The organism is Streptomyces sp. Pv4-95, from assembly GCF_045782725.1.
GTDB lineage: Bacteria > Actinomycetota > Actinomycetes > Streptomycetales > Streptomycetaceae > Streptomyces.
On record NZ_CP127172.1, the window covers coordinates 8,351,013 to 8,407,866 of the forward strand.

The window sequence follows — 56,854 nt, forward strand, 5'->3', positions numbered from 1 at the left end:
CCTGTCCGCCGATCTTGACGCCGGGGTAGCCGCGCTTGGCGATCTCGGTGCACATGCGGCGGTACTTGCCGACGCCGCCGACGTAGCCGAGGAAGGTGGTCGGCTTGCCGGCCACGTTGGAGCCGCGGTACCAGGAGTCGGTCGTGGCGTAGAGCGTCTGGCTGACCGTGGCCTCGGTGATGCTCACCCAGTCGTCCTGGGCCTCGGTGGTGGGTTCGATGACCTCGCGGCCTTCGGCCTTGGCATGGGAGATCAGGGCGGTTATCCAGTCGACCGCCTGCTCGATCGTGACGACGACGTTGCTCACGAGCGCGGGGCTCTGGGGGCCGGCGATCATGAAGAAGTTGGGGAATCCGGCGGTCATGGTGCCCAGGTAGGTGCGCACGCCGTCACTCCACGCATCCTGCAGTCTGCCTGCCTCCGGCGTCGTGACGTTGAGCGCGAACAGTGGCCCGGTGAAGGCGTCGAAACCGATGGCGAGGACGATGACGTCAACGTCGTAGGCGCCGCTCTCGGTGACGATGCTGTCGGATGTCATGGTCGTGATCGGCTCATCACGCAGCGAGACGATCGAGACGTTCGGACGGTTGAACGTCTCGTAGTAGTCGGTGCCGAAGCAGCTGCGCTTTGCGCCCAGCGGGTGGAATTGGGGCTCCAGCAGGGACGCGGTCCGCTGATCGTGGACGATCTGACGGATCTTCTGACGCATGAAGTCCGATGCGGTCTTGTTGGCCTTGAGGTCGGTGAGGAGGTCGGCGAACTCCGCGCCGACGCCGAGGAACCCGCTGCGCTCGTAGGCCCGCTCGTAGCGCTCTTGACGCTCCTCGTCGGAGACGTCGAAGGCGCGGTCGGTCACGGGGCGGTCCGGAATTCCGCCGGGGGAGTGGCGGCACTCCTCGCGGATGTCGGGGTACTTGCTCTTGATGTCGGCGACCGTCTCCGCGGGCAGTGGGGCGTTGCGGGCGGGGAAGACGTAGTTGGGGGTCCGCTGGAACACGGTCAGGTGCTCTGCCACCTCGGCGATCAGCGGGATGCACTGCACGCCCGACGATCCGGTGCCGATGACTGCGACCCGCTTGCCGGCGAGCTTGTCGAGCGGGATGTTCCAGCGGCTCGTCGACACCGTGGACCCGGTGAAGTTCTCCAGGCCGGGCACGTCGATGTCCTTCGGCGTCGAGAGTCCGCCCGAGCCGGCCAGGAAGTAGCGACCACGTCGGGTCTCCCCGGAGTCGAGGGTCACCTCCCAGAGATGTTCGTCGGGAAGCCAGTTCGCCGCCACCACCTTGGTGTTGAACCGGAAGTGCCGACGAAGGTCGAAGCGGTCGGCGACGTGGTTGATATAGCTCAGAATCTCCGCCTGCGGGGCGAAGCGCTCGCTCCAGGTCCACTCCTGCTGGAGTTCCTCGCTGAACGAGTACGAGTAGTAGACGCTCTCCACGTCGCACCGGGCGCCGGGGTAGGTGTTCGAGAACCAGGTGCCACCGACTTCGGGGGCGGCCTCGTACCCGACGAACGTCCAGCCCTGCTCGGCCGCCTTGTAGGCGGCGTAGAGGCCGGAGAACCCGGCGCCGACGCACAGGACGTCGACGATCGGGGCCGTGGAGGAGGTGTCAGTCATGGGCTCTGCCTTCTCGTGGTCCAAGAGGGATGACAAACCACACGAGATAGTCATGTGTCTATGTCGAATGACTAAGAATGTAGCTACGGGCTCTGACCTCCGTCAATGCCCGGCGGTCATCAAGAAGGCGAGGCCGATGCGGCGTGAGTGGCGGCGATGCCTCGCAGATGCCGGGCCACGTCGTCGATCGCCACGTCGGTCTTGGCGAAGACGCCGACCTCGGTGAAGAAGCCGTGGAATACGCCCGAGTGGCGAATGGCGGTAGTGGGTACGCCGTCGTGCCGCAGGCGTTCGGCGTACGCCTCGGCGTCGTCACGCAGAGGGTCGACTTCGGCGGTGAGGATCAGGGCCGGCGGCAGTCCGCGCAGGGATGCCGCCTTCATGGGGGCCGCGTACTGATCGACGCCGCCCTGGTTGTCGGGGTCGATGTACTGCTCCCAAAACCAGCGCGCATCGGCTGCGGTCAGCAGGGGCGCGTCGGCGAACTGAGTCCAGGACGGCGTGGAGAACCGGTCGTCGACCGTGGGATAGACGAGGACCTGCGACACGGGGAGCGGGAGTCCGCTATCCCGGAGGTGGAGGCAGAGCGCGGCGGCGAGGCTGCCACCTGCGGAGTCGCCGCCGACGGCGATCACGTCCGGGTCGAGCCCCGAATCGAGGGCTGACGTGCGGAGCCAGGCCAGCGCGTCGATCGAGTCCTCCAGGGCTGCCGGGTAGGGGTGCTCCGGGGAGAGCCGGTACTCCAGAGAGAGCACTCCCCACCCGGACCGAGCGGCGATGGCGCGGCAGACCTCGTCCACCCCGTCGAGGGTTCCGAGGACGAATCCACCGCCGTGGAGATACAGCAGTGTCGGCCGCAGGTCCTCGGTCGGCGCGCCGGGTGGGTGGTAGAGGCGCCCGCGCAGGCGCCCGGAGCGGGTCGGGACGGCCACCGCTTCGACTCGGTCGAGAGGTGTCAGCGGACGGTCGGACGGTGCGCTCGCCAGGAGCTCCCGCGCCGCCTGGGCTCCGAGCTCGCGAACGGGCGTCGTCAAAGTTTCGGTGATCGCCCGGGCGACGAGCAGCGCGTCGGCGTCGAGGCGCTCCCAGCTGGGCGGGACTGGCTTGGTCATGCGTGGGGCCTCTTTTCGGCGAGGTGGCAAGGGGGGTGTTGACACGTTGTGATGCGTGCCTCACCATCCTAGTCATGTGTTTCAGTCACATGACTAAGTAACCTCGAATTTGTTCGAGCCCGTGCGGCGCCCACACGTCTCGCGTGGCTCGTGAAGTCGAAAGGACCGAAGGATGTCCGAAACCACGACGGCCCCCACGTCGGCATCTGCGGGTGCCGCAGAGGTCGACGTAAGGATCGAGGACGATGCGAGTCCCCTCGTGCGACTGCTCGGTCGCACGCTGCGTGATTCCGCCCGGACCGGGCATGCGGCCGACACTCTGAGCAGGTCGACCGGCACCGTTGCGATTCGCTCTCACGACACGCCCCAGGCCGCGACGATCAGCTTCGGTGACAACGGCATCGACGTGGCAGGCGGTGTGCTGGTCGAGCCGGACGCCACCATCACGGTCGACCTCAACGCGCGTTTCGCGCCGACGGCGGATCCCTCTGGTGATGCCGACTTGGCCGGGGGCGTCCTGCAGGCGCTCACGCCGCCGCTGCCCGGGTGGCGTGATGCCGCTCAGCGGTTCTGGGACGCGACACGTTCGCTGCCGGGCATTCCCGACGTGTTGATCGCGGTCACCGAAGGGCCCGAGGGCCTGGAGCAGGTCGTGCTCGGCGACGGCTCCACGCAGTACCTGGTCGCCGGAGCTCCCGAGACGCTCGCGGGCGTGTTCTCCGGTGCCGACGACCTCGTCGCTGTCCTGTCCTCGGGTGCCCTGGGCATCCAGGGCACCATGTCCCAGCTGTCGGTGATGACCGGCGCCTCCTGGAAGGTTCGTTTCGATGTCTGAACTCAGCAGCACCGCCACGAGCGCGCCGCTCCGCGACTCCGGCCCGCGAGCGGTCCGGCTCGAGGCGACGAATCCCGATGGATGTTTCCTCGGCAAGAACGTCTCGCCCAAGAAGTTCGATGCCGGCAAGGACGCAGGTTTCGCCTTCGCGGATCTCCTGTTCGGCCTTGACCTCGGCAACGTTCCGGTCTTCGGTTCCGCCTACCCCGCCTGGCGTGGCCACCTCGACGACGTCTACCTCCGTCCCGACATGTCGACCGTGGTCGAGTGGAAGCCGGGCCTGGACTCGGTGCTCGGCGACTACTGGCTCAAGGACGGCACGCCGGTCCCGATCTGTCCGCGCAACCTCGTGCGGAAGATGGTCGAGCGTCTGGCAAGGCACGGATTCACCGCGACCGTCGCGGTCGAGATCGAGGCGACCGTCTTCGAGGAGTCGATCCACGAGGCGCGCGCCCGCGGGTATCGCGGGCTGACCCCCCTGGGCGGCAGCGCGGGTACGGCGTACCACCTCGCCAAGTCGGCGGACTGGACCGACTACATGAACGCCGTGGCCGACCGTCTCGACGAGGTCGGCATCGAGTGGGAGGCCTGGAGCGACGAGGACGCCGCCGGTCAGATCGAGCTCAACATCGCACCGGGCGACCCGATCAAGGTCGGCGACGCCTGGGCACGGACCCGCCAGATCATGCGCGAGGTCGCGTTCGAGCGCGGGCACAGCGTGACCTTCATGGCCAAGCCCACCGCCGGTTACGGCCAGGCATCCCACATCAACCTCTCCCTGCAGCGCGACGGCGCCAACGCGTTCTACGCCGAGGACGGACCGTCGGACACGATGCTGCACGCCATCGGTGGGCTGCTGGCGACGATGGAGGGCAACACGTCGATCGTGCTGCCGCAGATCACGTCGTACCGGCGGCTGGTCGACCTCAGTGGACCGCCGGTAACGATCAGTTGGGGAATCAGCAACAAGACCGCCGCGGTGCGCGCCGTCTGCGGACACCCCAAGTACTCCCGTCTCGAGTACCGCCTCCCGGGCGCGGACGCGAACCTCTACCTCGCGCTCGCAGGCGTGCTGGCCGGCGTCATCGCCGGTATCGAGCGGAAGATCGAACCCGCCGAGCAGGTCACCGACATGGCGTGGTGCCTGCCGCCGGGCCTGGGCATCGACCGGATCCCGGACACCATCACGAAGGCCGCAGCCGCCCTGGACGCCGACCCGATCCTGCGCGAACTCCTCGGCGACGAGTTCGTCGACTACTGGATCGCGTCGCGCAAGTGGGAGTGGATGCAGTTCCACACCGCAGGCGGCGACCCGTTCGCCGAGCTCTCGCAGTGGGAGTCGGCTCGCTACTTCGAACTGCCGTGAGCGCGCGTGCGGAGGCCGCGACGATGCGGCCGCTCATCGGCATCACCGGGCGGCGGTACCGGCTGGAACTCCTCAAGGGATCCGACGAGCGGTACGGCGACCGTTGCGCCGACAGCTACATGTCCGACTTCGCGAGCCGGATCGCACAGGCCGGTGGACTTCCGGTGCACCTGTCGTACGACACCGACGCGACGGACATCTGTCAGTGGCTTTCCGGTGTGGTGATCACCGGCGGGCAAGACCTTCATCCGGCGTGCTGGGGTGGCGACACGGCAGTGGTCCGTGACATCGATCCACGGATGGATCCGATGTCACACGACGTGGCTCGGGACGAGTACGAGATCGAGCTGGTCCGAGCCGCGCTGGAGCGGGGGATTCCCGTCCTGGGTGTGTGCCGCGGCATGCAGGTGCTCAATGTCGCCCTCGGCGGCACGCTCATCGCCGACCTGCCGCCCGGCTCCGTGAGCCACCTGTCATCGGAGGCCGCGCCGACCGACGGCACTGCTGATCACCTCGTGGCCTTCGAGAAGGGCTCGATCGCGGCCGACCTGTTCGGCGAACACGCGCTGACCAACTCCTGGCACCACCAGGCCGTCGACCGCTGCGGCGCCGGGCTGGTCGTGACCGGACGGACGAGCGACGGCGTGATCGAGTCGGTTGAGCTCCCAGGTGCGCCGGTGCTTGGAGTCCAGTGGCACCCGGAGTGGATGAAGAGCGCAGACCCGGCGATGGCGTGGATCGTCCAGGCCGGGGCGGAGCGGCTTGCGGCCCACCGCGGTGAAGAGATGCAGAGGAGCTTGCGATGACTGAGAACGTGGCAGCAGAGCAAGCCGGTCGCGCCCGCTCGCGTGGCCTGCCGGTCGTGAAGCCCGAACAGATCGGCTTGGAGCCCACCATCCCGACCCTGACCGAGCTGCTGTCGCAGCGCGCACAGGATTCACCGGAACGGGAGTTCCTGCGATTCGGTGAACGGTCATGGAGCTTTGCCGACATCGACGACTGGAGTTCCAGGCTGGCGCATCGGCTGATCGCACTCGACGGCATACAGCCGGGCGACCGAGTCGCGATCATGCTCCCGAACGTCGTGCACTGGCCGGTCGTCTGGCTCGCTGCGCTCAAGGCCGGAGCGGTCGCAGTTCCGATCAACTCCTCCTATCAGCGGGGCGATCTCGCCTTCGTCCTCCGGGACTCGGGTGCACGCGTCGCATTCACCGACTCCGAGCGGTCCGGGTTGGTCGCCGACGTCCTGGCAACCGAGGCCGGGCTCGCCGGCCTTCGTGTCATCGACGTCGCGGACGACGGGTCCGAGCCCTTCCCGAAGGCGCCGCCGGCGGTGCCGGTCGGTGCCGGGACCTTGGCGAACTTGCAGTACACCTCCGGCACGACCGGTTTCCCCAAGGCGTGCATGCTCACCCACGACTACTGGGTCCGGTTGGGCTGGATCTGTGCGGCGGCGACCGGACTCGGTACCGAGGACGTGCTCCTGACGGCCCAGCCGTTCTCCTACATGGATCCGCAGTGGAACACGGCGCTCGCTCTCACTGTCGGGGCCCCGTTGGTCGTGTTGCCACGCTTCTCCGCTTCGACCTTCATGGCGGACGTCCGCCGGCACCGCGCGACCTTTTTCTACGTCCTCGGGTCGATGCCCACGCTGTTGTTCAAGCAGCCGCCCGTGCCCGAGGACCGCGACAACGACGTGCGCCAAGTGCTCTGTTCGGGCATTCCCGTCGGTCTTCACGCGCAGCTGGAGGAGCGATGGGGTGCGCCGTGGCGGGAGATCTACGGGATGACCGAGTCGGGTGTCGACCTGTTCAGCCCGTTCGCCCACACCGACGCCGTCGGGAGCGGGAGCCTTGGGCGGTCGGTGCCGTCCAAGCAGGTCCGCGTCGTCGACCCCGACGGCATCGAGGTGCCGGCCGGCGATCCCGGTGAGCTGGTCGTTCTGGGCAAGCCCATGATGAGTGGTTACTGGAACCGCCCGGAGGACACGGCCAGGGTCTTGCGCGACGGCTGGCTCCACACCGGTGACGTCGTCGTCCGCGGACCCGACCACGGCATCCAACTGGTCGGAAGGATCAAGGACATGGTGCGCCGCGGCGGCGAGAACATCGCGAGCGTCGAGGTCGAGGCGGCCCTTGAGCGCGACGACGTGGTAATCGCGGCCGCGGTCGTCGCCGAACCTGACGAGACCCACGGCGAGGAGGTCAAGGCCTTCGTCCAGCTGGCCGCGGACGTGCCGCGGAATCGTGCGACGGCTGAGGAGATCGTCGAGCGGGCCGGCAAGGAACTCGCTCGCTTCAAGGTGCCGCGCTACGTGGAGTTCGTTGCCGACTTCCCCCGGACGCCGTCCGAACGCATCTCCAAGGCGGCCCTCAAGGCCCGCGCCGTGGACGATCCCGGCGTGACCTACGACCTCGGTGCACGACGGAAAAAGACGGTGGTAGGTGCCGCATCCGGCGGAGGATTCCTCGACGTCGACGTCATGCGGGGCGTTGCGGTGCTGACGCTCCGGCGTCCCGAGAAGCTCAACGCCATGGACGTTGCCACCCGGCTGCGACTGGCAACGGTCATCCGCGAGTTCGGGACCGGCGAGAGCGTGCGCGGGATCGTGCTCACCGGCGAGGGGCGGGCCTTCTCCGCGGGTGAGGACCTCCAGAGCGCGCCGTCCACGGACGCTGAGCTCCGTGAGGCGTTCGAGAGCTTCCACGACATCACCCGGGCCGTCCTGGAGACGCAGATACCCGTGGTCGCGGCGGTCAACGGACTCGCTGTCGGGGGAGCCTCGGAGCTCACCCTGTGTTGCGACGCTCGCATCGGAACCCGGGCGACGGAGTACTACCAGCCGGAGAACGGCCGGGGCATCACGATCTCGAATGCGTCCAGCGTGCTGCTGAGGCGCCTCATCGGGAGCCATGCGATGCGCATGGTGCTCGGATCACCTCGGATCCGAGCCGAGGAGGCGCTGCGGATCGGGCTCTTGGACGAGATCGTCGAGCCCGACGATCTGATCGGCCGGGCCATCGACACCGTCATCGGGTGGACGCCCGAGGGAAACACGACGGCACTCCACCTGGCTCTCCTGCGCCCTCAGGCAGAGGAGGTCGAAGGGGCCTTCGCCCGTGAGGACCTCGCTGCGAGGAAGGCGTGGGAGAGCGGCGCCCTCAGCGCCGGGATCAAGGGCTTCTGGTCCGCCAGGCGCACCGGCGCGTAAGCCTCGCCCTGGGCTCGCCATCACCTTCAACAGACCAATGCCAGAGGAATCGACAGAGGGGACGTCGACATGATCGACACCCAGGCCGCGGTACTCACCGCAGTCAATGAGCCGCTCGAACTGACCGACATCCGGGTGGACGACCCGGAGCCGCACGAGGTGCGGGTCGCGGTCTCGAACGTGGGATTGTGCCACAGCGACCTGCATTACATGACCGGGACGGTTCCGACCGACCTTCCGGTCGTGGTCGGGCATGAGGTGGCGGGCGTGGTCGAGGCGGTTGGGTCGCAGGTGTCCGACCTGCGTCCCGGGGACCGCGTGGTCGGCGCGCTCACACCCTCCTGTGGCCGCTGCACCAACTGTGAGGCAGGGCGGTCGACCCAGTGCCGGCGTGTCGAGGAGGTACGCCGCCGTCCGCGGCCCGCTTTCCACACCACGGGCGGCCGGCCGATCGAGCGCCTCGGCGACATCGGGGGGTTCTCGCGGCACGTCCTCATGCGCGAGAACGCCCTGGTGAGGCTCCCTGACGACGTACCGCTGCACGTCGGATGCCTGCTGGCCTGCTGCATCATCACCGGCGTCGGCGCCGTCTTCCGCGGCGCTCGGGTAAGGCCGGGCAGCACGGTGGCGGTCATCGGCTGTGGTGGCGTCGGGTCGGCCATCATCCAGGGGGCCAGGCTCGCCGGAGCGTCGGCGATCGTCGCGATCGACCTGGACGACGCACGGCTCAAGGCCGCGCGCGGCTACGGCGCGACCCACGTCATCAACGGCGCAAACGGCGACGTCGTTGCGGAACTCCACCGCCAGTTGGGCGACGGAGCGGACTACTCCTTCGAGGCGGTCGGCTCCGCCCGTACCGCGGCGACGGCCGTGGCCCTCCTGCGCCCGACGGGTACCGCGTGCCTGGTCGGGATCGCGCCCGGAGGTACCGAGCTCAGCGTCCCGGTATCGGACTTCTTCTTCGAGGAGAAGCGACTCATCGGCTCCTACATGGGCTCGGGTCAGGCTCGGCAGGACGTCCTCCAGCTCGCGCGTCTGTACCAGCAGGGACGCCTGCTGCTCGACGAGATGGTCACGCGCGTCATCCCGTTCGGCGAGATCAACGAGGGCTTCGAGGCGATGAAGTCCGGTGACGTGACCCGCATCGTCGTCGATCTCCAGTCCTGAGCAACGAGTGAATGCAGAGGTGAGCTCCATGGCGAGCCACGAGATCACGATCCCCCAGCCGGTGAATTACATCGCCGACGATTGGAGCGAGTGCCCGACGGTCGATGACGCCTGGAACGTCGACCCCAACACGCGCGAGCCCGTCCACCGCCTCGTCACGACAGCATCCGACGATCTCGATCGGGCGCTGCAGCACGCGGAGCGCGTGTACGACATCGGCCGGTGGGACGAGGACGCCCGGCGTGAGCGCGCCGATATGCTCGAGCGCGTCGCCGAGATCATCGAGACCCGTGCCGAGGACATCGCGCGGACGGACTCGCTGACCAGCGGCACACCCATCAGCGTCACGCGCAAGGTCGCGGCCTTCCTGCCGGCGAGGATCCGGGCGTCGGCGTCGGACCTGGTGAACATCCCGCGCGTCACCGCGCTGGCGGCCGGCGGCCGCGACGTCCGCCTCCACAAGGTGCCGTGGGGGCCGGCCGCGATCCTCACGCCGTGGAACGGTCCGAGCTTCATTCCTGCGGCCAAGATCGCCAGCGCGATAGCGGCGGGCTGCCCCGTCATCCTCAAGCCCTCGGAGCACGCGCCCAGCAGCGCGCAGATCATCGTCGAGTGCTTCCTCGAGGCGGGCCTGCCCACCGGTGCGCTGCAGCTGGTGCACGGCGGCGGCGACGTCGGCGCCAGGCTGACTGCCGACTCGCGCATCAAGATCGTCTCGTTCACCGGCGGACCCGGTGCCGGCCGCGCCATCGCACGGGCCGGCGCGGAGGACTTCAAGGTGTTGCAGCTAGAACTTGGCGGCAACAATCCGGTGCTCGTGCTGGATGATGCCGACCTCGACGTCGCCGCCGACGGCATCCTCGACGGCATGACCAAACTCAACGGTCAGTGGTGTGAGGGGCCGGGCAAGATCCTCGCTCACCGCAGCCTGGTCGACCCTCTTCTCGAGGCGCTGGCCGAGCGGATCTCCAAGCTCGTCGTCGGTCACTCTCTCGACGAAGACGTCGAGATCGGCCCGATCTCCAATGCGCCACATTTCCAGACCCTCCAGAGCAGGATCGAAGGGCTGCGCGACCTCGGGGCGAGTATCCGCCAGCCCGCCCTGTTGCCCGACCTCGACGGCTTCTTCATGTCGCCGACGATCGCCGCCGGCGCCGACCCCGCTCAGGCCACCGCCGAGCTGTTCGGCCCGGTCGTCTCTCTGCACGCCGTGGACTCCGACGAACAGGCGTTGCGCTTCGCCAACGCCCATCCGTCGGGCCTCGATGCCTACGTGTTCGGCGCCGACACCGACCGCGCGATCGACGTCGGCTCCCGCGTCATGTCCGGCGAGGTGCGGGTCAACGGCGCAAAGCTCGCCGACCTCGGTGACGCCTCGGCTCAGAGCTTCTGGGGCCCGGCCGGCATCGGCGGCCACGGACCAGCGGAGTCGGTGCGCGTCTTCTGCGGCGACCGGGTCGTCGGCGTCGACTCGCCCGACCTGCCGTTGTGACAACACCACACATGATCTGTGGGAGGCCCGACCCCGGGCCTCCCACCGTGCACACCCAGCACGATCGGATGCACCACGAACACCTGCCGCCCAAGAGGTCGTCGGCGTCCGTGACTTGCGTTCACCAGGTCGCGCCGGCCTTCGGTGCGCAGGAAGAGTCAGCAGCATCGCGGGGTTCCGCGGATGTGCTCATCCCCGGGATCCCCAGCGCCCAAGTTCTCGCAGGCGACGGAGCAGCGCGCACGGGTTGAATGCAAGCGATCTCCGTCGCCTGGCCGAATCTGTGGTGAGCGCTGGTGAGCGATCCCGCAGCTCCCGTTCGGTGGCTGGCCACGCCGGCTCGCCAACAGCTCGAGCGCTGCGGCGTTCATGGGTCAATCACAGTGCGGCGGGCGTTGATCCGAGCCGGACCGTGAGCCAATTCTCGAGTACCGAGGTGGCGATTTCCATCTGCTCGGTTGCGGCGGACCGATCCCCGTAGGTCATCCAGTTCAGGGCGAAACCGTCGGCCAGGGTAGCGATGACATAGGCGATCTGGTCGATGGTTTCTGGTTCGACCGCGTGATCGGAGGTGGCGCCGCGAAGCACAGCGCGCGCCGTCTCAAAGGCTTGGTCGTACACCGCGATACCGCGGTCTCCGTGCTGACGCCGTGCCCAGCTGATGAGTTCCAATGTGGCCGCGGTGAAGTTTGCTGACTCGAGGTAGCACTCCATCACGCCGCGTAGCAGCTGGCGAGCTGTGTCCAGCAGGTTGGAGTGTGGATCGCTGCTCTTGGCCACCTCGCGGAACCTGCCGGCTACGAAATCGTAGACATCGGCGAAGAGGTCCTCCTTGGAGTCGTAGCAGTAGTGCAGCATCGCCAGGTTCGCCTGAGCCTGCTCGGCGATCCGTCGGGTTGTTGCGCCTTCGATGCCGTGGATCGCGATGACTTCCACGGCGGCGTTGATGAAGTCGCTACGCCGTTGGGCGACGGGGATCCGCGGCACGAATTCCTCCTGGTGCAAGGCGTCCGCACAGTTGGACGCTTGATTAAGTCAACGCGCCCAGCCTAGCAGTCGCCCGGTGGTCGGGGCGTGAATTTTCTTAGTCGCACGTCTTGAACAGCTGACTAACTTTGTCCTAGCGTATGAGCCCGATCACAAGGTCGGTCGGCGCGCCCCTCCAGTCGGGCCCAGCCCTTTCGCAAGAACGGACCTGCCATGACGAAGAACGCACTCGCGCGTCTCACTCCCGGTGCCACCGCGGACGCCGCGGCCGAGGTGATCATGCGAGGCGGCGGTGTGATCGCCGAAGGACTCCTCGGCGTGGCCACCGTCGAAGGCGTCAAGAAGGATCCGGCCCCGGTGCTGGACGGGGTCCACACGGGCCACGACGAGGCGCTCGCCGGCGGCAGCACCAAGCGGGCAAGCGCCTTCCTGTCAGCGCGAAGCGCGGATGCAGATCACGGTGACGGTCAGCGGCTTCACCGCCAAGAACGGCGGCACCCTCGGCGTTTCGGCCCCACAACTATCGGACGAGGAGCGCGCCCCGCGAGTCGAGGAGGCACCCCCAGCCGAGATGACGGCCGGCTCGGCGCTCATCGGGGTCGGCTCCACCCACCACGGTGGTGGCCAGAGCGCCACCTCGGACGAGTACCGCTTCGGCCTGTCGATGAGCTACGACCTCGCTTTCCTGCGCCCCGAGGAGAGCCCCTTCCTCGCCTGCACGCTCAACCGGATCCGGTCGTTCCCGGAGGAGATCCAGCGAGCGCTCGACCGGTCCTCGGAGCACTACGCCGGCTGGGACGAGGTCGGTGGGCACATGTCCGACCCCATGGAACCGCTCAGCCGAGACGACTGAACCGCCACCGGCGCCGGGCTGCCGCGCCGTGTCTGATCAGGAACCGGAGAGAACCATGACAGAGATCCACCAGCCTGCCGGACTCGCCGGCGAGGCGCCTTCTCGCCCTGCGCCGAACAAGGGGGTGCTCATCGGCGTAGGCGCGCTGCTGGTCGTCCTGACCAACGCAGTCATCTTCATTCTGCCGCCGCTACTTCCGGTCATTCAGGCGCAGTACGGCCTCGCCACAGTGGCCGAGACGACGTGGCTCTACACGGCGCTGACCCTCGGCGGGGGAGCGGGTTTCATCCTGTTGCCGCGCCTCGCCGATCTCTACGGCGACCGGAACGCCTCCGTGGCGGCGTCCGCATTCCTCGCGGTCGGCGCGCTCATTCCGGCTCTCGGTGACTCGTATCCGACCCTTCTGGTCGGCTGCATTCTGATGGGCTTCGGTGGCGCGGCACAGCTGCTTCCCCTCGGCTTCCTGCGTCGCAATCTCGGCGAGGGCGGCATCACGGTGGGGGTCGCGGTCCTGGTCATCGCCACCGGTGTCGGCATCGTCGTCGGCATGATCGGCGGCGGCTTCATCGTCGAGAACCTGTCGCTGCGGAGCTTCTTCATCATCCTCGCCGCAGTGTGCGCGGCCGCGACCGTTGCGTCGTACGCCACGATCCCCCACGCCCCGCCTGCCGAGCGTGCCGGCCGCATCGGAGTGCTCGGCACCGTGTGGATGATCGCTTGGGTCGCGGCGATTCTCCTGACTCTGACGCAAGGCCTCGTGTGGGGCAGCGCGGCACTCATTCCATTGGTGGTCGGCATCGTCGGTGGCATCGCCTGGATGCGCGTCCAGCGCGGTTCGTCCTCGGCGGTGTTCGACGTCGCAATGATGAAGGCTCCTTTGGTCACCGCTTCGTGCTTGTGCATCGCGTTGTTCGCGGCGGTGAACTCAGCCTTCCTGCTCCTGCTCAGCACGTACGCCCAGATCAGCCCTGCTGCTCTTCGTCCGGCAGACGCCTACGGCCTCGGGCTCAGCGCTCTGGAGACCGGTTTGCTCATGGGGCCCTTCGCGGTGGCGTTCCTGGTCCGAGGCGCCGTGCTCGACCGCGCCTTGTTGAACGGCCGTGGTGTGCGCGTCTTTGTCATCGGAGCGCTCATCAGCGCGGCGGGGCTGGCCTGGCTCGCCGTGGCGCACGACCAGCAGTGGCACTACCTCGTGGGCGCTGCCGTCATGGGTCTCGGCTGCAGAATCGGCTACGCGGCGAGCTTCACCCTGGTGCAGATGGCAGTGCCCGAGGAGAAGGCCGGTATGGCAGCCGGTGCCGCCGGCACGTTCATGGCCGTGGGTTTCGCCTTCGGCACGGCACTGGTCAGCGGCGACCTCAGCGCCTCCCTGGTTCCGGTGCCCGGAACCGGTCTCGAGGTCGCCGCAAAGGGTCTGTACGGCATCGGCTACTGGCTGTCGGGAGCTCTCGCGCTGCTCGTAGTGGTGACCGTGCTGGTCTCACGCGCTCGGTCCGGCCGGCGGGCCCGAGGTGCCGCGTCCTGAACCCGCTGCTCGCTCCGACGGCATCCGCTTCTGAGGCGATTTCACGAATCCCTGCACAGTTGGCCTTCTGCTCAGACATGTAGGCCCAGTCCAAAGGAACCGCAAACCATGAAAGAACTGCTCTTCTTGCTGGCCGATCTCTGGATGATTTTCGCCGGCTTCTTCTTCGGATGGAAACTCATTCGACAGTACGGCAACTACCTGCTCGGCCTGGAATGGATCATCGTCGCCACGTCCGGCTCGAACTTCCTCGTCTGGTCCCTCCTCGGAGGCGACGAGGGGAGCATCCTGTACTCCATCGCGTACTTCTTCGACGCCTTCTCGCGATCGGTGGGCATCACCCTGATTCTCGTCATGGGCCTGATGCGAGTCACGCACCGGTACAAGCCGTCGTGGGCGGTCGACACAGGCGTGTTTGCGCTGGCCATCGCCGTCGGGCTGTATCTCCAGCAGTTCCGCGGCCATGAGCTTCACGTCGGTCCGGCAACGTACTACGTCATCGTCAACGCGCTCACGACCCTGTTCCTCGCCTATTTCTCGTGGCGCCTCTGGAAGATCCGTGCCAAGGGGCTGGCCATCGGCGCTGCGCTCGTTACCGCTGCGGGGACCGCCATCGCACTCATATACGACTTCTTCCCGATTGCGGGCGACGACGAGTACCGCACCACCCACTACATCCTCGCTCTCGGCACCTGGGGATTCCAGCTCTTCGTTTACTTCCTCTCGTACCGCGCACTGCACAACCACAACGTGGCGACGGGTGCGGAGGCGGCGTCGAACGAACGGAGTGTTGCTCGGGCCTGAGCAACACTCCGAGAATCAGAGCGTGTTCGGGAGAGGCAATCAGATGAAAACCAACAACGTGCAGTACACCACCTTCAGCGGCTGGGCCGATCCGCCCGCAGACATCCTGCCGGCACTGACCGACGACCTCACCTGTGAGGTCGCGGTTGTCGGAGGCGGCCTCGGAGGCATGTCGACGGCGCTCCGACTGGCCGAACGTGGTCAAGACGTGGTGCTGCTGGAGGCCGAGTTCTGCGGACACGGCGCCAGCTCCCGAAACGCAGGGCAGGTGGCCGGTGCTCCAGGCGGGGACCTTCAGCTCCTCAATCTGTTGTTCCGCACGAAGATGCCCGGCATGGTCCGACTTGCCGAGCACGCCGCGCACCACGTGGAAGAGCTCATCAAGACGCACGACATCGACTGCGACTACGAACGGACGGGCAACGTCTTCGCGGCGGTGTCCCGTGGACAGATGGGTCGAGTGCGCCGTGTGGCCAAGATCCTTCAGCGCGCCGGCGGTCACGTCGAATTGGGCACGAGCGAAGAGCTCGGAATCCCCCGGGGATTCCTCGGCGGGATGCGCGAGAAAGTCGGGGGAATCATGAACCCCGGCAGGTTCACCTCGGGTGTGCGCCGCGCACTGCTCTCCTCCAACGCGCGAGTCTTCGAGCGGTCGAAGGTCACCGACGTCAGGCGCGACCGCGGGCAAATGGTCCTCAGCACACCTCAGGGTGAGGTGCGGGCGAACAAAGTGGTTCTGGCGACGAACGCGTACGCGGGAGAGTGGGACATCACTCCGCCACGGCTTTCCGTGCCCATCTGGGTCATCGAGGTGGAGACCGAGCCCATCGATCCTGCCCGTTTGGCGGCACTTGGGTGGACCAGTCGGTCGGGACTCGTCACCCAGCACAACATCATGGAGAACTACCGCCTGACGCCGCGCAACACCATCGTGTTCGGCGTCCGACGGCTCGAGCGCGGCACGACGTTTCCACTTCCGCAGAAGGAGCCGGACCCGGCGCTCGTCGAAGAACTCGCAGAAGCCTTCGCGACGCGGTTTCCGGCTCTGTCCGACGTCGCGATCGATCGTGCGTGGGGAGGATGGATCGCGATCACCTCGTCCTGGCTTCCGCTCGCCGGGCAGATCGACGACAACATTTTCTACTCGATTGCCTGCAACGGCCACGGTCTTGCTCAAGCGCCCTATGTCGGGTCCCTCATCGCCGACCTGATCGTCGATGGCGAACGACACGAGGACTTGGGGGGATTGTGGATGAAGAAGCCTGAGTTTCCACGCCCGATGATGATGGGACCGCTGGGGCTGCGCTCCATCTGGACCGTCGACCGATTCAACGATCTGGTCAACGGAAGCCGGCGCAACGCCCGAAGAGGCTCGGTGCCCGTGGCCTGACCGTTCCCGACAAGAGAAGGGAAGAACGAAGACATCCCTGCCGCGAGGCGCCTCGGTGTCCGTCCGTGTGGCGCTCGGCGAGCCTGGTCCGGCCTCATGCCCCCGAGGGACCCGGGCCGACCAGGGACCCTCATGGGGCGCCTCACATGGAGCGCCGCACGCACCCAGTGGGCGGGCAGAGCGCGACGCTCTGCCCGCACCGCGTTGGCCTTCATCCAGGCGCCTTAGACGGTGCCACCACCAGCCTGAACCTTGGCGTCCTCGTTTCACCTTGTGGGGTCAGCCGTCGTCCTGAGCACGGGTCCGCCAGAGGTCGTTCTGGGCGCTCGCCTTCTCCCAGAGTCGGTCGACTCCGTCCCGTCCGATGTCGTCGAGCGGGACGAGGAACCGCTGGGAGAGCGTTGCGGCGAACTTGTCCGGGCCACTGATGGTCCAGGATCTCCTGCCTTCGGCGCCGATCTGCCGCACCGTACGTGACAGCAGCAACAAGGTGTGCCCCGTGGCCGGCAATGCGGCGATCAGTGTGGTGACGTAGGGCGATTCCGGGGACGTGGACAGCTCGCGCGAGCGGACGACGAAGTCGGCGGGCTGGCACGGCTTGAGGCGAAAGTCGTAGGAGGCGATCGTCCCACCCGGTTGATGGTGGAAGCGCCACGTGTCCGGCGCTATTCGCTCCAGCCGATAGGTGAACTCCCCCTGTGTGTGCAGCCCTTCGCGTAACGGCAGCGGTTCCAGGAAGCCGTCTCCGATACCGGCGTCGGCCAGCCAGCGCCGGCCGTCGAGGTCTACGAGCAGCGCGTTGTGATTGCCCCACATCGCGTCTCCGCGGGTCTCGCGCAGGACACCGCCCTCGACCATCGTCACCTCGAACCCGGCCAGGCGCAGCAACATGGCGAGGCCCGCGTTCTGTTCGTAGCAGTAACCACCGCGCCTGCGCCGTACGAGCTTGTCGAACAGCGCACCGGGATCGAGGCTGATGGGCCGGCCGAGCTGAATGTCGAGGTTCTCGTAGGGCACCGTGCGCCGCCAGGCCCGGTGCAGGGCGAACAGCGTGTCCAGGTCGGGAGTCACACCGCCCTGGTGCCCGATCCGGTGCAGCATTGCGTCGAGATCCATCTCTGACCCCTATCTGATAGAGAACCCGTCACTTAGGAGCAGTATATGGCTGATGGCGTCTCACATATACTGCTGCGGTGACAACTTCGACTTCCGGACGCGAGCTGCGAGCCGATGCCCGGCTCAACCGTGAACAGATCATCGAGGCGGCCCGGGCCCTTATCGCCGAGCGGGGCCCGGACGTGCCGACAGAGGAGGTGGCCCGCCGCGCCGGTGTCGGGACCGGCACCCTCTACCGCCGCTTCCCGGACCGGGACGCGCTGATTCGAGGGGTTGCGCTGGACGGCTTTCACCGCGTCGTCGCAATCGCCCGCGCGGCCGAGGACGAGGAGCCCGACGCCTGGCGGGCACTGACGCGGTTCGTGGTTCAGGCCGCCGCCGAACTGCGCCTGGCCACCTGGCTGTCGGTCTGGTTCGCCAGCACGTGGGCCGATCTCCAGGAGGACCCCGAGAACCGTAGGCTGCGCCAGATCCTGCTGAAGATCCTCGATCGGCTCGTCCGCCGGGCCCAGGCCGACGGAGACCTGCGCCCGGATGTGGACACAGGCGATCTGGCCTTGATGATCGCCCTGCTGCTGCGGCCGGTCCCCGGCCTGCGCGCCGAACTCACCCGTCGCAGCGCGGATCGCTGTTTGGCACTCATGCTCGACAGCCTGCGAGCCCGCGATGACGCCCACCCGCTGCCCGACCGGGAGATCGCCGTTACCGACCTGGACCCCGGCGACTAGAGGTTGTCCCGTATGGGGTGTGAGTTATCCAGTGAGGGCCAGGTTATGGAGCCGGGCGATGCCGAGCATGGCCTGGTGAACGCCGTCGCCCTTGAGCCGGCAGTCCCGCAGAATCTTCCAGTTCTTCAGCCGTGACAGGGCGTGTTCCACGCGCGCTCGGGCCCGGCGGTGGACAGCGTTCTCTGCTTCCTGGTGAGGACTGAGGTGCGTTTGACCTCGTCGTTTGCGGTGCGGGATGAGCAGGCCGGTGCCTTGGTATCCGCCGTCGGCGAGGGTCGGAGCGCCGCGGCAGGCCCGGTCGACGCCGGACTCCGTGAACGCCCGGCAGTCGTTGCGGCTGCCGGGCAACGGCAGGCCGATCGTCACCACCAGGCGGCTGTTGGCGTCGATGACGACCTGCAGGTTCGTCGAGTACCGATAGTTCTTGCTGGACGTGGCCACGCTGCGGTCACGGGTGGGCACCAGGGCCGTCGACAATGTAGACGGTGTCCTTGCGTGGTCGGCGGGCCGGCGAGAGGGCCAGCAAAGGCGCCAGGTGATCGAGGATGCGATCGGCTGCAGACTTCGAAACCCCGAACAGCGGCGCCACCTGCCGCAACGTGAGGTTCGTGCGCCAGTACGTCGCCACCAGCAACACCCGGTCCTCCAGCGTCAGCCGCCAGGGACGACCGCGCTGAACGTCGCCCCCGCGCCGCCGCACCAACGCCACCAGCCTGGCGAACTGCACCTCGGTCAGCCCGGAGAACGGCTCGATCCACTTCGGATCACCCGCTGAGATCACCCCACCCATACCCAGCCAACGCACCAACCACCCCACCAGTTACGGGACAACCTTTAGGCGGTGCTCGGGCTGGTGACGAGGTGATCAGCGTGCGCGCAGGCGTACCGGCACAGCGCGGTGAGTGAACCGCCGACTCCCTGAGTGCGGTGTTACGAAACCAGCGATGGATGCCGTGTGACAGGCCGGACCGACTGATCCTCGACGGTTCGCTCGGCCTGGCTAATCTCGGCCCAGACGGCGTCGAGAGACAGCCCGAGGGTGTCGGTGATCGCTGCGATGGTTGGGAAGGCGGGGGTAGCCACACGGCCGGATTCGATCTTCCGCAGAGTTTCCGGCGAGATGTGCGCAGCGAGCGCCACGTCCAGCATCGAGCGGGAGGCCCGGGCTCGGCGGAGCAGGGCGCCAAGGCGCTGTCCACGTTCTACCTCGGCGGGGGTGAGCGGCAACCTGACCATGACCCCATTCTAATACCGGTACAGTTAGACCGGGATAGTTATTGGACGTACATGAGAGGTCCCCCATGATCGAGATCCTGAACTCCACGCGGCTGGAGCGGGCGAGGGGCACCGGTGCCCTGGTCGGAACCATCCTGCACACGCTGAAGCAGCGCAGCACGGTCGGGACGAACCTGCTGGACATCGACCAGTGGGCCAAGGAGATGATCACCGGGGCGGGAGCGCAGTCCTGCTACGTCGACTACGCGCCTTCCTTCGGGCGCGGCCCGTTCGGACACTACATCTGCACGGCCGTCAACGACGCAGTGCTTCATGGGCGGCCTCACAACTACAGGCTGGCAGACGGGGATCTGCTGACTCTCGACCTCGCCGTGGCCAGGGGCGGGGTGGCCGCGGACGCCGCGATCAGCTTTCTGGTGGGCAAGGCCAGGCCATCGGAGAGCGTCGCGATGATCGAGACGACCGAACGCGCACTCGCCGCCGGCATCGCCGCCGCTAAGCCTGGGGCGCGCATCGGCGACCTCTCCCACGCCATCGGCACGGTCCTCAGCAAGGCGGGCTACCCGATCAACACCGAGTTCGGAGGCCACGGCATCGGCTCGACCATGCACCAGGACCCGCACATCGCGAACACCGGACGGCCCGGCCGCGGATACAAGCTGCGCCCCGGGCTGCTGCTCGCCCTGGAGCCCTGGGTCATGGCCGACACTGCCACACTCGTCACCGACGCCGACGGTTGGACGCTGCGCAGCGCGACAGGCTGCCGAACTTCGCACAGCGAGCACACCATCGCCATCACCGACAGCGGAGCCGAAATTCTCACCCGACCGTAAGGGGGTAGCGCCGGGGTAAGCCCAAGAGCCTCCAGTCGTTGATCTTGAGGCCTGGCGGATCCACTGCGCTGACTTCTCTATGTCGCCAAGGCCGCGGCCGTGCGTTCGTCGTGTTCGCGCAGTATCCGCATGACGTTCGCTGGTGAGGGGTGCTGCCCCTTTTCGCGCCGGTGGTGAGGACGAGCCGCTTGAAGATGTTGCGCAGGCTCATTCCCTTCCCCTCGCGCCGCCGTAGGGCCATGGAGAGCATGGGCTCGTCGGTGCTGTACTTGGTGTGGATACGCACAGGGATGTTCATGTGGCCGTCGCGATCTCCACGCTAGGCGTGGTCATGGGCACCGCGTCCTTTCCCGCCACGGCGGTGGGCTATCGGGAACTCTGGGAGTGGGTCAGCCGGCTGGCTACGGTGCACAGGGCCGGGGTGGAAGGGTCCGGCAGCTACGGAGCTGCCCTCTCCCGCTATTTGCTGGCTCGCCGGGTCGAGGTGTTCGAGGTCAACTGGGCTGATCGCTCGGTTCGTCAGCGGCGGGTCCCGGTCGTCGGGCTGGCCGGCTGCCTCGTCCTCGCCTTCGCCTTGTCAGCCTCGTCGGTGATCTCCGGTGTCGCAGTGCTGGCCGCCGGCTCCCCTGCCTTGCGGTACGTCGCTCGGTACCCGCCCGCAGGGCGTGACCGCGGCAGAACACGTATCCGCGGTGGTCAACGGATGCGGCAGGTTGGAGGGCCGCTCCACATCGCCGCCCTCGCCGGTGACAAAGAGGTCAGCCGCGGCGCCTCCGCACCGCCGTCGCCGACCTCCTGCTCAACCACACCGTCACCACGGAGGACGCCCCCGCCCCGGAGCCGCGAGTCCCCATCGACATGCCGGGGCGGGGCGATCGGTGGTGCCTCTACCCCGACGCCGTCTGGTGTTTGCCGGATCGGGCCAGCTCAGTGAGGAGGTGCTCAAGCGCGGCGGTAGCGGTGGCGGCGACTTCGGGCACCATGTCGCAGGCGGAACGGCGCAGTTCGATCCATCCGGGATAGGCGGCGTACGTGGTGACTGCCTGACGCCGGGCTGAGGTGGGGGAGAGGACCGGGTCGGTGTAGAGGTCAGTCAGGTAGGTGATCTGCCGCTCGGTGACCCGGTGTAGGGCCGGGGCGACGGCGGGATGATCGGCGTGGGCGACGATCGCGGGCTCCAGGCCGCTGATGTATTCCTGTCCCAGCGCAGGTGTGGTGAACAGGGCCGTCAGCCGATGCCGGGGGCCGGGAGAAGCCCCGGAGGCTTGCGCTGCGGCCAGCTCATCCGCGGCGTTGCGTCACCCCTGGTAGCCCGGGGGAGTCTCTCCGCTGCCGGGTGTGGTGCCGGGAGAGCTGGAGCGTGTTGGGCGGGAGGCCGGCGGACTGGGCGCTCTCACGCATGCCCCGAGCACCGCTGGCCTGGTCGAAGGCGCGGTGCTCGGGGCTGTGTCGGGCTATGCCGCTCCGGCTGTGCTGCCGGCAGGAGGTTCAGGGAGACGTTTCGCGGCAGTCGCAGGAGTGTGCTGACTCGGGGTGAGCTGGTGGGTTGACCGGCGCGAGATGGTGGACGCGGGCCGGGGGTAGGTTTCCCAGTACCGTTTCGGTGCGGAAAGTGTGGCGATGCAGTATGCGGCGCAGTACGCCGAGTCCAACGAGGGTGCGCTCGCGCTCGGCTCCATCAACGAGCGTCCGGCGTATGGTGTCGCCTCCTATGTACCCGAAGAAGGACAGCGTGCCGCCGGGCCGCAGGGACCGCAGGAGCCGGTCGAAAATCTCTTCCGTCGTGCGGGCGTCGAAGTTGGCGAACGGCAGGCCGCACACGATGGTGTCGTAGGAGCCGAGGTCGTGTTCCTGGATCAGGCCCGTGCGGATGCGCAGTCTCGGGTCACCGTCGTAGGTGTGTCGCAGCAGGGCGGCGAAGCGGGGGTTGGCCTCGATCAGATCCAGGGTGTCCAGCCGGCCGAGTGAGCCGGTGATATAGCGGGTCACCGCTCCGGTACCGGGCCCTACCTCGAGTACTGCGCGGGAGCGGCCGGGGTTCGGGATCATGTACCGGGTGAGGGCCCTGCACAGCCGGGCGCTGCTCGGGGCGATGGCCCCCACGTCCCGACGGGTCTTCGCATATTCCCGGAGGAACAGCGTTACTTCAGTCACGCCGCCATCCATCTGTCGAGTGCTTGCAAAACGGTCGAGGTGCCAGTGATAGCACCTGCTTGGATGGCCTGTCGGCGGCATCGTGCCGTGCAGTGTGCCCTTGAACTGCTAAAACACTGATGAGCGGTCGGGGAGATGTCGTGAAGGTCTTCGGTCGCGGTGGTCCAGAGCGGGATGGCCACCGGGGTCTTGCCGTCGGTGGCACGGTTCTGTGGCTCACGCAGCGAGAAGGTGGGGGCCACGAGATGCCCGCCCTCGAAGCCGGGCTTCGTCGCGGCCGGCGGGCGCCTGGGCGGTGCTCACAGGTACATCCACCTGCAGCGCCGGGGCGTTGATGATCCTGCGACGGTTCATTCAACGCCTCCCCGCTTGCCTGACTTCGGCAGCTGCGGTTTCAGCCGGTCCCATTCCTCGTTCGTGAGACCTCCCCGCCCCATGGAGACGTCAACGAGCTCAGGGCGAGGAAGTCGCCTGATCCGCCGGACAGGCCTTGGTGCCGTGACCGGGAAGGTGCGCCGGGTTGGTGCCTTCGGATTCTCATCGTGTGGGTGTGAGTGAGGCCAGTGCGGTGGGTTGTATTGCGCCGGCGGCGGCCGAGTTGAGTAGTAGTTCGGTCAGGTTATGGGGCTGTGCCTCTTCGTCGGTTGGAGCCGCTGCTGCGATCCGGTCGAGCCGGAAGCCCCGGCCGGCCCGGCGTGTGCGGCACCAGGCGATGAGGTACCAGCGTCCGTCGGCGGTGAGCAGTCCGGCTGGTTCCACGACGCGGTTGCTTTCGTGTCCTGTTGCGTCGGTGTAGGACAGCTGCAGCACCATGTTGTTGGCGAGGGCGTGCTCCACTGCGGTACGGATCGCGGAGTCGCCGTGCGTCGGCAGGGTAACGATCCGTGCGGCGAGTTCTCGGGCCGCCGCCGAGGCGGGGCCGGCCATCGAGGCCACGATCTTCTGAGCCGCCGTGCGGGCCGCGCTGGCGTAGGGGGTGGAGGCGTCGGCCGCGGCGAGCGCGGCGGTCAGTGCCGAGGCTTCATCAGCGGTGAGGTGGATCGGGGGCAGGGTCATCTCAGGGTCGATCGACCAGCCGCCGCCTCGCCCGGGTATGGAGCGCACCGGGACACCGGTCTGCATCAGTGTCTGAAGGTCGCGCTGCACTGTGCGTGTGCTTACCTCGAACCGCGTGGCGAGCGCCGCGACCGTCAGGGGCCGCGGCGCCGCCGCGCGCAACTCTTCCACCATGGCATACAGCCGGGCAGTGCGGTTCATGTCGCCGACGCTACCGTCACGCGGAGGCCAGGAAGTCCCGCTCTCGCCGTAGTTCCCGCTCGGTGATGGTCAGGGGGAACAGAGTGAAGCCGTGCATCGCGCCGGCGACGACACCGAGCTGCACAGGCGCACCCGCCGCTTGCCACCGTGCGGCCAGGAACAGCGAGTCGTCCAGCAGAGGATCTTCGGTGCCGACGACGATCCGGGCGGGCGGCAGCTCGGCCAGGTCCGCGAACAGGGGCGAGACCTCCGGGCTACGGCGCTGCTCTTCCCCCATCCCCGGTGTGAACAGCTCATAGCCGCCCCGAAGCGTGTCGGTGTTGCTCAGCAGCTGTCGGGGGCCAAACCTCCGCTGGCTTGGTGTCATCGACAGGTCGTAGGGGCCGAAGAGCAGGTGAGCTGCCCGGAACGCGCCGGTGATGCCGTGCCGTTCGCGAAGGCGCAGTAGCGTCACGACGCTGAGGTGGGCACCGGCCGATTCACCGCCGATCAGCAGCCGGTCGGTACCGAACTCGGCCGCGGCGTGTTTCACCAGCCACCGGGCTGCCGCTTCGCAGTCGTCGGGCCCGGCGGGGAACGGGTGTTCCGGCGCGAGGCGGTAGTCCACGCTCACCACGGCCAGCCGTGCCTGCTCGGCGAGCCGCCAGAGCCGCTCGTCCTGTCCGTCCGCGGACCCGAATGCCCAGCCGCCTCCGTGGATGTGCAGGTACACGCCGTCGACGTGGTCCGGCACGAAGACCCGTACCTTCACTGCGCCCTCAACGACGCGGTTTTGGCCGTGCTGCAGTCTTACCGGTGGCGTGTCGCCGCAGAGCCGGTTGCGTCGCAGGAGCGCCAGCGTGGCGGCGCTGGGCGCCTGCCCGCGAGCTGGACGGCTCGCGGCGGCAGCCTCAAATTGCTCGTTGAACCCCAGGGTCTCGGGGAGGCAGTCCTCATCTGTGATCGTCATGCCGTCGACAGTCTCAGCGGCCCGCGACAACGCCCTGTCACCCTTTCTTTATGAACTGGGTCACGCTCCTGTCGTGCTCCTGGTGTGACCGGGATCGAACACCGGGTTGGTGCAAGGTGGCCTCACGTCGGCCGTCTGCGGTGACATGACCGATCAGCACGGGGGAGTCTGATGGCAGAGCCGGTCAGGGTGCGCAGGCTGTCCGAACAGGAGGGGCAGACTCGGGCTCTCAACACCGAGATCGCCAATGATCCGGCGTTGGGCCCGTGCCGTCCACCGCGGCCCCGTGGACTCCGTCCGCCGCGTCGCACAGATCGACGCCCATGCCGGGCTGCTCGCCGCGGCGCGCGGCTATGCACATCAGACGAGCGAAAGGGAATGTGCCCCTGCTCTGCCTCTGCTCGTGGCCGGCAAAGCAGAACACGCAGGACAACTGCCACTGACTGCGAGAGCATCAGCCAATGACCACCCAGCCGCATTTGTTGTCCCTCCGCGTCGTCGTGCCCTCGTTGGGAAGCCGACACGGCGCCGTGGAATGCCGACCGATCATCAACGGACGCGACATTTTGGCCGATGTGTTCGACGAGGGGCCGGCAGTTGGTCCTCGGTCTCTGTTGGGGCCGGATGCGCCGCTTCAGGCGACAGTCATCCCCCGCGAGATTCGGCTTGCCGAGGCCGAGTGCACGGAAGGATGCTGTGGCGCTGTCTACGTGACGATCAGGCGCGAAGGGCAACACGTGATCTGGAGCGGCTGGCGCAACCCGGATGAGGACCATGTTGATCTCCCAGAGCTTCGATTCGATGTCACTCAGTACGACGTAGAGGTCCGCCGGGCATCGAGGGACCGCAGCTGGGAGTGGGAGGCTTGATGACAGGGCGCTCGGGTCACGGACCTCATCCTGCCGAGGGAGAACGAGGCGCTGGACTGCCGGCCGAGCATGCAGTAGGTGGCGCGGTAGATGCGGGTGAGGCAGATCTGCGTGGTTTTGCCGGTGGCGGCGGACTGGTAGCTCCAGTACGGGCCCCGCGACGGCATTCGAAGATACGAGGCGAATCGACCGCAATGGCCATGGTCAAGGCTTCGGATGCTGTGTGGCACGCCTTCTCTACGGCCCCTTGTGGGAGCTGCAACACGGATAAAAGCTCACGGCGCGGGTGCGTGTAGCTCCTACCGCCCGGTCTTCTACCGGGCGCAGAGGCCCACACGACGAAAGGGTTACCCCTCATAACCCCTCTATGTCAGCATGGTTGGTCCGGGCCTTCTGGCTCAGGGAGGTGGGGCTGTGAGCGGCCATGAAGTTGAAGACTTTTTGGGCTTCCTCGTAGACGTGGCGCTATCGACACCGATTGGGTGGTTCTGGCTGGCAGTCGGGGCGTTCTGGCTTCTGCGGTTCCTATGGAACTCTATCCCTGACTCCTCGTCATCGAGTGGTTCCAGCAGCCACCACGACGGGGCCGGCGGCGACTTCGGTCGGCACGATGACTTCGGTGGCGGTGGGGGAGGTTGCGGCGGTTGCGGCGGTGGGGACTGACCGCGGGAGGCCCGTCGGAAGCGGTAATGGCGTGCACCTATGGGCTCTGCAACGCCCAAATAGGGACAACGGCCCGCCCATGGGCGTGTTGTGCGTCAACGGTCACGCCGCCCCCCGGGCCCGAACATGCTAGTGAAGGACCGGCCGACGGGCTGCCTCGCTACGTCGGCACACTGCGGGCGCAGTACTGCAAGGGCAGGGTGCTTCGGCCACGGATGCAGAGATCGTCCGACGAGCGCCGCTGGCCGAACTGCTCGACGAGGAGGTCGACTTCACCCCGCGGCCCCGTGTACCGAACCCGGACAGCGTGCCACGCTCCCTTCGATCCCCAGCTCAAGTCGGCGACCGCCATGAAGGCGCGACGCGATTCCCTCCGTAACGCATTGCCACAATTGGGCGCCGCCCCGGCGCCTGCTGTGTCCGGCGTCCCCACCGTGACGCTGGGTGAGCTCTCCCAGATTGGGACGCTCACCCTGCACCGTCACACGGCTCGCGTCCTGCACCACGACGCACCGGCCCCCGACCGGACCGAACCAGCGCTGACGAGCCAGGACGTCATCGCCGGCCGTCCCGCCAGAGGCTCAGTGCTCGTCAGTCCCGACGGCGACCCCGTGCCGCGGGCTCTGGGCGCACACGGCGGGCCTGGGGCCGCTGAACACGATCAGCGATCACATAGTCGTGATCCTCGGTCCTGGCGACGATGCCGCATCTCATTCTCCGCGTCTCCGCGTCTCCGCGTCACGGAGCGGGCGGGCTGCCTGACTGGCCACGAGCATCGCCCGTGGGACTGGCAGGAGCCTTCTACCTCCTTCTGATCACGGCCGGATTCGCGGCGGCGGCTGTGGTCGGAGGCGAGACGATCGGCGCGGTCGACGCGAACGGCCAGACGGCCCCGATCCTGCTTGCCTCCGATGTCCTGGACCACGGGTCGCCGGCACGCGTGGTCCTCATCACCGCTATAGCCTGCGTCGCATTCCTGACCGTACTGACGGCGGTGACCAGCGTGACCTTCGCCGCCGCCGTCTCCCTCACGCATGACGTCCTTGCCCGGACCAAGCGCCCCCCTTTCCGATGCAGGAAGAGGTGCGGACGCTTCGTGTCGTCGTAGCGGTCGTGGGCCTCGGAGGGGTGTCGCTGTCCGCCTCGGTCCACCGCTACCCGGTCGAGTTCCTGGTCACCTTCTCGGTGGGCGTCGCGGCGACGTGCGTCTTTCCCGTGCTGCTCTATTCCTCCTTCTGGCCGGGCTTCAATCGCAGGGGGCTGGTTGTGGTCCGTGGGCGGCGGACTGCTCCTCTGCACCGCACTCACGTTGTTCGCACCCACCGTTTCCGGGAGCGAGTACGCGCTGTGGTCGGACGTGGCCTTCGATGGGTACCCGTTCCACACCCCGGGCCTGCTTTCCGTCCCGGCCGCCTTCGCGCTCGGGTGACTCGGCAGCACAAGGTCGTCGGCAGATGCTGGGCGCGGTTAGCGACAGCGACACGCGGGGTTTGAAGCGCTGGGGTACACAGCGGTCGGCCGTCCGGTTGGCCCCGCTGAGATGCTCGCCGGCCCCGGAATGTGCACTCTGGTGCCCCGGACCGGCTCGCGGTCACGCAGGGCATGGAGAGGAAACCATGGGAGCGACGCGCACTACCGGCTCGGCCGGGAGCACCGCGCGGTGGCTGGCGCGCCTGGCCATGCTTGCGGCCATCGGCGCGGTGGTCGTGCTTCTCCTCGCGCTGGGAGAGGGCGGACTGGTGGTCATCGGGGCCGGGTTCCTCGGCCTGGTGATCTGCGGCATCGGCATCTGGTGGTTCGTGGCGCACCGCGGCTCGGTGCGGTTGCTCGGTGCGCTTCTCGCAATCGCGGCACCCGTCGCCGTCGTCGTGCTCCTGGCATACGACGGGCTGTGGGTGACGGCTCTGGCCCTGTCCCTGTGCTGGGGTGCGGCGTTGGCCTGCGCCCGGGCTGCGCTGCGCAGAGCACGCCCGGAGAGGCCGATGCGGGCGATCGCCGTGTCCCCACCGAAACGGCCGGTCCTGATCATGAACCCGAAATCCGGCGGCGGGAAGGTCGGCCGCTTCAGGCTGGCCGAGAGAGCGGAAGAGCTCGGCGCACGGGTGATCCTGCTCGACCCGTCCGCCCCGGCCGACGTCGCCGCGCTGGCCCGACGGGCCGTCGCCGAGGGCGCGGACCTGCTCGGCGTCGCGGGCGGCGACGGCACTCAGGCCCTGGTCGCGGCGGTCGCCGCCGAGCACGACCTGCCGTTCCTCGTGGTCTCCGCCGGCACTCGTAACCACTTCGCCTTGGACTTGGGCCTCGACCGCTCCGACCCCTCCCGTTGCCTCGACGCCCTGACCGATGGCGAGGAGCTCAGGGTCGACCTCGGTGACGTCGCCGGCCGCGCCTTCGTCAACACCGTGTCGTTCGGGGTGTACGCCGATGTCGTGCAACGTCCCGAGTACCGCGACGACAAGGCGGGCACGGCGCTGACCCTCATGCCGGACCTGCTGCTCGGCGAGCACGTGCGCCGGCTCGACGGGCGCATCGACGGCACGGAGCTCTCGTCCCAGCAGGCGCTGCTGGTCAGCAACAACCCGTACGCCTCACCTGATGAGCTCGGTGCCGGAGGCCGCCGGCCCCGGCTCGACGGCGGCGAACTGGGGGTGCTGAGCATTCGGGTGGAGGATGCGGCGCAGGCCGCCGACGTCGCCGTTCGGGGCTCGCAATCCGCAGGGCTGACCGTCCTGACCGCCCAGCGCGTCCACGTGACCGCCGACATGGACGAGATGCCCGTGGCGGTCGACGGCGAGGCGCTGCGGATGCCCACCCCGGTCGTGTGCACGTTGCGCCCGGGTGCGCTGCGGGTCCTGCTACCGCGCGACCGCCCGGGCGTCGTCGCACCCGCACCGCCCGTCAACTGGCGACGCATCATCGACCTCGCGTTCGGCCGCACCGGGCGGACCACGGCTGAGCGGACCCGCAGCTGAACGGCCCCAGGAGCTCGCCCGTGCATCAGCCACCCCCTCCACGCCGTCGGAACCAGTGGCTCTCCGAACGCCGCCGATCTACGGTGAGCGCCTTCATCGCCGCGGGCGCGTCAGCTCTCCTCCTCGGTTTCGACGGCGGCTGGGTGCAGATCTCGGGCGCGGATCTGGCCGTTCTGCTGCTGCTCGCCTATCTCTTGCCCTATCTCGTGATCACGGGCGTCACCTTCTCGACCGCATCCCCGGAGCGGGTGCACACCTGGGCGCGTCGTTCGACGCGGGGCACGGTGCTCCAGCGCTACGTCTACGGCACGGCGCCCGGACCGGGTGTTTCCCTCTTCATCGCCGCTGCCGCGCTCGTGGTGGCCGTGGTGTGGCGCCCCGGGCACATCGGCTCCGCGTTCGAACCGGTTCCCCGAGCGGCGATCGCCCTCACCATGGTCGCCGTCGCCTGGATCTGCGTGGCCGTGTCCTTCGCGGTCGCCTTCCAGGCCGACAACCTTGTGGAGGACCAGCGGGCACTGGGCTTCCCCAGTGAGGACAGCCCGGTCTGGGTCGACTACGTCTATTTCGCCTTCTCGGTCATGACGACATTCGGTACCACCGACGTCACGGTGACGTCCCGGGAGATGCGCCGGACCGTGACGGCCAATGCGGTCATCGCGTTCGTCTTCAACACCATCACGGTGGCGAGTTTGGTATCTGCCCTGGACAGCATCTGACGGGTCGGCGTGGCGGCCCGCTTGAATGAGGACGCAGCGGTGGTGTTCGGTGCTGCACCGGGGCCGCGGTGGGGCAGGTGAGTGTCACCGGAGCTGTGAGCACGTCACGTCGCGTACGTCGTTTCGTGGGGCGGCCTGCAGCCGTGGGAGGCCCGGATCCACGCACGCAGTGACGTGGCTGCATGCGTTTGTCTCAGCAGCCCGATGCGCAATCCGAGCTCGCGGCCGGACTCGACGCATGCGGCGTGATCTCGCGGTCATCGCGCGCAGTCATTCCTCATCCAGCCCCTCCCGGCGAGCGATCGGGACATTCGATCCGGGTCGAATTCAGGGCGTGGATGTAAACACGAACTCGATTCGTGATCGGTAATTCTGTTCTTGGGCTGTCGGCGGGGTTAGAGAGTGGTCTGGCGTCGCCGGTCCGTCGTGATCTCCGGCCCGCCGGTGACGCGGCATGGGCCGGGAGGCGCTGGTTGGGGTTGCCGCATCGTCCATCGCCCACACGCGAGGATCCGCGCGTTCGTCGAGAGCCGGCCATGGTCACCCCCGAAATGACGGCTTCCGTGCGAGTTGTGAGGCCCCCTGTTCGCTTCATAACTGCCGCGGCGGCCATCCTGAATGTCGAAGTGAGGAAGGAAATGACGAACACGGAAGCCCGAGCCGGGGGCAACGAGCGCAGCGTCGAGCAGCAGTTGCAGCGTTCGCCGTCAGCCATGCCCACCCCCGGCGATGCCGACGGCGAGGACGAATGCCAGGGCAGCGAGGCACGTCAGGTAGGTCACGACGAGGCGGGTGCGACGCTGCTCAGGCATAACGGACTCCGGTGAGGACCTCGCGGGCGCGCTGGTCGGACTCGTCGAAGGTAGTGGCCGAGTAGCCACCGGCCTGCGCGATGCGCTGCTGTATGGCGATGCGGTGCTGGACGTCGTGAGCGAGGCGGCCCCAGTTGTGGACCAGGCAGAGCACCTCGCGGCCGGGGGCTGTTGCACGCATAGCAGCCAGCAGCTCGCCGAGCTGTGGCCGGGCGCAGTCGACGGCAGCATCACCAAGGTCGAGCCAGCGCCCGGCGAGGACCCATCCCTTGTGGTCGGCGTAGGTGTGGCATCCGATGAGCCGCATGTCGAGATGGCGCTTGGATCGGGACGCGCACCGGTCGTAGACGTAAGCCAGCGGCGCCCGTTCTGCGCTCATCGGCACACCTCGCCAATGTGCCGGGCCAACAGCCAGTGGCAGTCGCGTGCGAGCAGCTGGACCTGCACATGCACACGAAGCGCGTGGTGGGCCTGTAATTGGCTCTGCTGCTGGATACAGTCGAGCCGTGCCCGTAGGCGGTGTGCCTCGGCGCTAGAGGGCGGCAGCTGCTCGGCTGCTTTGCGGACCTCCGGGAGAAGTAGCCCGATGTGCCCGCTCAGTACCTCCTCCACCTCAGCCATCGCCTCGGCGTCGAGGGGAGCTGCGCCCATGCCCAGCGCCCGGCGGATCGTCTCACCGATGGTTTCGGCGTCGATCGGAAGCAGTTGCTCGAGAGGTCCCACCTCGCCTGCGTGCGGCATGCGCTTGGTCTTCATTCCGGCGGCCCCATCCCGTCCGTCGTCGATCAGGTAGGGCCAGCTTGGAGTCCAGGCGTGCTCACAATGCTCACAGTCTTGTGAGCGGCGGCCAACGGCGTGCAGAGGGGCGGCTACATGCCGATCCAGGCCGCCATGTGACCGAGGGTGTCAGGTGTGCGGCGGCCGGCATGCACCAGACCGCTGATGGTTTCTCGGGCACCGGGGTGGTAGCGCGTCTGCTCCGGAGCGGCATGCCGCGCCTTGACCAGGCTAGCCAGCGCGGCCGCGTTCCGGCCCGTCTCCATCTCCGAACGGGCACGGTCGATCAGGTAGTGCGCCCGCCGGGACGTGGCGAGGTCGGCAGGAAGGTGGATCTGCCGCGCTTGGACGAGTGCATCGTCATAAAGCCGCATCTCGACAGCCGCCGACATTCGGTGCAGCAGCACATTGGTCGGCCCGAAGGAGAGCCAGTGCACATCGCTGGCATCGCCCGTACGCCCCGAACACTCGCCGGCCTGTTGCAAATGCGACTCGACGGCGGTGCGATCCCAGGCCCGGGCCGCAATCACGGAGGCCCCCAGGTGCAGCTGGCCCCTGACAGCGATCAACTCGCGGGTCTCGGCCGGCCCGTTCAACAGCCCGTGGCCAGCTCCAATGAGACGCTGTCCGATTGTGTATTCACCCTCACGGAAGTACACCAGTGCGCGCATGTACTGGCGGACGGCAGACAGACAGGGATCCGAAGCACGGTCCGCAGCCCAGGCCATACGGTCGAGAGCCACACTCGAAAGATCGTAGTAGCCGAGCTTGATGGCGATGTCATGTGAGGTGCGGTACGTCGAGGCGAGGGCTTGCCATAACGTGGTCGACGGCGTTGTCCAGGCCGCAGATGTCAGCTCCCGAACCAGTACAGGAAGTTCCGTTGCCGCACGCCGGAGACGAGTGGCCCGTACCGTCTGACAGAGTCGCTCGGCCGCAGCCACCAGCTCAACGGCGGGCCGGGGAACCACCTCCGGGTCGGCGCCGAGGTCGTAGAGGTCCAGAGCCTCACGGATGGGCCGCACCAGTGCGGCAAGGCGGTCCTGCTGGAGTTCGGTCACGTACGGCTGTCCTGTCAGGGCAGTGACGTCGATGCGGAGCGCATTGGCCACCGCGGCGATGAAGTCGGGCGTCGCTGCCCGAGCCCCGCATTCAACCTGGTTGAGGAGGCTGTACGAGTACGGCAGCAGCGCGGCCAGTTCCCGTTGTGTGAGATGCGCCAATCGCCGTTGCTCTTTGATGCGTGCGCCAGTGTGATCGTCGTCGAGTGAAGGCATACAGGTCTCCAGTTCCTCGCAGCCACTTCGAACATACCCAGGTGTCGAATGCGAGAGCAGTGCTTCCGCCCCGGCACCTCACGGCTCGGGGCTGGGGCGTGTGGTGGGATGGCCCCATGTCGCGCCGTGTGCTGTATCTGTTCGGGTCCGCTGCTCCGCCCGTCCACGAGTTCCCGGACGTGGTGCGCCGCGCTCAAGAGAGCGGGTTCGACGTGTGTGTCGGGTTGACGCCAATGGCTGCACGCTGGCTCGCCGGCGACACCGTCGCGTTGGAGGATCTGACGGGCCGGCCCGTACGGTCGCAGTACAAGTGGCCTGGTGAGACGGATGCGTGGCCGCCGGCTGACGTCATCTTGTTCGCCCCCGCCACGTTCAATTCGATCAACTCGTGGGCGCTTGGGCTCACGAACCACTTCGTCATCGGGGTGGTTGCCGAGGGCATCGGCAAAGGGGTCCCCATGCTGGCCATGCCATGTGTGAACGCGGCCTACGTCCAGCACCCGCAGTTCGACCTATCGATCGAGACCTTGCGGGGCGCAGGGGTCAGCGTGCTCTACGGACCGGGCGGGTTCGAACCGAACCAACCCGGGGAACGGCGTGGGGAGGGATACCCTTGGCACCTTGCCCTCAAAGCCGCCAACGAGTTGGTAGCTGGCCAGCCGTAGCCCCTGCATGACGAGACTGCGAATCCGCCGCCGCGTATGGGCAGGCTGCTCACTGGGTAAGCGGTCGCCTACAATCTCTCCAAGGGCCATGGCCGTCCCGGCCGTCACCGCAGTGAGTCTCAGGCCGCACCGAAGGTGACTGACCCCCCGCACGATAACGCCGGTTCCGCCTCGAGCCTGTTCAACACCGCAATGCATCGGGCATTGCCCTCGGGGCCCCGCGCTGACCGCCCTCGTGCTCCTCTCCGCCACTGGTGGCCACCTGACGGCTGGTCAACCACGATGCGTTTAGCGGTGTCCTCTGGTGGGTCGGTGGCACCCTCGCCGTGATGTGGATCCTGATTTTCTGCCTGCCCAAGCAGGCCGAACAGCCAGGTCGATGCCCTCGCTTCACCAACCCGCGCAACGCTGCCTCCATCAGGTCTCCGGTCAGGGCGACGCAGCCCGGGTGTCACGCCAGGGCTGCGGGAACTCCATGCCACCCCCGCGGCCGAGGCCTCATCCGTTCGCACGGTTTGTTTGCGGGACGTGAGTGAGGCGTTTCCAGGACGTCAGTGGCCCCGGGAAAGGTGGTGTCCACACCGCGGGAACGGCCCAAGGAAGCTCCCGCAAGAAGCGCAGGGGGAACCTGATCATGCGTACTTCCCGGATTCGTACCGCCACACTGGCCGCCGTCACCGCCGCGCTGGCGCTGGGCCTGACCGCCTGCGGCGGCGCCGACGGCGGCTCGAAGTCGGCGGGTGGCGACAACGCCGCCGGTAGCGCGGAGAGCCGGTCCGTGTCCAACGGGGACGGCAAGGGCGGAGCCGAGCAGGCCAACAGCGGCGGTGACACCAAGGAGGGTGCGCGCTCGACAACCGCCTCGGGCGGGACGGGTGAGGTCGCGGGCAAGGGCACAACGTCCGGCGCCCAGCAGTGCCGCGGCGACGAGATGCTGCTCACCGCGGTGCACCGGTTCGCCGGGCAGCAGGGCGACCACCTGCTGGTCACCGCGTCGAACAAGCGCACCAAGCCATGCTGGGTCACCTCGTACCCGACCGTGAAGCTCGGCGACGTCGACAGCGCCGCACTGCCGCACTCGAAGAAGGACAACCCCGGCGGCGACAACCACATCACGCTCCAGCCCGGCAGCAAGGCATACAGCGCGGTGAACCTCTTCGACTACGGCTCGAATAACCACACGGCGCAGTCGTTCGCCATCGCCCTGCGCGGCGCGGACGGCCACGACGGCCCCTCCTACTCGGTCCACATTCAGGGCGACAAGACGCAGTTCAGCTGGAACGAGGCCGACGTCCTGAACTGGAACACCAGGAAGCCGTACGACTTCTGACGACCCGCCGGCCCGTGACGCGTCATCCCGAACGCGCCGCACCGCCGCCCTGCACGGACCAGGTGTGCTGGCGATCGTGTCCGGCTGGTCGGGGGAGGAGACGCCGAGCCTCCCCGCCGTGCGCGTCATGCGGTGCGATGGCAAACGGTGGGTACGGCGGTCTCGGGCTGGCCGTGCCGGGAGCCTCCTCCGAAACTCCTTTGCGGAAGGTTTTGAGAATGAAGATCGGGGACGAACAGGACTCTGTTCGCCCTGGGGCGTGAACTCTCAGAACTACTCATTCATGAGAAGGACCGAGGTTCTCGGTGTCGGCAACAGTGGCCCATCGGCGTGTGAGACGGCGGCATGCGTGGACGAGTTCGGGTGGGTGAAGATCGGTGAGTTCGGTGTCGAAGGTGGCGAGGATGCCGGCGATGCCGGCCCAGGACCAGGCGCCGAGAGTGAGCCGGCAATACTCGGTGTCGAGGTATTCCACGACGGAGCCGCCCGGTGCCCAGCGGGCCACGATGTGAGCGGGCAGGTTGAGCCGGGCGGTGCCGGTGCATTGCCAGGCGGCGGGGGTGTCGCCGCGGTCGTAGGTGCTCATCACGAAGTGGGCGAGGTCGGGGTGGGGTAGCACGCGGGCAGCGAAGTGCTGCGTGGTGGGGCGAAGGTGCAGCCGATCGACGCGGCGCACTCGCCATTCATTGTCGGTGAGGTCGTAGGCGACCAGGTACCACCGGGCGGCCCAGACGACCAGGTGGTGCGGCTCGATGCGGTGGGCGGGCAGGTAGTCGGGGTCGCTGGGTTCGGGGCGTGTGCCGTCGGGACGCAGTGTCTCGGTGACGAGGAGGTGGCGGTGGCGTACCGCGGTTCCGACGGCGGTGAGGGCGGCGGGGTCGATGGGGGGCGCGGGGAACTCCCAATAGTTCCGCAGCCTGGTCAGGCGCAGGGACTCCATGGATGCCCGCAGCGCAGGGGGCATGACCTGGTGCAGCGCCGCCAGTGCCCGCGCCGCGTCGTCCCCGAGGCCGAACATCGTGCTTGGCGCGGTCTGCAGGGCCACCGCGATCGCGAGGGCCTGGTCGTGGTCGAACAGCAACGGCGGCAGGGTTCGCCCGGCTCCGAGCCGGTAGCCGCCATCGGGGCCGTGGATGGTAGCGATCGGGTAGTCGAGCGCGCGCAAAGTTTCGATGTCGCGGCGGACAGTGCGTTCGCTGGTCCCGAGCCGGGTGGCGAGCTCGCGCAGCGACCACTGCCGTCCCGTTCCGAGCAGAGACAACAGCCGCAACGCCCGGTGTGAGGTGTTCGCCATTGTCCCATCATGAACGGTAGTGGCCACTCGGTGTCCACTACCGATGTCACGGTGGGCTCTGTTCAGTGAGCAGCGGCGAAAAGGACGGTGTCGGGTATGCGGGTAGTCGTGGTTGGTGGCGGGATCGGCGGGCTTGCATTGGGGGCGGGGCTGCGTCGCCGGGGGTTTGAGGTGGCGGTATTCGACCGAGACACCGATGTGGCGGCGACGGGCGGCTACCACATCACCCTGGATGAGCGGGCGCAGTCGGCGCTGAAGGATCTGGTGGAACCGAAGATCATGAAGCGGCTGCTGGCATCGGGGTCGGCGCTGCGACTGCGCGGGCGCGACGCGTTCTGGGATCGCCGAGGCCGGCTGCTGGGCCGCGGGCCGGACCTCAGCGACAGTGCAAGTATCGACGTCGATCGGATCACCCTGCGGATGCTGCTGGCCGAAGCCGTCGGAGATGGCCTGCACTTGGGATGCAACGTGTCCGGCGTCGGCCACGATGACCACGGCGCGCCCCGAGTGCGGTTCACCGATGGGGCGCCGGTCTCAGCGGATCTGGTGGTGGGCGCGGACGGCACCCACTCGGTAGTCGCTCGCCACTTGGCGGCAGGCCCGACCAACAGACCGGCGGGCGTTATCGGGTTCTCCGGCCGCACCCTCCGGCGAGACCTCAGCCCCGGCGAGCATCAGCGACTTGGGCCACGATCGGGGCTGGCGATCGGCCCGCGCGGAGGAGCGCTCTACGTCGGCTTCCTTGACCCGGTCGGCAACACCGCGCTCGACGCTCCCGAGTTGCGGATGTCGGTCACCACCGGCCCCACCTACATCTGGGGCGCCATGTTCCCCGAATCCACCAGCACCGATTCCCTGCGCGACCTGCGTGGCGGCGAACTGCAGGCCGCGCTGCTCGGCCGATTCCGCGAGCGGGGCTGGGCCGAGCACCCACTCGAGGTCATCGCCCAAGCCGACCCGCACAGCGTGGCCGGATTCCGCTTCAACGCCGCCTCCACCCGCGCGGAGGATCTCGCGCCCTGGCCTGCGGGTCGTATCACCGCGCTGGGCGACGCTGTCCACGCCACACCGCCCACCGCCGGAATGGGAGCGGGCGCGGCCATCCGCGACGCCGCCAGCCTGCTCACGCATGTCAGCGCCGCCGCCGACGGCACCACCACCCTCACCGACGCCGTGGACCATTTCGAGGCCGGCATGCGCCGGCGCGGCAGCGAAGTCCTCACCCTGGCCATGAAGACCGTCCGGTGGATCCTGGCCACCGACACCACACTCGGCGCCGCAGCCACCGTCGTGAGCACCCCGATTCTGGCCGCAGCCGCCCGGCTACGTCACTGACGAGCCGCGCGATGCCCGCGCGCTGCACTCAGAACAAGGGGTCGCGCACGCGCACGGGCCGGTAATCGGTCAAAGTGGCTTCCACACCGCACACGGGCAGACGCCATCATCTCGCCGCATGTGGGGCAGCCCGCCACCCGGCCCGACGCGCCCCGCGTTCTGGCGAAGTCGACCGGCGCATCGCTGCTCTGGAGGCCAGCATCGGCGAGCAGCTCATGGCGCCGCCCGCCGACGGCTGAGAACGGCACGTCGCACCAGATGGTGCCCGCGGCCCCGTCCGCCCGCGTAACCGCGTGGGCAGACGGGGCCAGCGCCTCACGCTGCCAGAGCGCATGAACATGCACGCTTCCGTGGTTCGCAGACGGCATTGGCTGCTGCCTGGTCATTCCTCTGCGTCGCGGACCAGGAGTGCGATCTGCACGCGGTTCTCAACCGCCAGCTTGGCGAACAGGTTGCCTGTGTGCGCCTTGACGGTCGCGATGCCGATGCGCAGCCGCTGGGCGATCTCTGGGTTGCCCAGTCCGTCCGCGATGGCCCGAGCGGTTTCGAGTTCTCGTTCGGTCAGTGCGGACAGCTGTTTCCGTGCGGCTTCGCGAGATGAGCTGCGAGCGTGAGCGGACTGCGGACCGGTCGCTGCGGCGATCACCCGTGCCGTGGCTGCTGGAGACAGCACGGGGTTGCCGTCCGCGACGGTCCGCACTGCGTCGAGAATCTGCGGTGGCGGGGTGTCTTTGAGGACGAACCCGAGGGCTCCGGCGCGCAGTGCGTCGAGCACCAGATCGGCGGAGTCGAATGTGGTCAGCATGAGCACCCGCGGCGGCGCCGGTCGGGTGAGGAGTTCCCGAGTGGTGCTGAGACCGTCGCGGCCGGGCATGCGCACGTCCATCAGGACGACGTCCGGCCGCCGCTCGTCCACCACGGTGATCGCGGCGTCCCCGTCGGCCGCCTCCGCGACGACGGTGAGGTCCGGTTCGCCGTCGATGACGAGACGCAGCGCCATTCGCACCAGCTGTTCGTCGTCGACGATGACGACGCGCACCGGCTCCCGCTCGCTGTCCACTCAAGTTCTCTTTTCGTGGGTGGGGTCCGGCCAGGGTAGTTGGGCGGTGAGGATGTATCCGTCGTCGGGGGTGGGGTGGTGGTTGAGTTCTCCGCCGGCGAGGTTGATTCGTTCGGTGAGGCCGAGCAGGCCGAATCCCGATGCTGGTGGTTGTGCGTTTTTTGTGGTTGCCGGGGTGTTGTGGACGCTGACGTTGAGTTTGTCGCCTGCTCTTCCTTCGAGGGTGATGTGTACGTGTGCGCCTGGGGCGTGTTTGGCGGCGTTGGTCAGACCTTCTTGCACGATCCGGTAGCAGGTTCGTCCGGCGACGTCGGGCGGTTTTCCCGTCACGGTGGTGGTGAGCGTGACGTCCAGTCCGGATGCGCGGGCGTCGGCTACCAGTTCGGGGATGCGGTCGAGGGAGGGTTGGGGTGGTTCCGGGCGGTCCGGGTCGGCCCGGAGCACACCGAGGACATCCCGTAGTTCTTCCAGGGCTTCGTGGGAGCCGTCGGCGATGCCGCGGACCAGCACACGGCTTTCCTCCGCTGCGAGGTCGCTGCGGTGGTCCAGCACTCCGGCCTGCATGGCGACCAGGGAGATCCGGTGTGCGAGCACGTCGTGCATCTCGCGGGCGATCCGGTTGCGTTCAAGGGCCCGTGCCTGCGCCGCTCGGGCGGTCTGTTCCCGTTCCGCACTCTCCGCCCGCTCTCGCAAGGACCGCACTTCGGCACGCCGCGCACCGATGGCCATGCCGACGGCCACCGCGATGCCCGCGGTCAGTGCCGGGAACGCGAGCTGGAACCACCACGAGCCGGGCGGGCTTTGGACCGGGTAGAGGCCGACGGCGAACTGTGACGCGGTCACGTAGGCCAGCCCGACGACCCCGATCTCCACCGGACGGCGACGGGTGGATATCGAGGCCAGCGCCAGAAGCGCAGCGCCGGTGGCGAGTGCCGACGCGGGCGAGGCGATCGCGACCGTCATGGCGATGGTGAGCGGGAACCGCCGTCGCCAGAGAAGCGCCGTCAGGCAGCAGAGAGCCACCAGCGGATCACCGGTGAGGAACCAGGAGTCCGTTCCGGCCGCCTGCCACCGCAGCAGCACGCCGATGGAGAGCCAGATCGGTATGCCCACTGCCCCGGCTGCCGTCAGCCGCCAGGTCTGCTGCCACCCCCCGAGCCGTGGCGCGACGTCTGTATTCACCTGGCCATTGTCGCGAAACCGTACGGCCGGTGAGTCAGACCAGGGGCTGATGTGTCCTTCGACCAGAGTCGAATCACTGTCTCGACTCTGGGCGAAGGCGATTCGAGCCGCCAGGCTGATGTGCCGGCGGCGCCGCACGGACAGACTCGTCGAGGCGGTCGGGATGGTGATCACAACCCTGTCCGGCCCAGCGCTGATCCGCGGCGGGGCCGTCCCCAAGACGCCCATTCAGGCGCCCCCGTGCACCCTCAGGAGGACATCAGATGCACCGAACCTTGTCCCTCGCCCTCGCCGCCACCGCGGTGGCGGCCACCGCGAATCCAGGAGTGGCGGTGGCGGCGACGCCGGACTCCGTGCGGTGGGGCCCGTGCTCAGAGAAGGCCGCCTCGGAAAAGGTCGCGGTCGCCTCGGAGAAGGCCGCCTTACCCCGTCTGGAGTGCTCGACGCTCGAAGTTCCGCTGGACTACCGGGATCCGGACGGCCGGCAGATCGAGATCGCGATCTCCCGGCTGGCGAGCAAGGACCCCTCTCAGCGCCGCGGCGTGCTGCTGACCAATCCAGGCGGCCCCGGCATCACGGGACTCGGCTACCCAGCAGTTCTCGCCGGCACAAAGCTGCCGCAGCAGGTGCTGGACTCCTACGACGTGATCGGCTTCGACCCGCGCGGTGTCGGCCGCAGCACGCCGGTGACCTGCGATCTGACGCCGGAGCAGCAGGCACGCGGCAACGTCCCGCCGTACGCGCACACCGCGGCCGACGTCGCGCGGGAGGCGGGGAACGCGCGGACCATCGCCGAGCAGTGCGCCACCTCACGGACGGCGTGGATGCTGCCGCACACCACCACCGCGAACATCGCGCGCGACATGGACCGGATCCGGGCGGCGGTGGGTGAGCCGAAGCTCTCGTACCTCGGTGCCTCCTACGGCAGTTACCTCGGTGCGGTGTACACGACGATGTTCCCGAAGCGCAGCGACCGGGTCGTGCTCGACAGCAACCTGGGCCCCGGCGGTTATGACGTCACGGCCATGCGGTTGCTCGCCCGTGGATTGGAGGACCGGTTCCCGGACTTCGCGGCGTTCGCGGCCGCGCACCCCGAGTACGGTCTGGGCACCACACCGGAGCAGGTGAGGGCGAAGTTCTTCGATCTCGCGGAGCGGCTGGAAGCGAAACCGGTCCAGGGCTTCGATGGGACGTTGTTCCGAGGGATCACCTTCGACCGCCTCTACAGCGATTCGGACATGCCCCTGGTGGCCAAGACCTGGCAGGCACTCGACACGGATCAGCCGCCGCCGCCCATCCCGCCGCTGGCGGGCATGGAGAACTTCATGGCCGCCCGCTTTTCAGTGATATGCGGCGACAATCGCTGGCCGGAGACGGTCCGGGAGTATCAGCGCAACGTCGCGGTCGATCGGCTGAAATACCCCATGCTGGGCGGGGCCACGGCCGGCATCGGACCGTGCGCGTTCTGGCCGGACAAGCGGGTCGAGCCGCCGGTGCGCATCGGTGACCGGGGCCCGTCGAACGTGCTCATGGTGCAGAACGAGCGTGACCCGGGAACGCCGCTGGCCGGCGCCCAGGAGCTGCGGCGGGCATTCGGGAAGCGGGCCACGATGGTGACGGCCGACGGGGGTGGGCACGGCGTCTATCCGTTCGGCCCCAACACGTGCGCGAACGACGCGGTGACGGCGTTTCTGACCACCGGGCAGCGCCCTACGCAGGACCTCGCCTGCGCGGCGGAGCCGAGCAAGTAACGGGAGTATGGGCATGTTCAAGGAGTGGCGGCATCGTCGGGCTGTGCAGCGGGTCAAGCCCGGGGACGGGCGATCGTTGAAGCGTTTCCGCTGGTGGCAGTCGCTTACCCGCGCACTGTTCCATCGGATAGCTAGCGAGGGGGCCCGTGCCTTAGGTATGGGGGGAATCGCTTCTCAGGTCTGCTCTGGCCTCAACTGTGCGCATGGGTCTGCACTGTTGAGCTCAGCCGACTAGATGCATGTCACGCGTATAGTGATCGTCATGGCCGTGACGCGGAAGGTTCGCCGGTACTCCGGCGGCGTGTATGACTTGGGGCTCCACGTGGTGTGGTGCCCCAAGTACCGCAGTCGCGTACTCGGCGGCCGGGTCGCGGTCCGGCTGCATGAACTGATCGAGGCCAAGGCCACTGAGAAGGCTGGGAGATCATCGCCCTTGAGGTGATGACGGATCACGTGCACTTTTTCGTCAAGCACGAGCCGAAGGCTTCCGCTTCCTACGTCGCGAACCAGTTCAAGGGCTTCACCTCCCGCGTGCTCCGCTCGGAGTTCCCGCACCTCAAGAGCCAGATGCCCACGCTGTGGTGGTCGTCGTTCTTCGTCGCCTCGGTCGGTGCGGTCAGCGCGGACACGGTGGAGAAGTACATCAACACCCAGTGGGAACGCCCCTGGACGAAGAAGCAGAAGGAGGAACAAGCGTGATACGCGCTTATAAGTTCCTCCTTCGCCCGACAGTCCGCCAGGCTCAGGCCCTCTCCGAGATGCTGCGAGATCACTGCTCCCTCTACAACGGAGCCTTGCAGGAACGCCGCGACGCCTACCGGCATCCGTCGAAGACCTCGATCAAGTACGGGCAGCAGTCGGCGCAGCTCAAGGAGATCCGCGCCTTCGACCCCGAGCGGCAGGGCCGCTGGTCCTTCTCGTCTCAGCAGGCGACCTTGCGCAGGTTGGACAAGGCTTTTCAAGCCTTTTTCCGGCGGGTGAAGGCCGGGGAGAAGCCCGGATATCCCCGCTTTCGGGGCGCGAACTGGTTCGACACCGTCGAGTTCCCCAAGGACGGCGACGGCTGCCGCTGGGGCTCCACCCCCCACGACCCTGTCACCCGTGTCCGGCTGCAAGGTGTCGGACACGTCCGAGTACACAAGCACCGTCCGGTACGCGGCCGGGTCAAGACCGTGTCCGTCAAGCGCGAAGGGCGACAGTGGTACGTCGTCCTAGCCTGCGACAACGTTCCCGCCCAGCCGCTCCCGGCCACGGGCGCAGTGACCGGCATCGACATGGGCGTAACCCACTTCCTCACCACATCCGAGGGTGCCCACGTCGAAAACCCCCGGCACGGCAAGCGCAACGCTGATGCCCTCGCCGAGGCTCAGCGCGCCCTCAAGGCGTTCCCTCGGCGTAAGCGGGCCGACCGCTCCGCGAAGCACCGCCGGGTCGTGGAGATGGTCGCGGGGCTGCACCGCAAGGTGCGCCGTCAGCGCACCGACCACGCGCACAAAGCCGCGCTTGCCCTGGTCCGCGACTACGACCAGATCGCACACGAGCGGCTGAACATCGCGAACATGGTTCGCGCTCCCAAGCCGAAGCCCGACCCCGAGCAGTCCGGCGCGTTCCTGCCGAACGGCGCCGCCTCGAAGGCGGGACTCAGCCGCAGCATTCTTGACGCGGGTTGGGGGGTGTTCCTGGGCATCCTCACGCAGAAGGCTGAAAGTGCCGCTCGTGTACTGATCCCGGTGGACCCCCGCAACACCTCCCGCACGTGCCCGAAGTGTCAGCACGTGGACGGCGAGAACCGCGACGGCGAAAAGTTCCAGTGCACCTCATGCCAGCACATCGACCACGCCGACCGCGTGGGCGCCTGGAACGTCGCACTCAGGGCCGGGCTGGTCCTTCCCAACGTGGCATAGCCACGGACGGGAGAAGCCCCCCGCATTCATCCGGGGGGAGGAGTCACCTTCGGCTGATGAACGACAACGGCCGGCAGACGGTCTACGCCGTCGGCGTCAGGCATCAGAATCAGTCGTCCGGCTACGTCAAGGCCGACCTGTACCTCGATTGCAGGCATTACGCCGAGTCCAAAGTCCCTGCCGTCTTCCCCGTCCAGGGCGGCACCGTCGAAGTAAGGACGAGCGGCTTCGGGCTCAAGCGCTGCCACTACGTCACCGCCGCGGGGGCCGAGTTCCAACTCATCCCGGACCCCGCCTCCGCCGAGGGGCGTCGCGCGCGCCTCGACCGCGCGCACCCCGCGCTGAGCCGCTGTATGGGTTTCCTCTCGTCGATCGTGCTCGTCATCGGCCTGGTTCTCCTGATCCTTCAGCTCGCCGAACAGGTCACCCGGGCGCCGGAGGGCGTCGCCCAGTACGTCGGGACGTTCACCTTGCCCGTTGATCTGTCGGCATGGGGCAACGTCGTGGTCGGGCTCGTTACTGTGGCGGCCAGCACGGAGCGGGCGCTGCGGCTGCGCTACAGCTGGCTGCTCGACGGCGGGGCGGGCTGACCCCGTTACGTCTCTTATGGCGTGTTGGTTCGTTGCGCGGTGCATGACGGAGCTGGTTGAGCTGTGGGCTCCGGGGGAGTTATGGGTGTTGTTCCTTCGGGTGGTTCCGGCGAGGGTGGGGGTACGTCCGGGAGGGTGGTGGCCGTGCTCGGGCGGGTGAGTGAAGTGCTGGCGGCGATCTTGTTTGTGGCGATTGCGGGCTGCACGTGGCGGCAGTTGCCGCCCGGTGTTCGGGCCGGCCTGGCCCACGGTCTACCGGCGCTTCGCGCAATGGAGCCGGGAGCGTGTGTGGGCCCACCTTCACCGCGTCGTCCTGGATGAGCTCGGCGCTCAGGGCGAGCTGGACTGGTCTCGGTGTGCGATCGACTCCGTCAGTGTCCGGGCGGCAAAAGGGGGCTTCTGACAGGACCGAATCCGCCCGACCGTGGCAAGTTGGGGTCGAAGATTCACTTGGTCACCGACCGGAACGGATTACCGCTGTCGCTGGGGGATTCCGGCGAACGCCACCGATTGTGGTCGGCCGGCGGCACCTGGGAACGCCTGCTCCAGCAGGTCCAAGCCGCTGCCGAGGTCGGTTCGCGCCAAGCTCCACTGAGTGCGGATGGCCACTGTCGCCCACTCTCCCTCATCGTCACACCAGGTTAGCCGGCGGACTGCACGCAGTTCGAACCCCTGGTGGGGAGATCCACGTTCGCCGTCTCGGGGCGGGAAGGCCGCGCGAGCAGCCCGACAGCCTCGCGGCGGGCAAGGCATACAGCAACGGGCCTTGCCGTGAGGCGGCGTCGGGGAATCCGCCGCACGATCCTGGAGAAGACCGACAGTCAGGTCGTCCGCCTTCGCAGAGGCTCACGCGGCGGACGACCACCGGGCTTCGACGCAGAGCGGGGCAGGTAGCGCAACACCGTCGACGGACGATCAACCGGCTCAAGCACGCCAGAGCTGTATCCACCCGCTACGACAAGCGCGGCTACGTTCACCTCGGAACCGCGACTGCGGAGCCCTCGTCATCTGGCTCCGAACATCATCGACCGGGCAAGTCCTAGTTGCTGCTGCTTTCCGCCAGCGTATGAGCGACGAGCGCGTTCGAGTGTCCGTGGCCGATTCGGTGTTCGGTCTTGAGTCAGGGGACGAGCTCCATGTGCTTGGTCAGGGGGAGAGGCGGGAGAGGCCCCCTCCAGTCCGCGATCGGTCGGCCGTACTTCTTCTCGATGGGGGAAGTAGCGCGCGGACACCGGGGCTCTATCCCCGCCCCATGGCCGCGAGGCCGTCACGGTCTCCGTTCGGCCTGTGATTTCGCCCGCCCAGGCGTGTCGCTCATGTCAGCCGTCAGCCGTCAGCCGTCAGCCGTCAATCCGGATCGACAGCACTCACCGCTCGGTTCTGGATGCGCAGGAGTTTTTCCGACTTGGGTAGCGGGAGCTGTTGGCCCTGACTGTGGAAGACAAGGGTGACAGCGATATTCTCCTCGGCGCTGACGAGGCTGATGGTCCGGCCGCTCTGTGTTCTGGCCGCGAACTTTTCGGTACCCAATTGGCTTGGTACGGAAATGACCTGCCCCGAACGGGAAGCGTTGGTCTTTGCGGCATTAACGTGCTGCCGCGCATGCCATTCGCCGCTTCCGGCAGCATTGGTCTCGTATCGGGTGTATTCCAGTGAAACGTGGCCTGGGTTCCCGAAGAGCATCACGGAGTACTGCCAACGACAGAGGCTGCTCTGGTCGTTCTTCGTGTCGGTGCTCTTCTCGGGCGAGACGATGGGATGCGTGACGGAAAGGCTGGATGCGGCGGCCTGGGTGAGCTGGGAACATGCTTGCGGCACCGTCGCGACATCCGGCCCGCCCTTGACCCACGGCCGGTCGATGCCGACGAACAGCGTCAGCCCCACGAGTACGACCGCACTGACCCCGCGCAGCGGAAGCCACATCGTTCCGTGATGGATGGGCGCGGGGGAACCGCGTTGCTGCGACCAGTGCCGCAAGGTCGCGACGTGCTGCTCGAAGTCGGGAGGCATGAAGGGCCAATGGCTGCGAGGCGTGGCCAGGACCAGGCGACGGACCACCCTGGTGTCGGCGCGGCGCAAGGCGACCGTCGTTGCGAAAAGGGTCTTCCTGGACTCGATGGCCAAAATGGAGGGCCAAGGAATTCGCGTCCGGTGCCAGCCTCGGACGTGAACGGCGTCAGCAGCCAACACGGTCCGGCCGAACAAGCGGACTGCCATCCCGGCGAGCGAGGCCACCAGGAGGCATCCGCTGATGAACGCCACTCCGGTGAGGGGCATCCACCAGCCGCTCCACCCCCACCACAGGCCCACTGCGCCGACGGCGGCGGGCGGCAGAGCGGTCAGGGCCTGCCGACGAGTGGCCGGCAGGCACAAGGGGGCCGGTGCGGGTGACGGATCCGGCCGCTCCAGTGAACTGGGCCCGACGGCATCGGGGTGCCGCCGGGCGATCACCATCCGCCCCCGTGCGCCGTAGATCCATCGGCAAGGCGTCTGCTGCCCGGACTGGCTGGCGCGAACGGCGTCGAACACATATTGATACAGCTCGTCGAGGGTGATTTCTCCGTCGTTGTCGAGATCTGCGGCACCCGTTCGAAGGCCCCGGATCAGCTCACCGGTGAAGACGGAGGGGCGTGGTTCCTCATCAGCCAGCTGACCGCTCTCGAAGGCGTACTCCCTCGCGGTGGTGGCGGTGATGAGGGTCAGACCGCTACCGCCGAAGAATTCCTGGACATGCATCCGGCTCTCGCCCTTGGGCACCATGCGCTCGGCGAAGGCACCGCTGTAGCAACAGTCCAGGATCAGTACGATGCGCTGGGAACGGCAGGCGCTCAGCCAGTCCTTGAGAGTGGTGGCGGACAGTGCCGTACGCGCCAAAGCATCCAACGACGTATCGGAGCCCGCCAGGTAGAGTTCGTCGCCTTCCTTGATGCCGTGCCCCGTGTAGTAGAGCAGCAAGACGTCGTCGCGCCTCTTGTCGCGCACGAATTGCTCGACTTCTGTGCGCAGCGTCATGTGTGAAGGGTTGTCCACCTCGTCGGTGGCATCGAAGGCTCCGATTTCCCGGTCGGCCAGGACCTGGGAGAGTTCGGCGACATCTCGTGCCGGGGACCGGAGGCGGTCCAACCGGGTGTCCTCAAAAGTGTGGTTTCCCAGAAGAAGGGCGAAGCGGGCCATGGCCGCTATTCCGCACTGCGCCGCTGAATGAAGGACTCGGCCAGTTCCGCCGTCTGTTCGGGCGACATTCCATGAATCTCGACACTGTCGTCGCCCAACTGCACGATCACCTTGCGGTTGTCCGCGCGGTGTACCCATACCCGTACGGCATCCACCAGCACCCGCAGACCTCGGTGCGCTCCCAGCACCGTCACTGCCATCGCACCCAGTTCAAGGGCCGCACCCTTCGAACCGGACGGGGCCTGACCCGATCGGACTTCATGGGCACCGACCTCTGGGAGGCCGTCCAGTAGTCGACGTAACGACAGCGTCGCGTCGTCGAGTTCATCGGGATCGTCGGAATCCGTGAGCCCCACCCGAACCAACAGTTCGAGCCCCCCGTCGAGCATGTCCGTCTCCTCACGTGATCGTGATCGATCTCTGCTGCTGCAACTCGAAGAAAAGATAGACGCCTTCGTCTGTGTAGACGATAAAGATGAGAAGGTCGGCCGGTATGAGTCGGCCGGCTGGTATGAGAAGGCCGGCTGCTATGCGGGCGATGGAGAACGAGTGGCGCTGCCGTGCGGGCGCGACGGGGCTACATGCCGGTCATTAGGGTGACCAGACGTTCCGCGGCCTGCTGAGGTTCGGGGGCGTCAGGGGCGCTGGTCATCAGCCCAAGTGGTGCACAGTGCCGACCAAGGCGAGAGTTGTCTTCGTGGTATCGGTGCCGGCCGGGATCCGGCCCAGTCGGCTCTCCGCGTCCAGGCAGTCGGCGACGGCATCCTGGATGGTGGCGAAGGCGGGTACCCCGGCCTCCGGACCTTGGCGGGTGCGCAGGGCGGCTGCCGGGCGGGTCATCGCGAGGGCGACCACCGTTGGATTCACGGAGGTCAGCAGCGCGACCGTGCGGGGACGAGGTTGGCCTTCACCGGCGCATCGCGGGGGGCCAGCGGCGCGGCTTACCTTCTGGGCCTGTTCAACGAGGAGCGCGGCGAACTCACCGAGGCCGCGCACTGGTACACCCTCGCGGCCGGCGAAGGCCACCGGATAGGGCGGGTGAGGCTTTCCGACCTGTGCTGTGTGTCCGGTGGGTGGGGCGACGGAGGCGACGCACTGGCTGGTGTTGAGGTGCTGCGTCCGGAAGTGCCGGCGGATACCGCCGGTGTCTTTTGGCCTACCGCCAGACAGCTGGATGCAGGGTCCGGGGTCGGGTCGCTTCAGCATGATCCAGCGAGGAACCCCGGGCCTTCAGGCCCGGGAGGAGTCGCTTCTTTGGACTGCTCTAACCCGCAGGCTACGAGGGACGTTTCTGATGCTCGACGTACTCCTTGATGATCGCCAGGGGTATCCGTGGGTTCGACAGGAATGTTGGTGTGGCGTGGCTGCGCAGGCCTATCCCTGGGCGGTGGGGCGAACGACGATGTCACCTACATCGACACCGTCCGGCTGTTCGATGGCGAAGGCGATGGCGCGGGCCACCGCGTCCGGCGAAAGAGCGATCTCCATCATCTTGTCGATCTGGTCCTTCACGGCCGGATCCATGCGCTCTGCGAAGTCTGTGCGGACGGCGCCGGGCGAGACGACGGTCACGCGCAGGCTGTCGCCGGCCTCCTGGCGCAGGCCCTCGGAGATGGTGCGCACGGCGTTCTTCGTGCCGGCGTACACCGATTGGAGCGGCACGATGCGCAGTCCGGCGGTGGACACGGTGTTGACGAAGTGCCCGAAGCCCTGCTCCCGGAAGACGGGAAGGGCTGCGGCGATCCCGTACAGGACCCCTTTGAGGTTGACGTCGATCATCTCTTCCCAGTCCTCGACGCGGAGGTCATCCAGACGGGAGATCAGACCGATCCCGGCATTGCTGACGAGGACGTCGAGCTTGCCGTATCGATCGCGTGCCAGCTTGACGAGGCCGGAAAGATCCTCGCGTCGCGTCACGTCCGTGCGGGCCCAGGCGGCTTCACCGCCGGCCTTTTCGATGCGGGCGGCCAGGGCCTCAAGACGCTCGGGACGGCGTGCCCCGAGGACGATCTTCGCGCCGCGCTCGGCGAGCAGGAGCGCGGTCGCCTCACCGATGCCGCTGCTGGCGCCCGTGATCGCCACGACTTTGCCTTCGATTCCCGACATGATGGGCAGTCCTTCCAGCGGAGGAGTGGGGGCGGCCATGCCCTACAGTGAAAGTGGAGGCGCCGCCACTTCATCGACACTAAGTGGCGGCACCTCCACTTAGCAAATGGAGACAAGGGAGAGCCTTGATGGCCCGGGACGCAGGACGCCCGCTGAGGGCTGACGCACAGCGGAACCGCGATAAGATCCTGGCCGCCGCAGTGCGCGTGTTCACCGAGGAGGGACTGGATGCGCACTTCGAGCGCATCGCCAGAGAAGCCGGCGTGGGAACCGGCACCCTCTACCGCAACTTCCCGACCAGGGAAGCTCTGATCGAGGCGGCGTACCGCAACGAAGTGGCCCGGCTGTGCGACGCCGTCCCCGGCCTCCTTGCGGCGATGCCGCCGCCTGAGGCCCTGCGAGCCTGGACTCGCCGCTTCATCGACTACGCCACCGCCAAACTCGGCATGGCCGACGCCCTGCGAGCCGTCGTCAACTCGGGAACCAATCCCTACGCCGACAGTCACGAGATGATTCAGGCCGCCCTCTCCTCCCTCATGGACGCCAATACCGCTGCCGGAACGATCCGGTCCGACATCAGCCCGACCGACATGTTCGCCGCCCTCGCTGGTATCGCCCTCACCTCGGCCAAGCCCGAGCAGCGAGAGCAGGCCGAACGCCTCCTCGACCTCACCCTGGACGGACTGAAACCTGCACCGTCGCGGCTCCCCGAAGAATGACGGCAGAAGCCCGGACACCATCGAAGCTGCTGTTCAGCGGCCTGTTCCAGTAGTGCTCGCGCGGAGTCCGCGTAGCGCATCGCGGCCTTGTCGTCGAGCCCGAACACCTCGGCGAGGTGGAGCGGGTCGGGCCCGTGGGTCAGGGCCTCTTCGAGTTGCCGGCCGACGCGGAGTCGCTCCGGCGTCGCGTCCTGTCCGCGCAGGGTCGCGCTGATCCAAAAGCCGGGATGGGGTGGGGCGGCTCTCGATCGAGCAACGGCGATTGCCTGTGGGCAGCATGACGAAGCATCTGGCGGTGGCTGGGGGAGGGGAGTCGGGTTGGAGCGGGGATCCTGTCGTGTTGGCCTTGGTGACGGGTCGTGAGTGTTGGGTGGGTGCTGCTGGGGTGCTGCGGGCAGTCGTCTACGTCAGCAGACCGACGAGCCGTTCGCTGACGTTGTCCTTGCGCGACTCAGGGTCCGGCACCAGCTTCTCCCGGTCGCCGGGATCCCGGGCAAGGACGTGCAGCCGTCCGCCACTGCGGGCCAGCACCAGATCCCTGCTGCTGCCCGCTGTCTCGGCGGATCCCTGCGCCGTGTATTCGGTGACGGTGATCAGCGCGGAGCGTTCCGCGGCGGCGAGCACGGCCTCGGTGTCCACTGCCTCTTCGGGGTCCGCCGACGGGCCTCGCGGCAGCCACTCGGTGAGCATCTTCAAGGCTTCGTCGAGCTTGTACAACCCCAACTGGTGGACGCCGAGCGCGTCGATGCGGACCATGAGACAGATCCGCTCGGGTTGGGGGAGCAACAGGATTCGCCACGGCTCACCCGGACCCGACCCGGTCGTGCGGGCATCGAGCACCTTGCGGGCCCTTTGCTGGAACGCCACGGCGATGCCCAGGTCTCCCTGTACCTGAACCTGCTCGCCCGTGTCACCCGCCAGCAGCAGTTGTCGGGCCGCCAGCGAGCGCACGGCCTCGGCGATCACCTCGTCCGACGGCCTGGCCTCCAGGAAGTCCACGATCGCGTCCACGGCGGTGAGCTCCGCGATGGTGTACGCACCGAGCAGTACCGGCCCTGTGTTCACCAGGTTCACCACGGCCGAAACCAGTCCCGCAGGGGCGAACGCCGCACCCGCGTCCGACGGCGCCGCAGGGGGAACATCGCGCTGATCGTCGTCGCTCATGACGCTCCTCCCGGCTGCAACAGTTCCACCGCAGGCGGCACGCGACTCTCACGGAGCACCGCGGCGGCGCTGCGTGAGAGGGTCTCGGTCACCCACACCTCGGAATTGCCGAACAGCCCACGACCCGCCCTGCCGGACAACGACTGTCCCAGCTCGCCGGCCAGGTCCTCCCGGTCCGGGGGCGGGAACCGAGCCGCCAGGTCCGTAGAGACGGCAGTGACGTCGTCGGCCTCCTCGATCCGGCGCAGTGCCTGGGTCAGCACCCGCGCGACCGCAGGTGTCAGGGACGTCGGCATGGCAAGGAACGGCGCCAAGTACAGCGGCCGCCGTTCGGTCATCCGGGACAGCCCCCAGGGCCCGACATTGCTGCGCGTGATCCGGTAGACCACGTAGTCCATGAGGTGGCGGAGGTCGCTCACACTGGGCAGCTTCCGCCCGCCGAAGGCGGCCGGTGTCTTCTCCAACTGCACCCAGGTGCCCTGGGCGGTGCGTCCGTGCAGCTTCTCCCGCACCACGTCCCCGCGCATCCCGATGTCGGGATAGAGAGCCTTGTCGATGTCACGGTGGTGGCTGGAAAGACGTTCGTGACTCACCTTGGCGAACCGCCAGTTCTCGTACAGCTGCGGTTCATCAACCAGTACATGGCCGCCGCACAACACGTCGTGCAACTGGGGCACCTGCAGTCCGTGGCGCTCCAAATCCGAGAGGATCGCCGCTTCCTCCGGGCTGAGACGGCGAACGGCCTCGACCAGCCCTTTCCGGTACGCCCCTACCCGCGCCGTGATCTCGATCATGAGCCGGACCCGGGTGCGCACCTGCTCGGCGCGCCGGTCACTCACACTGTCCGAAGTCGCGCCGCCGGGTTGCCTCCGGTGGGTGACCGATGCCAGTGCGTGCTTCCGCTCCACCTTGTCAGTACAGCACGGCAGGCCCTTGCACGCACGATGTCAGCGCCCGGGCCGGGGGGCGTACGGCACGAAGGAATGCGGTGCCGTACACGGCCGCATCGAGGTCCCGTCTACCTGCCCGCCATGTTCCTCACCCACGCGACGGCACCCGCGCGTCGGCCCCGGGCCTGTTTCGCTCCTCGGGCAGAGTTAGGTCAGATGGGCGGATGCGGATCGGGAATTCAGGGCGTGAGGGCCATCCGCTGAATCGTCATGCAGTTCCTTCGGGGCCCGGGTGCCATACGGCACCCGGGCCCCTCCACGCGTTCCACAGAGAGGTGCAATGACAGCAACAGACGATTCGTACGGCCGCCTCGACGACGACTACCCCGCCTACACCATGGGCCGGGCCGCCGACATGCTCGGCGCCACCCAAAGCTTCCTCCGCGCCATCGGCGAAGCCCGCCTCATCACCCCGCTCCGCTCCGCAGGCGGCCACCGCCGCTACTCCCGCTACCAGCTGCGCATCGCCGCCCGCGCCCGGGACTCGTCGACCAGGGCACCTCCATCGAGGCCGCCTGCCGCATCGTCATCCTCGAAGACCAGCTCGAAGAAGCCCAGCGCATCAACGCCGAACACCGCCACGCCGCATCCCAGCACGATGTGGGTATCTGCCCCGTAGTCCGCCGATTTCATAACATGAGGGCATGATCGCCGAAGACGCTCAGCCACTGGCAGACGGACGGGAGTCCCGGCCCCGCCCCGGCACCACGCCCGACACCCTGCGCACCCCCGCGGTTGACTCGCCTGCCGGTGCAACCGCCCTCCAGTCTGGAGGGTGGCGTGGAGGACGTGGCGGCTGCGCTGAAGCCGAGGATGCGGGGCTGGCTGCACATCGGCATGATCCCGCTCTCGCTGGTCGGCGGCATCGTCCTGATCGCCCTTTCGCGCTCGGCTGCGGCAGTGGCGGCATGTTCGGTGTTCGCGGTGTCGGCGTTGCTGCTGTTCGGCACGAGTGGGGTCTACCACCGCGGGACGTGGGGCCCGTGAGGCGAGGCGGTTCTGCGGCGGTTGGACCACGCGAACATCTTCTTGATCATCGCCGGTACGTACACGCCTTTGGCGATGCTGCTGCTGCCCGCGGGCCGGCAGCTGGTGCTGTTGTCGGCGGTGTGGGCGGGTGCCCTGGCCGGCATCGCCTTCTGCCTGCTGTGGATCGGGGCTCCCCGGTGGCTGTACACCCCGTGCTACATCGCCCTGGGTTGGGTGGCCGTCTTCTACCTGCCCGACTTCGCGCGGTACGGCGGCACCGCGGTCGTCGTACTCGTCATCTTCGGCGGTCTGCTCTACACCGCGGGCGCCGTCGTCTACGGCCTCCAGCGCCCCGACCCCTCACCGCGCTGGTTCGGCTTCCACGAGGTCTTCCATGCCCTCACGATCGCCGCCTTCACCGCGCACTACACGGCGATCCTCCTGGCAGCCACATGACGGACCGCCCGGAATGGTGCGGGGGATGTCCCGGCTGGTTCCGGCGGGTTTGGTAGGGAAGGCTGAGAAGTGCACGGTTCGGACATACCGCCGCACGAAGGGACACCGGGGATGATCCAGATCGCGGATATCCGTGAGTGGCGTACCCACGACGTGGTCGATCCGGGCGGCCGCAAGATCGGCATGCTGGAAGCGATCTACGTGGACACCAGTACCGATGAGCCGGCCATGGCCACTGTCCAGGTCGGGCTGCCCACCCGCCGTCACCTGGTCTTCGTCCCGCTGGCCGGCGCCATCGTCGGGCCGGGCTACGTCAAGGTCGACTACGACCGGTCGCTGGTGAAGAAGGGCCCGGCGATGGGCACGGACGACATCCTGCCCTCCAAGGACGAGGCCGCGGTCTTCGCCCACTACGGCTTGCCCTACGAGCCCGGCGCGAGGGGCGAGCGGCAGCTTGCCCGCCGCTGACCGGCTGCACAAGGAGGTGCCTCAAGCGTGACGCTCTTCCTGGTCCTCGTCATCGCGGCGATCGTGCTGGGCATCGTCGGCGTCGTCGCGAAAGGGCTGCTCTACCTGCTCATCATCGGCATCGTGGTGTTTGCTGCGGCCCTCGTATACCTGGGCCTGCACCTGCGGCGCTCCGGCCGCCGCAGCCGCCCGACGCGCTGAGACGTCATCAGGCTGCCCGGCCGGATGGGGACCAACCAGCCGGTCCCGGTCAGGTCGGCCACAAGGTCAGTCTGCTGTTCTTGCCGCCGCCAGTTTCGAAGGGCACGCCGTGGACGCTCCTGGCGGCCGGCTGCACGTCCGCGTGGGGCCCAGGCGGCGACATGGAACTGACCGGCCCCACGCGCACTTCGGCTTGGACTGCTACTCCAACGGTAGATCGTGATCTTGCCGGTCAGGGCAGGCTGGGGGAAGAAGCCCCCGTGTCCCTACGGGGGTAGCCCCCAGCACCGCCTTGAGGGCAGTGCATCGGCACGTCGGGGGGAGAGCTGGATGGGCCGATCCCTTCATCGCTGGTGGAATGGTCGTCGACCACCGGCTCCGGGGGCGGAACACCGGGGGCTACGGCCTGAGCTCTGAACACGCAGGCAACCCGATCAGGACGGGGATCATCATGCATGTGTCAGGAAGGTGTCGGCGGGACCTGCTTGTCTTGTGCAGCCTGGGCGCGGTTCTCTTCGCCACGTCGACTGGGACGGCGGCGGCGAAGCTGCCGCAGGCCGATCCGCTCCAGCAGCAGGTGGATATGGTCCACGACAGCGGGGCCGTTGGTGTGTCCGCCGAGGTGACGTCACCGGACACACGTGACATCGCGCGCGCTGGGACGGCCGAGAGGGGCACTGGGAGGCCGATGCCTCGGAACGGCAGGTTCCGGATCGGTAGCGCCACCAAGACCTTCACCGCCACGGTCGTGCTGCAACTCGTCAGCGAGGGGCGAATGTCCTTGGAGGACACCGTCGAACAGTGGCTTCCGGGAGTGGTCCAGGGCAACGGCAACGACGGCAGTCAGATCACCGTGCGGCAGCTGCTGCAGCACACCAGCGGCATCCGTGACATCGGGCCGGAGATATCCGCGTTGAAAAGCGCCGACGGCTATCGAGCCGAGCGGTTCCGCACCTACACCCCCGGAGAGTTGGTGGGGCTGGCGATGCAGCACCCTCCCAACTTCTTCCCGGACGACGAACAATGGTCGTATTCCAACACCAACTACATTCTCGCCGCGATGATCACCCAAAGGGTCACCGGCCGGAGTTGGGCACAGGAAGTGAACGACCGGATCATCCGCCCGCTGGGCCTGAGGGGCACTAGTACGCCCGGCACCTTCCCGTTCATCCTGGGCCCGCACGCCCAGGGCTACGCGTTCGGCGCCGGCATCGACGTCACGGTGCTCAATTCGAGTATGGCCGTCGGCTCCGGGTCGGTCATCAGCACCGCGCACGACCTGAATCGGTTCTACGCCGCGCTGCTCGGCGGCCGTTTGTTGGCTTCGGCGCAACTCGATGAGATGACGACTTCTGTGAACGCGCCCGAGCTGGGCGTGAGGTATGGACTCGGTCTGGCCGAGATCCCGTTGTCCTGTGGTGGCAGCTACTTCGGTCACCGGGGTGAACTGCTCGGCTATATCACCTGGGGTGGCGCCACTCGAGACGGGACCCGGACCGCCGTGGTGTACGTCAGCAGTGACGGCGGCCAAGACACCCAGCAGGCCATGAGCACACTGGTGGACCAGGAACTGTGCCGGATTCGCTCTTAGAGGTCCTAACAAAGGCGTTGGACATGTCGGTGAGTGATCAGGCAGGTGGCCAGGCCGAGGAAGGCTTCATGGATGTCGTCACGTCGTTCCCAGCGGATGCGCAGGCGTCGGAAGCCATGCAGCCGCGCGATCGTGCGTTCGACGACGTACCGGAAGGTGCCCAGGCCGGTGCCGTGCGGCTGGCCGCCCTGGGCGATCACTGGACGGATGCCGCGCTGTCGCACCAGGCGGCGGTACTTGTCGTGGTCGTAGCCGCGGTCGGCGAACAGCAAGTCCGGTCTCCTGTGTGGCCGTCCGATGGTGCCTGCCACCGGCGGAACTTTGTCGAGCAGCGGCACCAGCTGGGTGACGTCGTTGCGGTTGCCGCCTGTCAGCGACACCGCGAGCGGGATGCCCTGGCCGGCGGGGAGGACGTGGTGCTTGCTGCCCGACCGTGCGCGGTCGACCGGGCTCGGCCCGCTTTTGGGCCCCGTCGGGCCGCCCGCACGTGCGAGGCGTCGATCACCGCCCGCGACCAGTCCAGCTTTCCCGCCGACCGCAGACGGTTCAGCAGCATCAGGTGCAGCTGTTCCCACACGCCGGCCTCGTTCCAGGCGGCCAGCCTGCGCCAGCACGTCACACTCGAACCGAACCCCAACTCCTGGGGCGGGTACTCCCATTGGATGCCGGTGTGCAGCACGAACAGGATGCCGCACAGTGCCTGCCGGTCTGGGACCCGCGGTCTGCCCCCGACCTTCTTGGGGCCCGGCTCCGGCAGCAACGGCTCGATCAGCGGCCACAGTTCGTCGGACACCACCCACGGACGCGCATCCCGCTTCCCCATACCCGAAACAACGAGCAACCAGCCCGACAGCCACATGATCAACCACTTCTGTCAGGACCTCTAAGCCCCGGCCTGCGGGGTGTGGCCAGCGCCGGGCGCCCGCCTGCGAGGCAGCACTGCCGCAATGGGACGCGCCGCCACCCCGTTTCTCTGTGACGATCGAAGATCTCGCTGTTGACGGGACGTTCCCTGCCGAAGAGTTCACGGAACGCGTCAGGGCCTGGGCCGCCGCCACGGTCGACGCGTGGAGCCGCGGCACGTGACCGGCCGTGGGCCCGTCGAGGAGTGAGCCCACAGGCTGCCTGGGATGCTGAACGTGACATGGGTGATGCCGGTGAGCCATTCATGGCACGGCTCATCGATATCCACGACGACCACATCGCCCGCATCGCCGAGACTG

50 protein-coding genes and 6 pseudogenes (1 of these 56 running past the window's edge) are annotated in these 56,854 nt (G+C 67.7%); 33 read left to right on the top strand and 23 right to left on the bottom strand.

Translation table 11 applies throughout. The features are described 5' to 3' along the window. A protein-coding gene (locus QOM21_RS36705; protein WP_407555428.1) for a flavin-containing monooxygenase crosses the window boundary here: on the bottom strand, positions 1-1,618 show its 5' portion. The gene continues 44 nt to the left of window position 1, outside the view; the window shows 1,618 of its 1,662 coding nt (coding positions 1-1,618); its start codon is at positions 1,616-1,618; the stop codon falls past the left edge of the window. Positions 1,619-1,737: 119 nt separating this feature from the next. Continuing rightward, positions 1,738-2,730: an alpha/beta hydrolase gene (locus QOM21_RS36710; RefSeq protein WP_407555429.1), complete on the bottom strand. Its 993-nt coding sequence runs from the start codon at positions 2,728-2,730 to the stop codon at positions 1,738-1,740. Positions 2,731-2,902: 172 nt separating this feature from the next. On the opposite strand from QOM21_RS36710, the gene QOM21_RS36715 reads away from it, so the two are divergent. From QOM21_RS36715 to QOM21_RS36740, 6 genes are all read left to right on the top strand, one after another. Continuing rightward, complete coding sequence (locus QOM21_RS36715; protein WP_407555430.1) at positions 2,903-3,565, top strand: hypothetical protein; 663 nt, start codon at positions 2,903-2,905, stop codon at positions 3,563-3,565. After that, positions 3,558-4,931 carry a glutamine synthetase family protein gene (locus tag QOM21_RS36720; RefSeq protein WP_407555431.1) on the top strand — a complete coding sequence of 458 codons (1,374 nt, stop codon included), beginning with the start codon at positions 3,558-3,560 and terminating at the stop codon, positions 4,929-4,931. The genes QOM21_RS36715 and QOM21_RS36720 overlap by 8 nt, the downstream gene beginning before the upstream one ends. Continuing rightward, the gene (locus QOM21_RS36725; RefSeq protein WP_407555432.1) at positions 4,928-5,737 is read left to right on the top strand and encodes a gamma-glutamyl-gamma-aminobutyrate hydrolase family protein; all 810 of its coding nucleotides are present in this window, start codon (positions 4,928-4,930) and stop codon (positions 5,735-5,737) included. Before QOM21_RS36720 ends, QOM21_RS36725 begins: the two co-directional genes overlap by 4 nt. Next, positions 5,734-8,142, top strand: coding sequence for an AMP-binding protein (locus tag QOM21_RS36730; protein WP_407555433.1), 2,409 nt, complete (start codon positions 5,734-5,736; stop codon positions 8,140-8,142). The genes QOM21_RS36725 and QOM21_RS36730 overlap by 4 nt, the downstream gene beginning before the upstream one ends. 69 nt (positions 8,143-8,211) lie before the next feature. After that, complete coding sequence (locus QOM21_RS36735; RefSeq protein WP_407555434.1) at positions 8,212-9,309, top strand: Zn-dependent alcohol dehydrogenase; 1,098 nt, start codon at positions 8,212-8,214, stop codon at positions 9,307-9,309. 28 nt (positions 9,310-9,337) lie between these two features. Beyond that, a complete protein-coding gene (locus tag QOM21_RS36740; protein WP_407555435.1) occupies positions 9,338-10,801 on the top strand; it encodes an aldehyde dehydrogenase family protein in 1,464 nt (487 codons plus the stop codon). A 378-nt stretch (positions 10,802-11,179) separates the two neighbouring features. On the opposite strand, the gene QOM21_RS36745 is transcribed toward QOM21_RS36740, so the two are convergent. After that, positions 11,180-11,788 carry a TetR/AcrR family transcriptional regulator gene (locus tag QOM21_RS36745; protein ID WP_407555436.1) on the bottom strand — a complete coding sequence of 203 codons (609 nt, stop codon included), beginning with the start codon at positions 11,786-11,788 and terminating at the stop codon, positions 11,180-11,182. Between the two features lie 448 nt (positions 11,789-12,236). Here QOM21_RS36745 and QOM21_RS36750 point away from each other — a divergent pair, with 448 nt between their 5' ends. The 4 genes from QOM21_RS36750 (at position 12,237) to QOM21_RS36765 (ending at position 16,360) form a co-directional block, all read left to right on the top strand. Next, positions 12,237-12,641 carry a hypothetical protein gene (locus QOM21_RS36750; protein WP_407555437.1) on the top strand — a complete coding sequence of 135 codons (405 nt, stop codon included), beginning with the start codon at positions 12,237-12,239 and terminating at the stop codon, positions 12,639-12,641. 55 nt (positions 12,642-12,696) lie between these two features. Continuing rightward, positions 12,697-14,166 (top strand): MFS transporter, encoded by a 1,470-nt coding sequence (locus QOM21_RS36755; RefSeq protein ID WP_407555438.1) that lies wholly within the window; start codon positions 12,697-12,699, stop codon positions 14,164-14,166. Between the two features lie 108 nt (positions 14,167-14,274). Continuing rightward, entirely contained in the window at positions 14,275-14,970 is a 696-nt protein-coding gene (locus QOM21_RS36760) for a transporter (protein ID WP_407555439.1), read from the top strand. Between the two features lie 43 nt (positions 14,971-15,013). Further along, positions 15,014-16,360 carry an NAD(P)/FAD-dependent oxidoreductase gene (locus QOM21_RS36765; RefSeq protein WP_407555440.1) on the top strand — a complete coding sequence of 449 codons (1,347 nt, stop codon included), beginning with the start codon at positions 15,014-15,016 and terminating at the stop codon, positions 16,358-16,360. 279 nt (positions 16,361-16,639) lie between these two features. On the opposite strand, the gene QOM21_RS36770 is transcribed toward QOM21_RS36765, so the two are convergent. After that, positions 16,640-17,476, bottom strand: a complete 837-nt coding sequence (locus QOM21_RS36770) for an arylamine N-acetyltransferase family protein (RefSeq protein WP_407555441.1) — start codon at positions 17,474-17,476, stop codon at positions 16,640-16,642. Between the two features lie 77 nt (positions 17,477-17,553). Between QOM21_RS36770 and QOM21_RS36775 the strand changes: the two genes are divergently transcribed. Next, positions 17,554-18,204 carry a TetR/AcrR family transcriptional regulator gene (locus tag QOM21_RS36775; protein WP_407555442.1) on the top strand — a complete coding sequence of 217 codons (651 nt, stop codon included), beginning with the start codon at positions 17,554-17,556 and terminating at the stop codon, positions 18,202-18,204. Positions 18,205-18,228: 24 nt separating this feature from the next. Here the strand turns inward: QOM21_RS36775 and QOM21_RS36780 are convergent. Both QOM21_RS36780 and QOM21_RS36785 read right to left on the bottom strand, forming a co-directional pair. Continuing rightward, positions 18,229-18,994, bottom strand: a pseudogene (locus tag QOM21_RS36780) (transposase). A 140-nt stretch (positions 18,995-19,134) separates the two neighbouring features. Next, complete coding sequence (locus tag QOM21_RS36785) at positions 19,135-19,440, bottom strand: helix-turn-helix domain-containing protein (RefSeq protein WP_407555443.1); 306 nt, start codon at positions 19,438-19,440, stop codon at positions 19,135-19,137. A 65-nt stretch (positions 19,441-19,505) separates the two neighbouring features. Here QOM21_RS36785 and map point away from each other — a divergent pair, with 65 nt between their 5' ends. Beyond that, positions 19,506-20,273, top strand: a complete 768-nt coding sequence (map, locus tag QOM21_RS36790) for a type I methionyl aminopeptidase (RefSeq protein ID WP_407555444.1) — start codon at positions 19,506-19,508, stop codon at positions 20,271-20,273. A gap of 274 nt (positions 20,274-20,547) precedes the next feature. Further along, positions 20,548-21,207: a transposase gene (locus QOM21_RS36795; protein WP_407555445.1), complete on the top strand. Its 660-nt coding sequence runs from the start codon at positions 20,548-20,550 to the stop codon at positions 21,205-21,207. A 554-nt stretch (positions 21,208-21,761) separates the two neighbouring features. On the opposite strand, the gene QOM21_RS36800 is transcribed toward QOM21_RS36795, so the two are convergent. From QOM21_RS36800 to QOM21_RS36810, 3 genes are all read right to left on the bottom strand, one after another. After that, positions 21,762-22,427 carry a class I SAM-dependent methyltransferase gene (locus QOM21_RS36800; protein WP_407555446.1) on the bottom strand — a complete coding sequence of 222 codons (666 nt, stop codon included), beginning with the start codon at positions 22,425-22,427 and terminating at the stop codon, positions 21,762-21,764. Positions 22,428-22,964: 537 nt separating this feature from the next. Continuing rightward, on the bottom strand, positions 22,965-23,684 hold the full coding sequence (locus QOM21_RS36805; RefSeq protein ID WP_407555447.1) for a helix-turn-helix transcriptional regulator: 720 nt from the start codon (positions 23,682-23,684) through the stop codon (positions 22,965-22,967). A gap of 16 nt (positions 23,685-23,700) precedes the next feature. Continuing rightward, entirely contained in the window at positions 23,701-24,633 is a 933-nt protein-coding gene (locus QOM21_RS36810; RefSeq protein ID WP_407555448.1) for an alpha/beta hydrolase, read from the bottom strand. Positions 24,634-25,094: 461 nt separating this feature from the next. Between QOM21_RS36810 and QOM21_RS36815 the strand changes: the two genes are divergently transcribed. The 5 genes from QOM21_RS36815 to QOM21_RS36835 all read left to right on the top strand — a co-directional run bounded on the left by QOM21_RS36815 (position 25,095) and on the right by QOM21_RS36835 (position 30,683). Then, entirely contained in the window at positions 25,095-25,502 is a 408-nt protein-coding gene (locus QOM21_RS36815) for a hypothetical protein (protein ID WP_407555449.1), read from the top strand. A gap of 1,444 nt (positions 25,503-26,946) precedes the next feature. Next, complete coding sequence (locus QOM21_RS36820) at positions 26,947-27,273, top strand: hypothetical protein (protein WP_407555450.1); 327 nt, start codon at positions 26,947-26,949, stop codon at positions 27,271-27,273. Between the two features lie 508 nt (positions 27,274-27,781). Further along, positions 27,782-29,137 carry a diacylglycerol/lipid kinase family protein gene (locus tag QOM21_RS36825; protein ID WP_407555451.1) on the top strand — a complete coding sequence of 452 codons (1,356 nt, stop codon included), beginning with the start codon at positions 27,782-27,784 and terminating at the stop codon, positions 29,135-29,137. Between the two features lie 20 nt (positions 29,138-29,157). Next, positions 29,158-29,856 (top strand): DUF1345 domain-containing protein, encoded by a 699-nt coding sequence (locus QOM21_RS36830; RefSeq protein ID WP_407555452.1) that lies wholly within the window; start codon positions 29,158-29,160, stop codon positions 29,854-29,856. Between the two features lie 638 nt (positions 29,857-30,494). After that, a complete protein-coding gene (locus QOM21_RS36835; protein WP_407555453.1) occupies positions 30,495-30,683 on the top strand; it encodes a hypothetical protein in 189 nt (62 codons plus the stop codon). Here the strand turns inward: QOM21_RS36835 and QOM21_RS36840 are convergent. From QOM21_RS36840 to QOM21_RS36850, 3 genes are all read right to left on the bottom strand, one after another. After that, a complete protein-coding gene (locus tag QOM21_RS36840) occupies positions 30,661-31,047 on the bottom strand; it encodes a recombinase family protein (protein WP_407555454.1) in 387 nt (128 codons plus the stop codon). The genes QOM21_RS36835 and QOM21_RS36840 overlap by 23 nt on opposite strands. Further along, the gene (locus tag QOM21_RS36845; protein WP_407555455.1) at positions 31,044-31,424 is read right to left on the bottom strand and encodes a DUF6415 family natural product biosynthesis protein; all 381 of its coding nucleotides are present in this window, start codon (positions 31,422-31,424) and stop codon (positions 31,044-31,046) included. Before QOM21_RS36845 ends, QOM21_RS36840 begins: the two co-directional genes overlap by 4 nt. 113 nt (positions 31,425-31,537) lie before the next feature. Continuing rightward, entirely contained in the window at positions 31,538-32,722 is a 1,185-nt protein-coding gene (locus QOM21_RS36850) for a helix-turn-helix domain-containing protein (protein ID WP_407555456.1), read from the bottom strand. Positions 32,723-32,838: 116 nt separating this feature from the next. Between QOM21_RS36850 and QOM21_RS36855 the strand changes: the two genes are divergently transcribed. Then, the gene (locus QOM21_RS36855; RefSeq protein WP_407555457.1) at positions 32,839-33,387 is read left to right on the top strand and encodes a flavoprotein; all 549 of its coding nucleotides are present in this window, start codon (positions 32,839-32,841) and stop codon (positions 33,385-33,387) included. 634 nt (positions 33,388-34,021) lie between these two features. Beyond that, a complete protein-coding gene (locus QOM21_RS36860) occupies positions 34,022-34,717 on the top strand; it encodes a DUF4232 domain-containing protein (RefSeq protein WP_407555458.1) in 696 nt (231 codons plus the stop codon). 277 nt (positions 34,718-34,994) lie between these two features. Here QOM21_RS36860 and QOM21_RS36865 read toward each other — a convergent pair whose 3' ends face one another. Beyond that, on the bottom strand, positions 34,995-36,011 hold the full coding sequence (locus QOM21_RS36865; protein ID WP_407555459.1) for a helix-turn-helix transcriptional regulator: 1,017 nt from the start codon (positions 36,009-36,011) through the stop codon (positions 34,995-34,997). Between the two features lie 96 nt (positions 36,012-36,107). Here QOM21_RS36865 and QOM21_RS36870 point away from each other — a divergent pair, with 96 nt between their 5' ends. After that, positions 36,108-37,346, top strand: a complete 1,239-nt coding sequence (locus tag QOM21_RS36870; RefSeq protein ID WP_407555460.1) for an FAD-dependent oxidoreductase — start codon at positions 36,108-36,110, stop codon at positions 37,344-37,346. A 382-nt stretch (positions 37,347-37,728) separates the two neighbouring features. Here QOM21_RS36870 and QOM21_RS36875 read toward each other — a convergent pair whose 3' ends face one another. Both QOM21_RS36875 and QOM21_RS36880 read right to left on the bottom strand, forming a co-directional pair. Further along, a complete protein-coding gene (locus QOM21_RS36875; RefSeq protein ID WP_407555461.1) occupies positions 37,729-38,406 on the bottom strand; it encodes a response regulator in 678 nt (225 codons plus the stop codon). Then, positions 38,407-39,588, bottom strand: a complete 1,182-nt coding sequence (locus QOM21_RS36880; protein ID WP_407555462.1) for a sensor histidine kinase — start codon at positions 39,586-39,588, stop codon at positions 38,407-38,409. It lies immediately after the preceding gene. A gap of 263 nt (positions 39,589-39,851) precedes the next feature. Between QOM21_RS36880 and QOM21_RS36885 the strand changes: the two genes are divergently transcribed. The 5 genes and pseudogenes from QOM21_RS36885 to QOM21_RS36905 form a co-directional block, all read left to right on the top strand. Then, a complete protein-coding gene (locus QOM21_RS36885) occupies positions 39,852-41,339 on the top strand; it encodes an alpha/beta hydrolase (protein ID WP_407555463.1) in 1,488 nt (495 codons plus the stop codon). Between the two features lie 262 nt (positions 41,340-41,601). Continuing rightward, a pseudogene (gene tnpA / locus QOM21_RS36890) lies at positions 41,602-42,038 on the top strand (IS200/IS605 family transposase). Next, entirely contained in the window at positions 42,035-43,243 is a 1,209-nt protein-coding gene (locus QOM21_RS36895; RefSeq protein ID WP_407556013.1) for an RNA-guided endonuclease InsQ/TnpB family protein, read from the top strand. The pseudogene tnpA and the gene QOM21_RS36895 overlap by 4 nt, the downstream one beginning before the upstream one ends. 56 nt (positions 43,244-43,299) lie before the next feature. Further along, the gene (locus QOM21_RS36900) at positions 43,300-43,833 is read left to right on the top strand and encodes a hypothetical protein (RefSeq protein ID WP_407555464.1); all 534 of its coding nucleotides are present in this window, start codon (positions 43,300-43,302) and stop codon (positions 43,831-43,833) included. A 43-nt stretch (positions 43,834-43,876) separates the two neighbouring features. After that, positions 43,877-44,328, top strand: a pseudogene (locus tag QOM21_RS36905) (transposase); the annotation flags it as partial. 544 nt (positions 44,329-44,872) lie between these two features. Here the strand turns inward: QOM21_RS36905 and QOM21_RS36910 are convergent. From QOM21_RS36910 to QOM21_RS36930, 5 genes and pseudogenes are all read right to left on the bottom strand, one after another. Further along, a pseudogene (locus QOM21_RS36910) lies at positions 44,873-45,076 on the bottom strand (DUF4287 domain-containing protein). 104 nt (positions 45,077-45,180) lie between these two features. Beyond that, positions 45,181-47,007, bottom strand: a complete 1,827-nt coding sequence (locus QOM21_RS36915) for a caspase domain-containing protein (protein WP_407555465.1) — start codon at positions 47,005-47,007, stop codon at positions 45,181-45,183. 5 nt (positions 47,008-47,012) lie between these two features. Next, positions 47,013-47,396 (bottom strand): hypothetical protein, encoded by a 384-nt coding sequence (locus tag QOM21_RS36920; RefSeq protein ID WP_407555466.1) that lies wholly within the window; start codon positions 47,394-47,396, stop codon positions 47,013-47,015. 262 nt (positions 47,397-47,658) lie between these two features. Then, entirely contained in the window at positions 47,659-47,874 is a 216-nt protein-coding gene (locus tag QOM21_RS36925) for a hypothetical protein (RefSeq protein ID WP_407555467.1), read from the bottom strand. Positions 47,875-48,381: 507 nt separating this feature from the next. After that, positions 48,382-49,113: an SDR family oxidoreductase gene (locus tag QOM21_RS36930; RefSeq protein WP_403676499.1), complete on the bottom strand. Its 732-nt coding sequence runs from the start codon at positions 49,111-49,113 to the stop codon at positions 48,382-48,384. Between the two features lie 128 nt (positions 49,114-49,241). Between QOM21_RS36930 and QOM21_RS36935 the strand changes: the two genes are divergently transcribed. Beyond that, on the top strand, positions 49,242-49,832 hold the full coding sequence (locus tag QOM21_RS36935) for a TetR/AcrR family transcriptional regulator (RefSeq protein WP_407555468.1): 591 nt from the start codon (positions 49,242-49,244) through the stop codon (positions 49,830-49,832). Positions 49,833-50,234: 402 nt separating this feature from the next. Here QOM21_RS36935 and QOM21_RS36940 read toward each other — a convergent pair whose 3' ends face one another. Together QOM21_RS36940 and QOM21_RS36945 are read right to left on the bottom strand one after the other, a co-directional pair. Next, on the bottom strand, positions 50,235-50,996 hold the full coding sequence (locus tag QOM21_RS36940; RefSeq protein ID WP_407555469.1) for a hypothetical protein: 762 nt from the start codon (positions 50,994-50,996) through the stop codon (positions 50,235-50,237). Next, on the bottom strand, positions 50,993-51,790 hold the full coding sequence (locus QOM21_RS36945; protein WP_407555470.1) for a hypothetical protein: 798 nt from the start codon (positions 51,788-51,790) through the stop codon (positions 50,993-50,995). Before QOM21_RS36945 ends, QOM21_RS36940 begins: the two co-directional genes overlap by 4 nt. 436 nt (positions 51,791-52,226) lie before the next feature. Here QOM21_RS36945 and QOM21_RS36950 point away from each other — a divergent pair. The 5 genes and pseudogenes from QOM21_RS36950 to QOM21_RS36970 all read left to right on the top strand — a co-directional run bounded on the left by QOM21_RS36950 (position 52,227) and on the right by QOM21_RS36970 (position 55,631). Further along, positions 52,227-52,594, top strand: a pseudogene (locus QOM21_RS36950) (MerR family transcriptional regulator). Then, positions 52,591-53,371: pseudogene (gene trhA / locus QOM21_RS36955) on the top strand (PAQR family membrane homeostasis protein TrhA). Before QOM21_RS36950 ends, trhA begins: the two co-directional pseudogenes overlap by 4 nt. 111 nt (positions 53,372-53,482) lie before the next feature. Beyond that, positions 53,483-53,839 carry a PRC-barrel domain-containing protein gene (locus QOM21_RS36960; RefSeq protein ID WP_407555471.1) on the top strand — a complete coding sequence of 119 codons (357 nt, stop codon included), beginning with the start codon at positions 53,483-53,485 and terminating at the stop codon, positions 53,837-53,839. 27 nt (positions 53,840-53,866) lie between these two features. Then, complete coding sequence (locus QOM21_RS36965) at positions 53,867-54,040, top strand: hypothetical protein (protein WP_407555472.1); 174 nt, start codon at positions 53,867-53,869, stop codon at positions 54,038-54,040. 451 nt (positions 54,041-54,491) lie between these two features. Beyond that, a complete protein-coding gene (locus QOM21_RS36970; protein WP_407556014.1) occupies positions 54,492-55,631 on the top strand; it encodes a serine hydrolase domain-containing protein in 1,140 nt (379 codons plus the stop codon). A gap of 5 nt (positions 55,632-55,636) precedes the next feature. Here the strand turns inward: QOM21_RS36970 and QOM21_RS36975 are convergent. Next, a protein-coding gene (locus QOM21_RS36975) for an IS5 family transposase (protein ID WP_407555473.1) occupies positions 55,637-56,454 on the bottom strand; the annotation gives its coding sequence in 2 pieces (ribosomal slippage) (positions 55,637-56,106 and positions 56,106-56,454; 819 coding nt in all). Positions 56,455-56,570: 116 nt separating this feature from the next. Here QOM21_RS36975 and QOM21_RS36980 point away from each other — a divergent pair. Further along, positions 56,571-56,717, top strand: coding sequence for a DUF5946 family protein (locus QOM21_RS36980; protein WP_407556016.1), 147 nt, complete (start codon positions 56,571-56,573; stop codon positions 56,715-56,717). The last annotated feature ends 137 nt before the right edge of the window (positions 56,718-56,854 follow it).

Excerpts from the sequence above, each read along its gene's own strand:
- QOM21_RS36840 (WP_407555454.1), bottom strand. The coding sequence starts at position 31,047 with ATGAGCGCAGAACGGGCGCCGCTGGCTTACGTCTACGACCGGTGCGCG.
- QOM21_RS36935 (WP_407555468.1), top strand. The coding sequence starts at position 49,242 with ATGGCCCGGGACGCAGGACGCCCGCTGAGGGCTGACGCACAGCGGAAC.
- QOM21_RS36750 (WP_407555437.1), top strand. The coding sequence starts at position 12,237 with ATGCAGATCACGGTGACGGTCAGCGGCTTCACCGCCAAGAACGGCGGC.
- QOM21_RS36885 (WP_407555463.1), top strand. The coding sequence starts at position 39,852 with ATGCACCGAACCTTGTCCCTCGCCCTCGCCGCCACCGCGGTGGCGGCC.
- QOM21_RS36710 (WP_407555429.1), bottom strand. The coding sequence starts at position 2,730 with ATGACCAAGCCAGTCCCGCCCAGCTGGGAGCGCCTCGACGCCGACGCG.
- QOM21_RS36765 (WP_407555440.1), top strand. The coding sequence starts at position 15,014 with ATGAAAACCAACAACGTGCAGTACACCACCTTCAGCGGCTGGGCCGAT.
- QOM21_RS36855 (WP_407555457.1), top strand. The coding sequence starts at position 32,839 with ATGTCGCGCCGTGTGCTGTATCTGTTCGGGTCCGCTGCTCCGCCCGTC.
- QOM21_RS36920 (WP_407555466.1), bottom strand. The coding sequence starts at position 47,396 with ATGCTCGACGGGGGGCTCGAACTGTTGGTTCGGGTGGGGCTCACGGAT.
- QOM21_RS36870 (WP_407555460.1), top strand. The coding sequence starts at position 36,108 with ATGCGGGTAGTCGTGGTTGGTGGCGGGATCGGCGGGCTTGCATTGGGG.
- QOM21_RS36760 (WP_407555439.1), top strand. The coding sequence starts at position 14,275 with ATGAAAGAACTGCTCTTCTTGCTGGCCGATCTCTGGATGATTTTCGCC.
- QOM21_RS36900 (WP_407555464.1), top strand. The coding sequence starts at position 43,300 with ATGAACGACAACGGCCGGCAGACGGTCTACGCCGTCGGCGTCAGGCAT.
- QOM21_RS36810 (WP_407555448.1), bottom strand. The coding sequence starts at position 24,633 with ATGACGATCACAGATGAGGACTGCCTCCCCGAGACCCTGGGGTTCAAC.
- QOM21_RS36970 (WP_407556014.1), top strand. The coding sequence starts at position 54,492 with ATGCATGTGTCAGGAAGGTGTCGGCGGGACCTGCTTGTCTTGTGCAGC.
- QOM21_RS36915 (WP_407555465.1), bottom strand. The coding sequence starts at position 47,007 with ATGGCCCGCTTCGCCCTTCTTCTGGGAAACCACACTTTTGAGGACACC.
- QOM21_RS36805 (WP_407555447.1), bottom strand. The coding sequence starts at position 23,684 with ATGAACCGCACTGCCCGGCTGTATGCCATGGTGGAAGAGTTGCGCGCG.
- QOM21_RS36735 (WP_407555434.1), top strand. The coding sequence starts at position 8,212 with ATGATCGACACCCAGGCCGCGGTACTCACCGCAGTCAATGAGCCGCTC.
- QOM21_RS36815 (WP_407555449.1), top strand. The coding sequence starts at position 25,095 with ATGACCACCCAGCCGCATTTGTTGTCCCTCCGCGTCGTCGTGCCCTCG.
- QOM21_RS36940 (WP_407555469.1), bottom strand. The coding sequence starts at position 50,996 with ATGAGCGACGACGATCAGCGCGATGTTCCCCCTGCGGCGCCGTCGGAC.
- QOM21_RS36755 (WP_407555438.1), top strand. The coding sequence starts at position 12,697 with ATGACAGAGATCCACCAGCCTGCCGGACTCGCCGGCGAGGCGCCTTCT.
- QOM21_RS36785 (WP_407555443.1), bottom strand. The coding sequence starts at position 19,440 with ATGGTCAGGTTGCCGCTCACCCCCGCCGAGGTAGAACGTGGACAGCGC.
- QOM21_RS36845 (WP_407555455.1), bottom strand. The coding sequence starts at position 31,424 with ATGAAGACCAAGCGCATGCCGCACGCAGGCGAGGTGGGACCTCTCGAG.
- QOM21_RS36740 (WP_407555435.1), top strand. The coding sequence starts at position 9,338 with ATGGCGAGCCACGAGATCACGATCCCCCAGCCGGTGAATTACATCGCC.
- QOM21_RS36720 (WP_407555431.1), top strand. The coding sequence starts at position 3,558 with ATGTCTGAACTCAGCAGCACCGCCACGAGCGCGCCGCTCCGCGACTCC.
- QOM21_RS36945 (WP_407555470.1), bottom strand. The coding sequence starts at position 51,790 with ATGATCGAGATCACGGCGCGGGTAGGGGCGTACCGGAAAGGGCTGGTC.
- QOM21_RS36715 (WP_407555430.1), top strand. The coding sequence starts at position 2,903 with ATGTCCGAAACCACGACGGCCCCCACGTCGGCATCTGCGGGTGCCGCA.
- QOM21_RS36960 (WP_407555471.1), top strand. The coding sequence starts at position 53,483 with ATGATCCAGATCGCGGATATCCGTGAGTGGCGTACCCACGACGTGGTC.
- QOM21_RS36930 (WP_403676499.1), bottom strand. The coding sequence starts at position 49,113 with ATGTCGGGAATCGAAGGCAAAGTCGTGGCGATCACGGGCGCCAGCAGC.
- QOM21_RS36730 (WP_407555433.1), top strand. The coding sequence starts at position 5,734 with ATGACTGAGAACGTGGCAGCAGAGCAAGCCGGTCGCGCCCGCTCGCGT.
- QOM21_RS36825 (WP_407555451.1), top strand. The coding sequence starts at position 27,782 with ATGGGAGCGACGCGCACTACCGGCTCGGCCGGGAGCACCGCGCGGTGG.
- QOM21_RS36865 (WP_407555459.1), bottom strand. The coding sequence starts at position 36,011 with ATGGCGAACACCTCACACCGGGCGTTGCGGCTGTTGTCTCTGCTCGGA.
- QOM21_RS36850 (WP_407555456.1), bottom strand. The coding sequence starts at position 32,722 with ATGCCTTCACTCGACGACGATCACACTGGCGCACGCATCAAAGAGCAA.
- map (WP_407555444.1), top strand. The coding sequence starts at position 19,506 with ATGATCGAGATCCTGAACTCCACGCGGCTGGAGCGGGCGAGGGGCACC.
- QOM21_RS36770 (WP_407555441.1), bottom strand. The coding sequence starts at position 17,476 with ATGGATCTCGACGCAATGCTGCACCGGATCGGGCACCAGGGCGGTGTG.
- QOM21_RS36835 (WP_407555453.1), top strand. The coding sequence starts at position 30,495 with ATGACGAACACGGAAGCCCGAGCCGGGGGCAACGAGCGCAGCGTCGAG.
- QOM21_RS36860 (WP_407555458.1), top strand. The coding sequence starts at position 34,022 with ATGCGTACTTCCCGGATTCGTACCGCCACACTGGCCGCCGTCACCGCC.